Here is a 41599-nt window from a genome sequence, read left to right on the forward strand (position 1 = left end):
AAATAATATTTACAAAATTATAAAAAAGGCGCTTTTTAAGCGCCTTTTTAGTATTCGCTATACGCCAGCTAAAACTTAACGGGATAGTAACCTTGTGTGTCTTTCTTTCCAAAAAATTGAGCTGCTTGGTGCACTTCTGTTGGCAATGCCGGATCCGGTTTGAAGCGGCCATTAATACGAAATGCCAATGAACTGGGAATATGAGCTACAGCACTTAGACCGAAGCTATTAGGTTCATTAATAGTCATGACAATTTCTTCGTTGTCACACTTAAGGTCCGCTTCAAAGTTGCCCAACTCTATATCTTGCTGGGTACCCTGTACCTTAGCTTTAAGCCATAAGCCTTGCCCCGTTAATGCCTGACAATGCTCAGTGTAATCCAATTCTTGTAAAGCAATTTTGAATCGGCCACTGGCATTAACCGGAATGGGTAAAGGCAAGCTGCTGATCACCAGACTTGTGGGTAAAAATACTTGCACACCTTCACCTTGCAGACGACCGTTGGAAATCACGACATGACCGTCGATAGAAATATCTTCCATTTCGCGAATATTACCAGCGTTGACATCCAAACTCGCGCTGCCGGTGAGTAAAGGCCAAAAAGCCAGTTGCCAATTCACATCGTGAATGGGTAAGCCTTGTACCGTTACGATTGTCGCATGGCCATTCCAAATAGTGCCTGATACGCCATGAACAGTGATCTCATCAGGTAGCTGAACGCGAGAAATAACCTGCGCCGCAGGTAACTTTGCAATAAGAAAAGCGACATAAATGGTTAGGCAAACAACGCCCCATTTTAAAACTGACTTCATGATTTACCTAATTTCAAACGACGGATTTTGATCTGCCCTGGGGCATCGGCTTCAGCGATATCTAAATCTAAAATACTGATCCCCATCTCTTCGAGTGATTTAAGCCAATCTAATACATCGTTGAACGATGCTTGATCAACCCAAACTTGCAACTCATCTGCTTGTGGCTGCATACGAGCTATGGCGATATTATTGTTTGCAGCGGTTTGGTTTGCCGCTTGGGCAAGGGATCCATTAAAACCAGCACTTACACCTTGAGCGGCTCTGAGTTGAATGGCCCGATTAGCGTTTTTATGTACCCAGCTTAATAAAGATTGTTGCCCAGTCACCGCTTTTTGGTCTCGCTCAATAGCCTGATTAAGTGGCGACCACACTAACCAATAAAACATGCCTACTATCACCACAACCGCTGAAATAAGGACTAAGCGTTGTTCACGTTCGGTTAGTTGACTAAATTTTTGTTTAATATTATTCATGTTAACTCCTCACAACCAAAGAACCGTACACTAAGTCATTACGGTTATTGATGGCTCCCTGCTCCACTTCAAAACCTTGCGCTTCAGCTAAACGTTTAAATTGTTCAAGGGATTCAAAGTTCGCTGCCATCGCTTGCATACGCAATTCTCTTCGTGCGGAGTCGAATTTAACACTGGCCGGTTTTACTTGGCTTTTGGCGAAAGCTTCGCTCAATTGATTCATCATAACCAACATGGATGAACTGCCAGCTCCCTGCTCAAGGGCTGCCATTTTACTACGCATAGTTGCGCGTACATCCCGATATGCCCCCGCACTGGGAAAGGCGCGTTGAAACTCTTCTTTTATTTGCTGAGACAAGGCAGCCTTTTCCCCGCTAAGCTGCTGTTGCAAGGCAACTTTATCAATCAAGGTGGTACATAATGCAATGCCCGCTAAAACAGCCGCAAGCCGCCACTTTCTGAAATTACCTCCTTGCTTCTTACGTGATTTAAACTCCCCTTGCAGCAAATTGAACTGCGTACTCTGTAGACCGTCCGCGAGGATTTTCATTGGCATATCGACACGCTGTTGTTGCACGGTGACATTGTTCAGATCTTGGGCGGTTAAACTACTGTAGTTATCCAAAATTAAAGGGGTGATTAACGGCTTAGCATGATGGTTTATCGCTTGTATCAACCAGTTTTTTTCACCTTGGATACCCGCCCACTGGTCTTGGCGGATCAATAACTGCTCACCAAGCTCAAGAGCTGCCCAGCCTTCGACTGGCTCTGGCACCGCTAAAATATCCGGTAAAATGCGTTCACAATGCAACCCCGCATCAGCCAGTTGTGACTGCCACGCTCGCAGACGTAGCTTACTGACCACAGCAACCGCTTGTTGATTGTTTTTTCGCCCACCTAGGGCAAAAAACTGAGTAGCGATATCGCCGCTAATTTCGTCTTCAAGCATGAAAGGAATGGCACTCAGCGCTTTACGTCCACCTTTCGCTGGCAAGGTAACCCACTTAAGTAATACGTCGCTGGTGGGAACAAGCGCTATAATAAGTCGCTGACCTGCGCGATCGACTAACGATGACAGATGACCCGCATCGGGGAGCTCGCCACTGGCGATAACATCGTCGTCTTGAGGGGAGCAGACTATCCAATGGATCACATCATCTTCATTCGAACCCAGTCTAACTATTAATTGTTCCATTATGTTGGCCTACTCTGGTCATTCCACATGTGCTTTATGCCACTCATACCCATGTGTGGGTTAGGTTTTTTATCATTATTCATAATGTGCCAAATTCTCTGCGCAATATACTCACATTTTGACTATCGTCCACAGCGAAAACAGTGGCCATAGAAAACGTGGCATTATTGTACGTGGTCTTAACCTGTAAAATGAAGTGTGAGGTGGTCACATCAAACCAATCTTCCCGCTCGCTTGGCATATTCAGTGCTGTAATGGCATTATCGGCCAAAAAATCGGCTTTGGTTTTAAAGCCCTCTTTAGGACGGTTGGCGATGACATCTTGCGCGTCAGACAAGGCTAAGCCTGTCAAAGCCGCTAATACTGGAGCGCTTTTTTCATCTACGGTATTGACGTTTATTTTTAACTGATCATTACCTGGAATGACACAGACCTGCTTTAGCAATAAGTCTAACCACTCAATACTCACCCCATTGACCAAACGTAGCTCGGATTTATGGGCCATTAGATTATTAGCAGCAAGATACGGAAACTGACGCGATTCATACTCGCTGTCCTCAGCACCTTGTTGCAACATATTACTATCCGCGTCTAACCAATCCACTAAAGAGTCGCTAAAGGTGTCAATATCGTAAGTACTAATATCACCGTTAATATTTTCCATCAGCCGCTTAAATGCCATTTGACGCTCACTGGACCCAGAACTTGTGTCTTCGGTATTGCTACCTTGCTCGCCTGAACGCAAACTGTTCACATTGAAACAGCTTTGCATGTCAGACAATTGCGCTTCAATCCCCCCGCCATCTAGAGGATACACAAAAGGTTCAGACCATTGCTGATCCAAATGAATGACACCATCACTGTTATCTAATAGGTACTTAATTGATTTCTGGGCATATTGCTCAGCGCCCATGGCATACCAGTAGGCCTGATTATTATCTTTAATATTCGACGCCCGTTTTACTTGTAGCTGTAAACGGGAGCCCATTTCCGTTGCCAAGACACTGACCAATGCCACTATCAGCAGCACAATGATTAAGGCCACGCCTTTTTGCTGTCTTATAACCTGCCCTATGCCGCTCATGAACTGCTACCTGACAGTAAAAACTCCCGGCGGATCACACCGAAATCTTGGCTGGTAAATTCTATCGCCACTGCTTTGGGTAATACTGCAGCACTGTAATCGTCCTGCCATGCAGAATCGCCTTCTTCTTCCTCATCCGCAGGAATAAAATACACTTTGAAGTCATCGATGTTTTCCAACAGTATTTTAACCTTGGGCTCATATCCAATCACGTTGTCTACGTAGTTGCCGTAAAGACGTTGCAATTGACGCTCTTGCACACGATAACCAACGCCTTGCAAGGTACTGCGTGGTAGGCGCAGCTGAGGGTTATGCCAACCCCCATGCACAAATGCGAGCCCATCGTGGTTGCTATCGAGCACCCCATCGCCACCTAGCATCACTCGCTCACTCACTTCACCTTCCACTCGCACAGGCCTTGCGACAGCTTGTAATACATCTCGCTCGATGGTTAACATGGCTCGCTGTAACGTTTGCAGCTTGTCGAACCGCTCATTAGATAGCTCATCACTATCGATGACGCTGGTAAGCACGCCCGTACTGGCAATACCAATAAGGGTAAATATCGCCATCGCAATCAAAATTTCCAGCAGAGTAAAACCAGCGACAGCCTTTGAAACAGTGGGGAATTGGGTAGCGTTTTTTCGCGTGCAGTGGCTATACATCGCTATCTCGCTTAGCCACAAAAGTTGATACAGACGTGATGGGCGCAGAAAACTTTTCATCTAAAGCGACGCTGACTTCTACTGACAATAACTCTTTGTCATTGGTTTTTGTCACTTTCTGCTGCCAATACCAGGTACGGTCGGACATTTCTTGCTCACCTTTGGCATTGTTCTTGGGCGGCCATTTACTAGATAACTGTAATTCCGTTAGACGATTGTTCGCCACCCATGTCGCATAGGTAATTTCTTCTATCTGGCCGATACTGCCAAGATGATCACTGGCGGCTTTCATGATGGCGGTAGCGGTCATAGCAAAGATAACCAACGCAACCATCACCTCGAGTAAAGTCATGCCTTGGTGCTGCCTAGCATGTCGACTCATAAACGATCCAGCGGCCCATCGACCGTTACCGGTAATGAATCTTGCACATTCAATCGAAAATAACTGGGAGATTCGGATGAAAATCCAGGCTCAAATGCAAACGCCAAAGAGAAAGGAGTGATATCGCCGCTAGACAATAAAAACACTTGGGGCGGGGGCAATTTCTTGTCATCGTCGTCGCCTATGCTGACGCTCTCGTCACTGATCGAGAGCTCGGCATCAATAGATGACTCGTTGAACAAACTATCATCTGTGTCCCAAGGTAAATCATTTAGCTCTAACTCAAAGGTAAACTCTTCGGGCAAGGTGTAGGCTTCAAACGTTTTGTCACCAGAGATGAGTTGCCAATTTTGTTCTTCATCGAGGCGCATAAAGCTGTATTGATTTTTATCACTGTCTATGCGCAATCCTAACTGCTGCTGGTTCAAGACCGCATAATCAGATGCCATACTAAACACCACTTGAAAACGCTGCACTTGCTTTTTAAGTCTGTCTTGGCCACTTTGCCCACTAATGTTGAACACCACAGTGCCTGCGAGCAGCCCCATGATAACCAGCACCAACATCACTTCGAGTAATGTGAAACCTCGCGATTTTTTGAACATAGCGCCAAACTGGCTAAAACAGGCAGACTGCGGCACTGGCCGACTAACCTAAGTAGTCGTTAAGATTCCAATTACCAATATCGTCATCTGTGCCCGCTTCGCCGTCAGGGCCGTTAGAAAATATATCAATGACTCCCACTTCACCTGGACTCAACAACTGATAAGAATTCCCCCAAGGATCGTCAGGTAAACGTTTTATAAAGCCGCCTTCCTGATAATTACGCGGGATAGGGTCGATCGTCGGGATTGTCACCAAGGCATCTAACCCTTGTTCACTGGTAGGGAATACATTATTCCGCAGCTTGTACATTTCAAGCGCGCTTTCGAGCTGTTGAATATCCACGGCGGCCTTTTTCAATTGCGCCTGTTCCTGATTGCCTAGTATAGATGGGGCAATCATCGAGGCCATAATGCCAATGATCAGTAATACCACCATGACTTCAATTAAGCTAAAGCCGCGCTGTGTGCGTTGTAACGTTTTCATTAAAGATTCACCATATTGTTTAAAGCTAAAATAGGTTGCAGGATCGCCATTACGATAAACAGCACAATCCCTGCCATAGAGACAATCAAAAGTGGCTCAAACACTTTGAGTGACACACCAACCAAAGACTCAAATTCTCTGTCTTGGTTATCCGCTGCGCGCCCCAACATTTGCGTTAACTCACCACTGCGCTCACCGGAAGCAATCATATGCATCATCATAGGCGGGAACATCTTGGTGCGTTCAAGAGCTGCGCGCAGACTCGAGCCTTCTTTCACGTTAACCGATGCCCCTTTGACCTCATCACGAATGTACAAGTTCGCCAGCACATCACTAGAAATTTTCATGCTCTCAAGCAAAGGCACCGAACTGGAGGTTAAAATACTTAACGTGCGGGCAAAACGTGCGGTATTAAGGCCTTTCGAAACCTTGCCCAGCAGGGGTAAACCAAGAATAAAATGGTGATAGCGTTTTTTCATCACGGGTTGCTGCAATACCCGACTGACAATCACTGCCACAATGGCCAGAAAAACAATGAGTAGCAAACCATAGTTTTGCATCCACTCACTGACACTGATCAGCACTTTGGTGATAGTCGGTAGGTCCTGACCCATATGATCAAACTGACCGACAATTTTTGGTACCACCACAGTGAGCAATAAAATAACGATGCCCATAGCAAAGAACATCATCAGCATGGGGTACACCATAGCTTGCGTGATCTGACTGCGGGTTTGCTGGCGCTTTTCGGTGTAATCAGCCAAGCGATTGAGCACAGTATCCAAGTGTCCCGACTTTTCACCTGCGGCCACCATAGCGCGGAAGAGCTCATCAAATACATGGGGGAATTCAGCCATAGCGTCTGCTAAATTGTAACCTTCGACGACTTTGCTGCGCACCGCCATCATCATATTTTTTTGCCGTGGCTTTTCAGACTGTTGCGCCACGGCCATCAAGGCTTCTTCAATCGGCAGGGATGACTCAACTAAGGTAGCTAATTGCCGAGTAAGCAGTGCCAGATCCGATGCGGAAATTTTCGCCTTAAACAACGAAAATTGATTCGCCGACTTGCGCTCTTTTTCAGCGACTTGTTCGACTTCCAGTGGAATAAGTTGCTGTTCACGCAATTGCTGGCGTATCTGGCGAGCATTATCGCCCTCCAATACGCCGCTCTTATTTTTACCGTTTTTATCAATCGCTTTAAATGCAAAGGCTGCCATTCTAGTCTTCTCGCGTCACGCGCAGTACTTCTTCTAAGGAAGTGATCCCCCTGAGCACCCGGCGACAACCATCGTCACGAATACTTGGCGTATTCTGACGTATATATTTTTCAATGGCTTGCTCGCCATGACCATTGTGGATCAGCTCACGAATGCCTTCATCGACAATCAGTAGCTCATGTATTCCCGTTCGACCGCGATATCCAGTGTGATTACAAGCCGCACAGCCTTTAGGACGACACACTTGATGCTCTGATTCACTACCAATGGCGATCCCAAGGATCGTGCATTCTTGCGCACTAGGCTGGTAGCTGATTTTACATTCAGGGCACAAGGTACGCACCAAACGCTGTGATAATACAGCTAACAAGCTTGACGACAATAAGAAGGGCTCAATACCCATGTCTTCTAAGCGGGTAATCGCACCAGCTGCCGTGTTAGTGTGCAGAGTCGACATAACCAAGTGACCGGTTAAACTGGCCTGAACACCAATTTGCGCCGTTTCTAAATCGCGAATTTCTCCTACCATCACCACATCGGGATCTTGACGCAGTATGGCACGCAGTCCCCTAGCAAAGGTCATATCCACCTTTGGGTTGACTTGCGTTTGACCAATACCCTGCAAGTCAAATTCGATTGGGTCTTCGACGGTCAGAATATTACGATCTTTGGAGTTAATTTCACTCAAGCCCGCATATAGCGTGGTTGATTTACCAGAGCCTGTGGGGCCTGTTACTAAAATAATGCCGTGGGGTTTACGAATAAGTTCAGAAAAGTGCCCGCGATTAGCCTTGGTCATGCCTAAATCTTGCAGATTCAAGCGAACATTATTTTTATCTAGCAGTCGCAATACCACTCGTTCGCCATGACTCGATGGCATAGTCGATACACGCACATCGACCGCTCGCCCGGCAATACGCAAAGTAATACGGCCATCCTGTGGAACACGCTTCTCAGCAATGTCCATTTTCGACATAACTTTTATCCGCGACACCAACATAGAGGCCATCTTACGATTAGGACGCAAGATTTCCCGCAACACGCCATCAACCCTGAAACGTACCAATAATTGGGTTTCAAAGGTTTCAATATGAATATCTGATGCACCTTCTTTGATCGCTTCACCTAACATGGCATTGATCAATTTAATAATGGGCGCATCATCTTCGCTCTCAAGCAGATCCTCAGTATCCGGCAGCTCTTCAGCTAGGGCGAATAAATCACTCTCGTTACCGATATCTTCCATTAACTGTTTTGCCGCTGACGAGTCCCGTTGGAACGCACTGGTCAGTAATTTCTCGAACTGACCGCCTTCTATTTCGCGTAATTGAAAAGGCTGGCCTAAAAAGCGTCGTACTTCAGCAAAAATCGCAAAGTCAGTTTCATCGGTGTGATAAAGCAAAGCTGGGCTTTCTGCTGTTTCTAGCAAAACCTTATGGCGCTTAGCAAAGCTAAATGCTAATTGCTTGTGCTCGGCCTCATCGATAGGCGCATCAACATCAGTTCCTGCAGCGACTAATGCCTGCTCTTCAGCGTCCACACTGCTAATTGATTCTGAACTCATTACTCCTGTTCACCCTTTTTCTCCATGGCTTTTTCAGCGTCGGCTTTTTTCTGCAAGTATTCACTGTAAGAAGGAGGCAAGGCCAAGCCTTCATTCCATTCGGGTAAAGCAGGATTTTCAGAAAACGGCATTAACGGAATGCCTTCTGATTGACGTTTAAGCTGTTCAGCACGGATGTAATTGTATTTTTTGCGACTAATATCATTCATGGTGATCCCATCACGAATGATGGTAGGACGAATAAAGACCATCAAATTACGTTTCGACTTACTGGTAGTCGTTGATTTGAATAAGTTACCAATATAAGGGATATCCCCTAAAATCGGTACTTTAGAGACACTTTCTTGCACATCGTCATCAATCAAACCACCGAGCACGATCGTACCACCATCATCGACTATGACCGTCGTTTTAATCTCACGCTTATTGATCAAAATATCCACTGATGTGGCACCACTAATACTCGATACTTCTTGTTCGATAAGCAATTGCACCGCATTCCCTTCGTTAATCTGGGGGGTAACTTTAAGCTTAATACCTATTTCTTGACGTTCAACAGACTGAAACGGATTTGAATTGGTAGACCCTGTGGTTGAACCGGTAATTATTGGCACCTCTTGACCAACAATAAAGTACGCTTCTTCGTTATCTAGCGTGGTCAAATGCGGCGTCGAAAGCACATTAGAGTTGGTATCAGTGCTGACCGCCTGTAATACGGCTCCCCAGCCATCTTTCACTGCACCAACCAAGAAGCCATTTACGCCCCCAAGCAAAGATGCCAGAGAGGAGTAATCCCCTTCAGTTGTTTCATCAAACGAATAAGGGTCGCCGTTATCATCAAAACCTACCGTAGTTGTGGTGGTGTCTTCTGCTTCTGCGGCTGCCACTGCTAGTGAGCCGATACCCACAACGTTGCCATTACTAAATTGCTGGGCACCGTATTTCTCGCTGGCCCACTGTACACCGACGGTTGTGCCGTCGCCTTCAAATACTTCCACAATAATCGCTTCTACTTGCACCTGAGCGCGGCGAATATCAAGTTGACGAATAACATCTTCTAAGGAACGCATCATATCCGGCTGAGCGGTAATAACCAGAGCATTAGAATCTCCATGTGCTTCTATGCTGATCCCTCGATTCGTCTTGGTGGTTGTTTTCCCTCCACCTTGCTCTTCGGCTTGAATACTCGCGCTGACACCTTGTAGCACTTTAACCAGCTCTTCGGCTTTTGAATACTTTAAGAAAATAACCCGGGTATTCCCATTACTCTCTAACTCTTGATCCATCCGCTCTATCAAGTTAATGATGCGCTTACGCGCCTTGATATCACCACTGACCATCACACTGTTGGTTCGATCATCGGCCACGACTCGAGGGGCATCTTTGCCTCCGGCACTGGTTTTACCCGATGTTTTGTTAATGCTGTCAATGATACGCACCATTTCAGTGGCGGATGCGTACTTGAGTTTGATGATTTCAACTTCTTCATCGCCAGCTTTATCCACTCGTTCAATAATTTCTACTAAACGATTCACCACGGCTGCACGTCCGGTTAGCATCATCACATTGGATGCGTCATGGCTGACCACATTACCGCCACCAGCTTGATCGTTTAGCTGACGCAGAATAGGCGCAAGTTCCCGTACAGGTACGTTATAAACGGGCATCACTCGGGTGATCATCTCATCGCCGTCAAAAGGCGTGCCTTCCACTACAGGTAAATTCGACGTTTTCGCATCTTTGGAACGCACCACTTTGACAATACCGCTGGGCATTTCAACCACCGCATAGCCGTATACTTGCAGCACGTTTAAGAAGAACTGATAGTACTGGGCTTCATCTAATAAATCGTAACTACGAACAGATATTTTACCTCGTACATTAGGGTCGACTATGATGGTTTTTTTAAGGTTCTTACCCACTATGTTAATAAATTCACCGATATCGGTATTTTTAAAGTTGGGTGAATACTCGTTCGCCGCCACATAGGTTGACGCAGTAAAAAATGCGGTCCCAATAACAAAGCACAAGCTAGGTAAGATATTACGGCTTGTTCGCTGGATAAAATTCATTCTCGTTATTCCTGTTCCACATCGGGTAAATCTAAAAATAAGGTCAGCAATTCATTATCACGGCTGACGGTAATTTGTAGTGACTGTGCTTGGCGCAATTCGCCCATGGCTTCAACTGCCTGCTGTGGATCGGTTAAATTCAAACCGTTTATATCGGTGATCACGTCACCGCTTTGCAGGCCTGCTGCTTTAAATAACTCAGGCTTTTTGCCTGGGCTCACCTGGTAGCCCTGCAACTCGCCGTTTGAGCTGTGGGGCGCCACAGAAATGAAGTCCGTAAAATTCGCCGGTTGCTGCTGAAGCATGCGCGTGGCGTCCATTACATCATCCGATAAAGTGACAACATTCTGCTCTTTTGGTGAAGGCGATAACGTTGGGGTGGCTCGCCTAGGTTTGTTGCTGCGTTTATTGTTCGCTTCGTCGTAGTCAATACCATCCAGCATAAGGGTTTCATTTGCTACTCCGTTGCGAATAATCACTCGGTCTCTAAACACTTCCCGCAAGGTCGCGTTGGTACCTATAATCTTATCTCCCAAACCATACGTATCCTGACTGCCTTTGTTTTCAATAATCGCGGCGCCTTGCTCCGGTACCGAGCTAGTTACCACGCCAGTTAAGGTCAGGTTCAATTTGGTTTCCGGCGCATCCGTCACAGTTTGCTCTACGGTAGGGGAGGCCTGAAAATCGCCAAATAAATTTAGCCGTTTTAGGACATTCAAATCGAGTGCGTTCTGAGATCCGCTGGCTAAGGGGACAACCCGTGTATTCGGTGTTTCATTGCTCGTTAACGCATTTTGAGGCCATAGACGCCAAGTGAGTTCAGCTACATAAGCCAACAGAAAAATCACCAATAGTGCCACAACAACACGGTTAATCTGTTGTTGATACTTAAGCAAAACTAGCCAGAAGTGGTCGAAATTATAATGTGTGATAGTTAAGGTCTCATGGTTGCGTCAAGCCATTTAAAGGCCAGGTGTTGTTTATGCGCATGTTATTTTTATCATTTACCAAGGAATTTGCGATCCAGATTCATCTATAAATTTACCGCTATCGGCTTTGGTCAACCCCTTGATTACGCTAATCAGTTGTATTACCGCTTGCTCTACCGTACTCGTGGCTTCTTGACCGCCCATGTCGGTTTGTACCCAACCAGGGCTGATAGCACACACTATTTTGCCGTTTTCTTTATTTTGCCATGCAAAACGCTGGGTAAACATATTCAGCGCCGCTTTACTCATGGCATAAGCATCAAGTGGCGCGTCGGCAAATTGCTTACTGTGGGTAATTGACGCCACACCAGAAGACATTTGAATGACTTTCGCCTCAGATGTTAATGCCCCCAACAGCGCTTGGCAAACTAAGCTAGGCGCAATGCTATTTATCATGAAATTATCAACAAACGCTGATTGCGTCCATTGTCCAAATGTCTCATTAGCACTAACACCTGCGTTATTAATCAATATGTCGAGCTTAAAATTGCCCTGCACAGCATTAGCTAATTGATTAATCGAATTCTCAGAGTGAAGATCAGCATGCAGTATATGCATTCTATTTCCACTTATGGTTTTTAACGCCAATAAATCTTGTTGTGACGAACCTTCACGGCACACACCAATCACAACATCACCTTGGGAGATATACTGCTGACAGAGCCCTAACCCGATGCCACGGTTAGCTCCTGTGACAAGCACTGTTTTCATGGGTTAAGTTTTCCTTTTAGGACCTGTGGGCGTAACATGAGCCAAGTCATTTTTATTATTATTTTTTATCTTAACGTTTGCCAATGATAACGAGTAGGCACTGGGGTCACAACTCTATTAAGCAATCGTTATGAAAATATTACATATTGGTCACTCATATGCAAAACAGCAAAAAATCTCTTACAGAACAAAGTCTTCGCTTGGACAAGTGGCTTTGGGCTGCGCGCTTTTTCAAAACACGCTCCTTAGCCAGAGATGCCGTGATGTCGGGCAAGGTCAGTTACAATGGTCAAAGGTGCAAGCCAAGCAAGGTGGTAGAGCTCGGTGCCGAGATAAAAGTTCCCCAAGGGTTCGATGTGAAAGAGATCATCGTGGTAGAATTAGCCCAGCATAGGCGTTCTGCTCCGTTGGCGCAGCTAATGTTCGAAGAAAAGCCAGAGAGCATCGCCCAGCGTGAAAAAAATGCTGAGATGCGCAAGTTAAGTGCTTTTCATAGCCCAAAGCCCGATCAGCGTCCCGACAAAAAACAACGTCGACAAATTATTCAATTAAAACACCAGTAACCAGCGTACGCGCTGAATCATCGAGAAATTACTATGTCATTTGATCAACTGCACCGTTATCTTTTTAATCAAGCTCATGTACGCGGCGAGCTTGTTCGATTAGAAAGCAGCTACCAATCTATTTTAGACTCCTATGCTTACCCCCCTGTTATTCAGCAATTGCTGGGTGAATTAATGGCAGCAACCTCAATGCTCACAGCCACCTTGAAATTCGAAGGGGATATTGCCCTGCAATTGCAAAGTGACGGCCCAGTTAATTACGCCGTGGTAAACGGAACACATCATCAGCAATTACGAGGGGTTGCTCGTTGGGATGAGTCCCTAGCAGAGCTGCCCAGTGATTTCAGCCAGCTGTTTCAAAAAGGGGTATTAGTCATCACTATTACGCCAACAGACGGAGAGCGTTACCAAGGCATGGTGGCTTTAGACAAACCAACGTTGGCCGAATGTATTGAAAGCTACTTTCAACAGTCTGAACAGTTAGCGACCAAGGTTATTCTGCGCACACAACAAACAGCAAATAACGCGAAGGCGTGCGGCATGTTTTTACAAATACTCCCTACTAGTAGTCAGGCCACAGATACTGCAGATACTGGATTTGAGCACTTGGCAAGCCTGACTGATACCATTAAAGATGAAGAGCTATTTAACTTGCCTGCAGAAGATATTTTGTATCGCCTTTATCATCAGGAAGAGATTGAAGTGTATGCGCCAGCGGATGTTATTTTTAAATGCACTTGCAGCCGTGAACGCAGCGCTAATGCCCTAGCGGCAGTAGAAAAAAGCGAGCTACTTGATATTGTTGCCACTGAAGGCGCGATAAAAATGAACTGCCAGTATTGCCATACCGAATACCGCTTTGATGAAATTGATGTACACAGCATACATGCAGGTACATTTGCTATGGACACCAGCCAAAATCAGTAAGCTCAATTGAGCGAATACGGCCCCTAATCGATATTAATCGACGTCATTCTAAGCAATACGTATTAGGGGCATGTATGAGGAATATACACACTGGCCACCAAACCACCTTCAGGGTGGTTTTTTAATGTCACTTCGCCGCTATGCATATCAACAATTCGCTTGATAATGGCCAACCCTAAGCCAGAGCCCAAGCTGCCACGGGCTTTATCACCCTGAGTGAAAGGCTTAAACAAGCCTTCCATTTGGGCATCGGGGATCCCTGAGCCAAAATCACGAATAGAGAAATAGAGTAAGTTTCGCGCTTTATCAAAACCCGAGCGGATCTCAATATCTTCGCTGCCGTAGCGAAAGGCGTTTTCAATCAAGTTATCTAATACCCGTTTCAGTGCCACTCGGCGCATACACGCAGTGGGAATGGGTTTCAAATGTAAATGTATATTGTGGTGCTCTTCAATATTACGCACCTGAACTGCATCGCGAATCAATTCATTTACGTCTACGCTGACCATGCTTTCTTGCTGGTCTTGACGTACGTAATTAATAAACTGATCTATGATGTCATTCATATCTTCAATATCGTTGACTATGCCCTCTTTCAGCCAATCTTGCGCTTCTGGGAGCATTTCAGTGGCCAAACGAATGCGCGTTAAGGGCGTACGTAAATCATGAGATATGCCTGCCGTCAACAATGCTCTATCATCTTCGAGTTGCTTAATCCCCTTAGCCATTTGATTAAACGCTTGGGTAACGGCCATCAATTCAGTAGAGCCTTGGGCATCAAGTGGTGGAGGAATGTTACCCCGTCCAACTTCGATCGCTGCATGTTGCAGGGCCTGTAGAGGTTTGTTGAGTCTGCGTACAAAAATCCAGCCTCCGGCCACACTCAAAATGCCAATTACCAGTAGATAAATAGTCAATGGCGAAATATCGGATTCCCCATGACTTAACATGGGGATTGTCACCCACACACTAGGATCTTGCGGTGGTTTAACCCACACTAAGTAAGGATTACCCTGCGTGATCCGCACTTCTGCCTCACCGCCCAGTTTTAAGCTCATTTGGCGTGACAGATAGGGGTAATAAATGGCTTGTTCGACTCCCTCAGCGAGGGCTTTTTCATCACTTAGCAAACGCATTCCCGTGGCCGCAAAAAAACGCTTGTGCAGCTCAGGATCTTTGTGATCAATCTCTTCGATGAACACCAAATTAATTTGCGTGGCCAGCAGGTTATTTATCTGCTGATAACTAGGTCGAATAAAATAATAAGTGACTGATAGGTACGATACCACTTGATTGATCAGTAACAACATACCAATCAGCAGTACCGTTTGCCCAAATGCACTTTTAGGTAGGAATCTCAATTGCATTAGCTACGTTTGGGGGTCAACTATGCACCGCCGCCATCAGGCACAAATACATAACCCAAGCCCCAAACGGTTTGAATATACCTAGGGTTAGCAGGATCTTCTTCTAACATGCGGCGCAGGCGCGATACCTGTACATCGATACTACGTTCAAGCGCACTGTAATCACGCCCCCGAGCCAAATTCATCAGTTTATCTCGCGACAAAGGTTCACGCGGATGGGTTACTAACGATTTTAATACCGCAAATTCTCCACTGGTCAGCGTCATCGGCGCACCATCGCTAGCCATCTCCCGTGTGCCCAAATTCAATCTGAATTTACCAAATTCAATAATTTGCTCAGCTTGGGAAGGTGCACCAGGGGCTTCAACCACTTTACGACGCAATACCGCCTTGATCCGCGCCAACAACTCCCGTGGGTTAAATGGCTTAGGCAGATAATCGTCGGCCCCCATTTCAAGACCGATAATACGATCAACTTCGTCGCCCTTGGCGGTCAACATCACGATGGGAATTTCATTTTCTTTTTGACGCAGGCGACGGCAAATGGATAAACCATCTTCTCCGGGTAACATTAAATCAAGCACCATTAAATGGAAATTCTCACGTTCTAACATACGATCCATTTGCTCGGCGTTTGCTGCTGCACGCACCTGATAACCTTGCTCAACCAAATAACGCTCAAGCAGGCTGCGTAAACGCATATCATCGTCTACGACTAAAATTTTTGTGGTTTCTTGTCCCATTATCGGATCCCTTTATCACAGTAGCCTCACTATAAGGTAAAGCGCTGAAATACCAAAGCATCCTATGTATTCCTTAGCCTTTGGTTTGTTACAAAGTTTGTCCCTAGTCAGGCAGTTATCGCGGCGCAATCTCCATGCGGACAAGCGATGGATCCTGTTAGTCTATTTTAATTACGACATCGAGCAAAATAGTCTTAATCACGTTTGTTAATCCAAGCAAGTCAGCAACCATCACGTCTGGACGTGCATTTCAGACTCTATATCCAGATGCGTGTGGCGCGGTTAAATACCACTAAAGGCGAATAGGCCTTGACCCAAACAAGCCGCTTGCTTATAAATGGTGGTCATTTTTTCCATCAAGAAACCGACATGTCTGTAAAACACCCCATTATTGCTATCACTGGTTCTTCCGGCGCCGGCACAACATCAACCACAAATGCGATCCGTCATATATTTCGCAACCTGTCGGTCAATGCAGCTGTGGTTGCTGGGGATAGTTTTCATCGTTTTACACGCCCGGAGATGGAAGTCGAGATCCGTAAAGCCCAAGAACAAGGGCGACACATTAGCTATTTTGGCCCCAAAGCCAATGACTTCGTCATGCTTGAAACCCTGTTTAGCGAATACGCCGAAACGGGGCGAGGAAAGCACCGTCACTACCTTCACTCATTTGATGAAGCCGTACCCTTTAATCAAATGCCGGGCACCTTTACCCCATGGCAAGACCTACCAAGCAACACGGACGTATTATTTTACGAGGGTCTGCATGGTGGTGTTGTTACAGAAGAAGCCGACGTAGCAACCCATGTCGACTTACTGGTAGGCATGGTGCCTATCGTAAATTTGGAATGGATCCAGAAAATCGTCCGCGATACCACAGAACGTGGTCATTCTCGTGAAGCGGTAATGAGCAGCATAGTGCGCAGTCTCGACGATTATTTTCAATATATCACCCCACAATTTTCCCGTACCCATGTGAATTTTCAACGTGTACCCACAGTTGATACGTCTAACCCGTTTAGCGCTCGAGAAATCCCTAGCCAAGATGAAAGTTTTGTTGTGGTCCGTTTTCGACGCGAAATGAAAACGGTCAATTACCCTTATTTACTGCAGATGATTGACGGTGCTTTTATGTCACGCATCAACACCCTTGTGGTACCGGGTGGCAAAATGGGCTTAGCCATGGAGCTTATCCTCACACCGCTATTAGAAGAAATCCTTGATAAAAAACGTCGGGCGGGATTTCAAATGGATTGGGTCTCGGATAAATAAAGCCAATCCAAATCAATCATGGTCATCGAGTATACTAGCGGTGCTGTTTGAGCACCGCATTGCGATGGAACAATTGAAGTAAACAAGCCGCAATTAACATGATATAACGCAACCTTGATCAGTTTTTTGCCTTGCAGGCAGAACATTATTAGGTTGTACGCTATGCCCCACTCCACTACGCAAGCTGGATTACCTCCGAGCTTTATCGAATTACTCAGCAGCCTTATGCGCAGCCCAAGTGTGGTTGGCGCCGAGCATTCATTCTTTCGTGTGTTGCAACGTGAGTTAGAAGAACGCGGTGCCAAGGTAACTTGGTATGAGGGCCTGCTTGTCGCCCAAGGTAGTGAGCCAGACAGCATGATGTTCTCAGCGCACATCGACCGTCATGGCCTAATTTGTACCGGCCCTAACGAATTTCAATATGCTGCGTTTGTTGCCGGGGCACGCTCGGATTTACTTGGTAATTCTGTCAGTGAAAGCCTGATGCAAAAAATTGTTGACCGCTTCGATGATGAATCTGTTTATGCCTATGAGCCTTGGTCTGGTGCTTATCGCGGGCGAGGTACCATAAAAGGTGCCTATATCTGCGAATACCGCAACAACTTGATCTTCGAAGTCGATGGTTTAGAGCATGTCGTCGCAGGCACACCTGTCGCATTCACCGACAAGTTAAGCATCACGGAGCAGGCCTTGGTTGGCCAACTCGACAACATATTGACCACAGCTGCCCTGGTGCACTTATTCGAACAAGGCTTTCAAGGCACGGCCTTTTTCACTGCTCAAGAGGAGGCGGGCAAGAGTTGGCGTTATTTATTGGAATGGTTCCGGCGTTTTGGCGGCTCGACCAATCAATTGATCGTGGTCGATACCAGTCCGTATCCTGATCTACCCACAGCTGCTCAGCAGAATCTTATTTTACGCCACAAAGATGCCAACGCTGTGTTTAATCCACGTTTAACTGAACGCTTAGTTAGCGAATGTCAGCGCCTAGGCTTGAGCTATCAATTTAAAGACACCTATGTTGAGGCGCAAAACGCCAGACTGATTGCCAACGGTGAAGCACCACATTCATTGGGTGCCACAGAATTAGGCCGTATCATCTCAGCATCAAATGGGCTGGTAGATGGTACGACCTTGCAAATTCCATCGTCGGGCTATCACACCATGCAGGAGTCTGCTCCTTTGTCCTCGGTAGCGGGATTTCTGCGCATGCTTGAGACATTAGCTAAAGGCTAACGACGTAAGGTAGACGAGATATGACAGGATAAAAATAAGACAGCCACGCTGTAAGCGTGGCTAAAGTGCTAAGCCAGATATTGGATTAGATTTTTTCGATAGCTTGGTAACCTTCACTTTTCAGCTCGTTGTTTACACATTCAAGCAAAAATACATTTAGGTTTTGTCCGCCTGTGCCATCTTCTTCTGCAATATCATTACAATATTGCGTTAACTCTGCAATTAGCGCTGCATCGGCAACTTCGCCTTCATCAGCAACTGCACCGAACATAGCCAGTGTTAAAACCAATCCCAGTAAAAATTTCATAAATTCCTCACCAAAATAAGGATGCCTTACGGCGATATTGAAGTATTTTCTTGCAGCGAAAAAAGCCTGCAATCGGCGGATTTTTACGCCCAATTACAAACCTCGTCAAGCAAAATTTAACCGCAATTTAAAAAATAATTCACACCTTGATTAACACACCCCCAAGACACAGTTTAAATCATTACTTTTCAAATACTTAACAACAAATTAAGAATGAAATATCGCGTGCCATTTAGTCGCCAATTAACGACATAATTTGACTCCTATGCAGCAAAACATGCCTGTTACCATCAAGTAACACTTTTTTGCTCTTAGGGTTGGAATATAAGCGCATTTTTTCGCTGTATATCGGTATACTTTATTTAACAGTTCATTTTTCTAACTTTCGATGCTGACAAAAAAATCTCTTACTTTTCTAGCACTGGCAACAGTAACGGTTTTCTTAGCCGTTCAGGGCTACCGCGTTTGGTTACTCAATAGCGTTAAATTCATTAGCTTCGATAGCCGTTTGAAAGAAATTTCAGGTATTGAATTTGATAAAAGACAGCGCTTATGGGCAATTAATGACGGCGGTGATGCACCGCGCTTATATCAACTTAACGACAAAGGCGACATTGTCCGTAGTATCGAGATCACCAACGCCAAAAATTCGGACTGGGAGGATATGACCCAAGATTATTTTGGCCATTTTTTTATTGGCGACTTTGGCAACAATGATAACGATCGCGAATGGTTAACCATATACAAAATAGAAAACCCCATTGATATCAAGGGCGATACCACCACTGCTGAAATTATCAAATTTACTTATCCTAAATTTAAAGCTGTCAATGGTGAAAAACCTCGCAAGAATGTGCATTACGATGTTGAGGCGTTTATTTATTACAAACGCAACCTATACCTATTTACTAAAAATCGTACCAGCCCTTTTGATGGTAAGACACGCCTGTATCGCATAGGAGACCATGCCGCTAACTTTAATGCCGAATACATAGATGAGTTCTTAACTTGCACCATTATTAAAGAATTATGTTGGGTTACCTCTGCAGCACTTAGCCCAGATCGTACCAAGCTTGTATTACTCGATTCAGAACGACTGTGGTTGTTTGAAAACTGGAAAGATGACGATTTTTTTTCAGGGGACGCCTATCAAATTGATTTAGGAATAGTAACGCAAAAGGAAGCAGTAACCTTCGCGGCTGATAACAACACCATTATTTTCACCGACGAAGTATTTAATGGCATCGGCGGCAATGGTTACAGCATACAGTTAGATAAGGCAGATAAAATTCCGATTAGAAAAAAATTCAAGAAACCCAGCAGAGCAAAGCCTTAATTTTACTCACATAAATCCCCGCTCAAAGACTGAATGATAACTGACACAAAACGTTTTTTATCCCTCATCCTAGGAGGACAGAATCGTTGATGTTTCGTGATACTTTCGGGACGTTTACCTCTCATAGTGTTGATGTATTAACAATAATCAATACTTAGAGGAACTAACATGAAACCCATTAACATTTTATCTGCCGCAGCTGTGCTGGCATTGACCAGTCAACAAAGTTTGGCAGCCGACATTACAGTTGAGGTTCAAAACTTAACCCACGGCTTATATTTCACGCCTATCGCAGCGGTTGTGCATGCTCCAGATGTGAGCTTATTTGAAGTAGGTGAAGCCGCGAGCACTGAACTGCAAATGATGGCCGAAGGTGGCAGTATAGATGGTATTACGACTGTGGCGAACGCGGCCAGTGCCGATATGATTTCAAACCCCGCAGGCGGATTGCTTGCTCCTACCATGAAAGCCTCAGGCGATTTAATGACGACTGATGGCAACCTTATGTTGTCAGTCGTAGCTATGGTTCTGCCGTCAAACGATGGTTTTATGGGTCTAGATAATTGGGAGCTCCCCACTGAAGCTGGCACCTATACGGTTTATTTAAATGCCTACGACGCCGGTACTGAAGCAAACGATGAACTGCGCGGTAGCGGTGCACCTGGTATGCCTGGTATGCCTGTTCCCCCTCCGCTTGATCCTTTGCTTGGCACAGGTGGTAGTGGTGTTGCAGGGGCTGATAGCAATGCAACGGTACATATTCACCGAGGTAACATAGGTGATGATTCGCTAACTGATGGCAAAAGTGACGTGAATAATACTGTACATCGCTGGTTGAACCCCGTAGCTAAAGTAACAGTGACCGTCAGATAAGGAGACTGTTATGCCTAGTATCAAAAATTACCAAAAAGCCTTACTAATAGCGCTTCCACTGGCATTAAGTGCCTGTGGTGATGATGACACCAGAGAAGTCATTGTTGAAGTCGAAGTGCCTGCTCCGGTGCCTACACCCGTGGATGTAAGCTATGAAGTCACAGTCACCAATCTGACCAATGGCCAACCCGTTTCACCACCGGCTATTGTGCTTCACACCGAGGGGACGCTTTGGGCATTGGGTGAAGTGCCATCCGTTGCATTAGAACGCATTGCTGAAGAAGGGACATCCGATGAGTTTTTAACCTTAGGGACTGTGAGTGCCGGTGGTGACGGCCCTATTACTCCGGGCAATAACCAAACCATTAGCGTCACGATACAAGACATCACCAATGCCAAGCTGACTATTGCTGCTATGTTAGGGAACACCAATGATACTTTCAGCGGTTTAAGTGCTTGGGATTTGTCACAACTGGAAGTGGGCGACAGCTGGACAACCAACAGCCCAGCCTATGACGCCGGCACTGAAAAAAATACCGAAAGTGCTGAAACCGTACCTGGCCCTGCTACTGGTGGCGAAGGCTTCAATCCAACACGGGATGACACAGGGTTTATTTCGATGCACCCAGGTGTCGTCAGTGCCGACGATGGCTTAAGCACTTCCGCACTGACCGTTGATCATAAGTTCGATAACCCAGTGATACGGATAAAAATTACGCGCACTGAATAATTAAAAAAACACATTGTTAATTCACACGTAAATAAAAAGCGCTGGTCTTGTGAAAGATTAGCGCTTTTTTATCGCTCTATATGTTTTTAAGTATTGGTGATCACATGACCGACAAAATCCTCATCGTGGAAGACGATTTCGACATAGCAAACCTGATGCGCGTAAATCTACTCGAGCTTGGTGTAGAAATTGATCACCAAGCAGACGGAAAAGTAGCCCTTGACCAAGCATTGCAGAATGAATACGCCATAATTATTTTGGATGTCATGTTACCCAGCATGAACGGATTGGATATCTGTCGCAAAATTCGTGACGAACGCCCCATGCAAATCATCATTATGTTGACCTCAAAGAACTCTGAGACCGACCGAGTGTTAGGTCTAGAATTAGGCGCTGACGACTACATGACCAAACCCTTCAGCGTCCGTGAATTACAAGCTAGAGTACGCTCCCAATTGCGTAAGGTTCATGTACTTCAACAAGCGCAAATTTCGTCACAGCCCGCTGACGCGGCATTAAACATCGGTATTTTAAACATAGATCAGAAGAACCATCAGGTCTTTTTGGCTGACCAAGAGCTGGTACTCACCGCCACTGAATTTGAGCTACTGCACCATTTAGCTAGCCACCCGAGTCAGGTATTTAGCCGTAGTCAGTTGTTGGAGTCGGTGTGGGGTTATCATCACAGTGGTTATGAACACACAGTTAACTCCCACATTAATCGCCTAAGAGCCAAAGTTGAAAAGGATGCCACGTCACCCAAAATTATTCAGACCGTTTGGGGCGTAGGTTATAAATTTAATCCCCAGGGGGTAGCAACCTAATGAGAATCTGCTTCTATCAACGCCTAGCAATCTCATTGGTTGCAGTGTTTATGCTGGTGATAATTGCTTGTTTTTATTCAACCAATGAACTGCAAAAACTCACTCAACAAGAAGCACAGCAAAAACTGCATCTGGGTTTAGCTGAGCATCTGGTTAGTGATAACCCCTTACTTAAAGAAGGCGTTTACGATTATGCAGCCCTAAGTAACCTCTTTCATACTTTGATGATTCTAGGCCCAAATTTCGAATTTTATTATTTAGATCCCCAAGGGAAAATTCTCACTTACTCAGCCACACCCGGCAAAGTGAAAGCCACATCAGTCAACGTAGGCCCCATCAAGCAACTAATTGGTGATAATCAAAGCTTTCCCGTTGAGGGAGACGACCCAAGGCAGTTAGGCAGACACAAAATATTTTCTGCTGCTCCCGTTTATAACAACGAGCAATTACAGGGATATTTGTACGTCATTATTGGCGGTGAGCGTTACGACTCGATACTGGCCAATCTGCAAAATAGTCAAAGCATGCGTGAAATCGCAATCTTTTTGGTAGTCGGTCTATTGCTGTTACTGATCGCGTTATTGGCCATGTTTAAATATTTCACTTCGCCGCTCAAGCGTTTAAGCGACGATATGGACAAGGTACGCGACGCAGATTTTCATCGTGATCAGCTACCTCGAGATCTCGCGCTGTGGAACAAAAACAGTTACAACGAAGTGGATCGTCTTGGCTGTGCGTTTACCGAAATGCTGGCTCACATCGACAGTCAATTTGACCAACTAAGTAAAATTGATACCCAGCGCCGGGTGTTGTTGGCGGATTTATCCCATGATTTGCGTACCCCACTGGCGAGCCTACAAGGCTATATAGAAACACTGGCAATAAATGCCGATACCTTATCCGTTGAGGATCGTAAGCACTTTGTCGACATCTCTCTAAAAAACGCCAAAAATCTCAAACATCTTATTGATCAGATTTTCGAACTCGCCTATTTAGAAGGTGGTCAGGTCACACTGCATCAGGAGCCATTCCCCCTAGGCGACTTACTGCATGATGTTGCAGCCAAGTTTGCCCTTGACGCACAAGAGAAAAATATCGAAATAAGGGTCAGCCCCAATCATTTTGAATATCATGTATTTGCCGATATTGGAAAGTTAGAACGCGTTTTAACCAATCTGATCGCCAACGCCATTCGTCACACCCCTGAGTTCGGCAAGATTGATTTGGTCGTGGCAACCCACAATGAAAAGCTGCGGGTAGACATTCGAGATACAGGAATAGGCATAAGCGATAAGGAAATCGCCTTTATTTTTGATGCACGTTACCAAGCCAACAATACTGAAAAAGATGCCTGTAGTCATGCTGGACTCGGCTTAGCCATATGCAGAAAGCTTATGGCGCTACTCAATTCAGACTTAAAAGTAGAAAGCCAATTAGGTAAAGGAACCTGCTTTAGCTTCGAGCTGACCCTAGTGAATAACAACCATTTGGCACATTAGGGCAAGGGAACGATTTGCTATATGATATGCAGCTTGTTTCGTTTTAGAGCGTTTTATGCTGCATACCCTGCTTATTGCCTGTGCATTAGTATTAATTATTGAAGGCATTGGCCCCATGTTATTTCCTAATAAATGGCGTTTATACCTGCAACAATTGGTAGAACAGCCTGTAAATCAATTACGTAGCGTCGGCGGTGTACTCGTGACTATAGGCTTAGTGAGCTTGTTTTTCTTACTGTAGAAATTAAGCGAATTTTTATATTCAGCTAGCGCAGGAAATTTGATAGGATCCCCGCCTAATTTTCTGACACTTCTCTAATCCATGGCTAAAAATGTAGTGGTACTCGGAACCCAATGGGGCGACGAGGGTAAAGGTAAGGTTGTAGATCTTTTAACTGATAAAGCAACTTATGTTGTACGTTATCAAGGTGGACACAACGCAGGACATACACTGGTCATTGACGGCGAAAAAACCGTTTTGCACCTCATTCCTTCTGGTATTTTACGTGAAAACGTAACCTGCGTTATCGGCAACGGCGTTGTCCTTAGCCCTGAAGCCTTGCTAAAAGAAACAGCAATGCTTGAAGAGCGCGGCGTACCGGTTAAAGAGCGCTTACGTATCAGTGAGGCTTGCCCACTTATTCTGCCATTTCACGTTGAATTAGACTTAGCCCGGGAAAAAGCCCGTGGCGACAAGCCAATCGGTACTACGGGTCGTGGTATTGGACCGGCATACGAGGACAAAGTCTCTCGTCGTGGTCTACGTGTAGGTGACTTATTCAACCCAACTGATTTCGCCGTAAAGCTTAAAGAAGTACTTGAATATCATAACTTTATGCTGACCAACTACTATAAAGTTGAGCCGGTAAGCTATGAGAAAACACTGGCCGATGCATTGGCTGTGGCAGATGTATTAAAAGCCATGGTGGTTGATGTAACAGACGTTCTAGACAGTGCCCGTAAACGCGGTGACGCGATCATGTTTGAAGGCGCCCAAGGCACCCTACTTGATATCGACCACGGTACTTACCCCTATGTTACCTCAAGCAACACCACTGTAGGTGGCGTAGCAACAGGTGCCGGATTTGGTCCATTACACTTAGATTACGTGCTAGGTATCGTTAAAGCGTACACCACCCGAGTTGGTTCAGGTCCGTTTCCTACCGAGCTAGGTTGTGATGTAGGTCAGCATCTAGGCATAAAAGGCCACGAATTCGGTGCAACCACAGGGCGCAAACGCCGTACGGGTTGGTTCGATGCCGTTGCCATGAAGCGTGCTGTGCAAATTAACTCCATCACGGGTTTCTGCTTAACCAAATTGGATGTGCTAGATGGTTTAGAAACCTTAAGCATTTGTATTGGTTACAAACATGCTGACGGCACCATTAAAGATGTTCCGCCTATGGCTGCAGACGATTATGATCTCATCACCCCGGTATACGAAGAAATGCCAGGCTGGAGTGAAAACTCATTTGGCGTGACTGATTATGCTGAGTTGCCGCAAGCAGCGAAGAACTACATCAAACGCTTAGAAGAATTAACCGGCGTGCCAATTGATATCATTTCTACCGGTCCTGATCGTAACGAAACCATAGTGTTACGTCACCCATTTGAGGTGTAATCACCAATTGTTGTATCCTGAAAGCCGCTTTTAAGCGGCTTTTTTAATGCCCAAAGGAGAATCACCATGTCCGTTATGCCTTTTCACTTAGCCATCCCAGTGACCAGCTTGGCGGCTAGTCGAGACTTTTACGCTGATCTACTCGGCTGCGAACAAGGCCGCTCATCTGAACACTGGATAGATTGGAATTTTTTCGGCCACCAATTAGTAACCCACTTAGTCGCGGCCATGCCCAATCAGCCAGCACCGAATAACGTCGATGATAAAGCAGTACCGGTGCCACATTTTGGTGTGGTGCTTAGCATGCAAGACTGGCAAGTATTAGCCCATCGATTACAAGCCGCAGAAATAGCATTTGTTATCGCGCCTTATGTGCGTTTCAAAGGCCAACCTGGCGAGCAAGCCACTATGTTCTTACTCGACCCTTGTGGTAACGCCCTTGAGTTCAAGGCGTTTAATGATATAGGTCAGCTTTTTGCCTGTTAGTCCGTGATTTTGACGTCCTGGGGGGATTCAGAGGTTAACTCAGCCATCGTTTGGGCATAGTTGCTGTGGTAACGACCAGGCTTATGATTCACAGCCAAAATAACATTGGTCGTCACCATACCCGCAAGTGAGATAGCCAACAGAATCGGGTTCATAAGAAATAACGCTCCGACGACAATCAGACTGTCCACCACCAGTTGAAACGTGCCAGCACGAATGCCGCGGCTACCCTGTAGATAAAAAGCCAGTATTCCCAGTCCGCCTAAACTCGACTTGTGTCTAAACAGTATCAACATACCCATACCAATCAGCATACCGCCCACAATGGCACCAAAGACAGGCTGAATGTCACTCAGGGAAATAAACAGATGCATGTTCTCCACCAGCAAAGACACCAATGTAATGGTCACAAAAGTATTAATGGTGAAGCGCCAACCCAGTTGTTTGACCGCGATATAGTAAAACGGTACGTTAACCAAAAAGAACAACAAACCAAATTTTAACGCTACAAACTGGCTCAGCAGCAGCGCAATTCCAGCCGTACCGCCGATAAGTAAACCCAAGGTTTTAAATATTGCTAGACCCAAACTAACAAAAACCGCACCGCTTAAAATCGCCAATACGTCTTCATAAAATCGATGAGTGGAGGAATGCATACCTTTTTTGCTCCTAAATTAGCTAAATAAAAGGTGATCGCTGACGAGCCTCATATTGCGCACTATTTAAACAGTGCGATGTTTTCGAGGGGCGGCATTGTACAGTAATAACACAGGCTTACCAGCCTTATAACATGACAAGTTAATCACATGTAAACAACTGATATTTAATGTAAAAACAGTCGAGTGACAGTAAATCGAATAATAGCTAGCTGAGCGAAATCGATTATAAATCCGCCCTTTAAATTCAGTCTCAGTGACTAAAAATAAGTAGCAGAATAAATATATTTGTTTCTATTTTGCACTATGCGCGAATGCTGCTTGGCGATATGCTAGTAACCCACTTTTAAAGCCGTCTAAAGACTCAGGAGACCCAGTGTCGATTTGTGTGCCACAAGGAATTATTTCGCTAGATAACATTTTACCCGATGAACCCTTATTGATGATGGGAGCAGGCCCGGTTCCGATCCCGGCCAAAGTGGCAGCGGCGAACGGCATAGTGATCAATCACTTAGGTGACACCATGGCGCAAATAATCGAGCAAGTGAAAATCATGTCTCGTTATGTTTTTCAAACTGAGAATGGCCTGATCCTAGGGGTTGCTGGCCCAGGCTCAGCCGCCATGGAAATGGCCGTGGCCAACTTAGTGCGCCCCGGCGACAAAGTACTCAGTATCTGTAATGGTTTCTTCAGTAGCCGTTTAGCCGAAATGGCCGGGCGTTTACAAGCCGATGTGAGCAAAGTGGTTATTGAAGAGCGTCAAGCCGCCAGCGCTGAACTGATCGAGCAACATATTATTCGTACCCAGCCTAATGTACTGACCATAGTGCAAGGCGAAACGTCCAACACAGTGCACAACGCCGAGTTGGCGCAAATTTGTAAAGTTGCCAAGAAGTATGACTGCATGGTCATTGTGGATGCCGTTTGTACACTGAGCACCATGGAACTCGCTATGGACGACTGGGGAATTGACGCCGTGATTACGGGCGGCCAAAAAGGTTTGTCGTGTATTCCTGGGGTATCTTTGGTGGGATTTTCTGAAAAGGCTTGGGCTTTTATTGAGTCTCGCACCGATCAACTACGCCATTGGTGCCTTGATGCCAAGCTGGCCCATCAATTTTGGTATAAAAAATCCTACCACTACACCGCGCCTGTGTCGGGCATATTAGCCATTCATGAAGCCTTACGCTTGGTATGTACCGAAACATTGCCACTGCGCTTCGCTCGTCACCAACGTTGTTCAAAGGCCTTGCAAGCCGCTGTCGAAGGCATGGGGTTAACCTTATATGTTGAGCCCAGCGCTCGCCTTAACTCAGTAGTAGGTATTCGTTTACCTGAAAGCATCATAGGCAAAGAATTGCTCAGCACTATGTCCAATCGCTACCGGGTGGAAATATCAGGCTCTTTTGGTCCCAATATTGTACGTATTGGCCAAATGGGCGAACAGTGCCGTACCCATAATTTATTTCGCACTATCCATGCTCTAGGATCCGCGTTTATCGACCTAGGCCACAAGTTAGATTTACCCTCTGGTATGGCCGCCTTAGAAAGCACCCTAGACGACCTGCGCTAGTTTCTCATCTAACGTACAGGGCGATACATTTTCGCTTTGTACGTACGCCGTACAATCTATGTTTCATTATTCATCTATGCTTATATTTATGTAGGGATAGTCATTAACTTGCTGTCACCGTGCTGTATTTCCCTTCTGCTACAAAGGACTCATCAGAAACTAACGGAGAAGAGCATGTCTAAACTCATACTTTCATTAGATGGTGGCGGTATTCGCGGCGCAGCGACCACTCAGTTTTTAACCCATGTCGAAAAAGCACTTCAATCAACCCATCAGAAATCATTACGGGATTGTGTCGATTTTTACGCTGGCACGAGCACGGGTAGCCTCATCGCATTAGCACTGGCCACAACGAACATGGATATGCAGGATATTAATAAGCTGTATAGCTACAGCAATGCCAAAAAAATCTTCGTTGAGAATCGCGGCTTGTTTGAACTCGACGGCCTTAACGCTCCGAAATATGAAGCCAAGGGTAAAACCGCAACCCTGAAGAAGTATTTAGGTGACGCCAGAATAAAAGATGTACCAGCGGGCAAACATGTATTGGCAATCACATATGGCATCGAAAATCGCCGTCCCTACGTGATTAAATCAACTGAGGGTATATTTCAAAACTTGCTCTCCTATCAAGTGGCAGATGCGTCAAGCGCCGCGCCAACCTATTTCCCTACCCGAGACATGCCCTTACTGCCAGGCAATGAGCAAGCTTGGTTAATTGATGGCGGTGTGATTGCTAACAACCCCACCATGTGTGCCATAGCGGAGGTTTGCCGACTGTGGCCTGACGACAAACGCCGGGTACTAACGGTAGGCACTGGCACGAGCACGCGCAAAATTAATGGACCAGATTCACGTAATTGGGGCGCGCTGCAATGGATGCTAAAAGGCTGTATTATCGATGTGCTGTCAGACGAAAAAGTCGTTGCCTATCAAGCCATCACCATATCCCCCCAAGGCAGCTATATTCGTGTCAACGCCGAAATGCGCTGCCAGCCAGGATTTGACCAAGCCCCAGATGATGCCATGGACGATATTAGCCAAACCAACATTAAGCGTCTCAAGGGGATGGGGGATTTTTGGTTTAGTCAGTACGGTGATGCTGTTGTTGCTTTATTAAATGACAGTTACGACGGCCCATCACTTGATAGAATCGACCCGCAAACCGGTCATCCACTGGTGTATCAAGCTGGGTAAATCCGTGCAGGTAGGCCTTGCTTAACCTGAAGAGTCCGCTAATTGCCTGCGCAAACACTGTAGTTCCTGTTTGCGCTCTTCATCTACTTCTGGATAGTGCATATCCAGTGATTGAAATGTTTTTACTATGGTTTTTGCGATAATCAAACGAGCATTACGTTTATCGTCCGCGGGAATTATGTACCAAGGTGCTTCGTTACTGGTGGTCGAGGCGATACAATCTTCATAGGCCTGCATATATTGCGGCCAAAATTCCCGCTCTCGTACATCCGCATCAGTGAATTTCCAATTTTTATCTGGGTTATCAATGCGGGCTAAAAAGCGTTTACCTTGCTCGTCTTTGGAGAGATGCAGGAAAAACTTAATGACCCTAGTGCCGTTTCGATTCAGGTGCTGCTCTAAATCGTTGATTGAACGAAATCGTTCTCGCCAGATATGCTGTAAATGCATATCCTCATCGGGTATGCGTTGGCTGGTCAAAATTTCCGGATGCACTCGGGCAATCAAGACTTCTTCATAATAAGAGCGGTTGAAAATACCGATACGCCCGCGTTCTGGCAACACTTGATTCGCTCGCCATAAAAAGTCGTGATCCAGCTCGCTTTCACTCGGGTGTTTAAAGCTGTGTACTTGGCAGCCTTGGGGGTTAACACCGGACATAACATGACGAATGGCGCTGTCTTTACCTGCAGCATCCATCGCTTGAAAGATGATCAGCACTGAATGCTCATTGGCAGCATAGAGCATGCGCTGTAAGTCGCTCATTTTATTAATTTGTTTTTTCAGTTTCTTTTTATAATGGGACTTTGAAGTGTACAGGGGTGCAATACCGGTAGGCCGTTGATGCAGCTCCCACGGTTCTCCCTGCCTCGCGATAAAATCTGACGGTGTAATTTTCATGTTTCCTCCGGCAATTAAAATCCTCAACATTGATTAAAGACTGTTCTGTTCTAGGTTGCCTGTCAACTGACTTGCTCACAAGGGGGTCAGTACAGTCGGTTTGGAAAAAGGGCTAAAGATAGTGCTCAGTAATGAACGCAATCAATTCATCTTCTTTGACTAAACTCAATCCTTTGTTTTGAAATTTTTGTAGGTCTTGCACATTTGGAAATGAAAAATACTGGCCGCCGCTTTGCTCTGTCGTCGATAGATTTTCACCTAACGCCAGCGTTGATATCGCTTCGATAAGCAAAGCCACGCCCTCAACATATAACTGCAAAACATGCCATAAATACGATTTATCCGCTTCAACGTCAACGTGTGATTGAGCGACAATACGTCCGGTATCGATGCCTGCGTCGACAATGTAATGCAAGCTTGTGCCTATCTTTTTCTCGTCGTTTAACATTGCCCAAAATGTGGCCATGACACCACGATAATCAGGCAACACACCCGAGTGTAAATTCAAGACACCAAGGCGCGGTAAACCCAACACATCTTGCTTTAAAATACTGCCATAACGAATCGACAGAACCAGATCTGGCTGTAAAGCGCTGATTTTTGCTAGTCCTTCGGGGCTGTTGATAGCGTTTAACGCTTCTACGGGGCTGACCAAAATACTGCTCATTTGTGCAAAGCTTTTATACCCTCGATGACTCGATAATTTTTCCAACAGCGGTGACAACAATTGGTTTAATAGCTTCTGCTCAAAGAAACTCAGGGTAACGAGTTCAGCGGGTTTACGGCCATTACCTCCCACTTTGGCAGATAAAAACACACTGACATTATGTTGTGATAACTGCGGTAGTAATAAATTTAACGCGTAGTTACTGGCTAAATCTCTGTTGGCTAATATGACAATATTCATTCACAACACTTCTTTAATGACGTTAATCACTACAAGTAGAGCATTAATTGCCCAGAAACAAAATCTGCTTAAACCCAAGCAAATTAACCTTAATGGCAAATAGAAAATGAAGAGAAACGAAGGAGGGGCATTATTTAATGCCTAAGTAAAAAAACAGAGCTGGGCGTGATACCCAGCTCCCGATGTATAAATAGGTGAGCTAACTCACATAAAATACCTTATAGCGATAAGTCACTCGTGATGATCGCATCTGAGTAGCTTTGATAAGCCGCTTCTAGCTGCTTCGCTACCGGATCAGGGAACGAGTGGAAGTCACCATTATTTAACGCTGTAATAATGGCTTCTGATACCACGGTTGCATCCGGTGCACCTTCAAAACCAGCAGAGTCACCCATTTCTGTGCCAATCGGCCCAGGATGCACGCTCAATACACGGATCCCTTTGTCAGCCCATTTGTCTTTCAAGCCTTGGGTAATCGAATACGCCGCTGCTTTTGATGCGCAGTAAGTAGCAATATCGCCGAAGGCTTTAATCGATGCGATAGAGTTCAACTGCACTAATACGCCTTTGTTACGCTCTAACGTTTCAGCAAAAGCATTGGCTACGCGCATCAAACCAAACACGTTAATATTGATTTGTTCCATCAAGGATTCTTCTGCGTTTTCACCCAAAGGTGAAGTCACATGCATAATACCGGCGTTGTTGACTAAAATATCCACGTCGCTAGCTTGGGTAGCTAAACGTTGAATAGATGCTGTATCTGCAACATCAGCAGCTAACGTAACCACTTTGTCACCGTATTGCGCTTCGATTTCTTTGGTTGACTCAGGGTTGCGTACCGCTAGATAAACCTTAGTCGCGCCATTTTCAATTAGTGAATTTACGATTGCTTTACCAATACCTCGATTGGCGCCTGTCACTAATGCTACTTTGCCTTGAATTGAATCAGTCATTATCTTACTCCTGTTAATGGTTTAAGTATTTTAAGTTGTACCGATCGGTAACGTTGATTAATCTTATACCGATCGGTAACATACGTCAAATACATTTCTAAATAGATTTTTATGAGGTTCATAGCGATGAGCGGAAAACGTACTTTTGATGATGAAAAGGCTCTTGAGTCGGCTATGGGCGTGTTCTGGAAAAAAGGCTACGCGGGCGCGTCTCTAGCAGAGTTGACTCAAAGCATGGGGATCAACAAACCCAGCATGTACCGCACGTTTGGCAACAAAGAAGCTTTATTTATTAAGGCGACCCAAAGGTACATCGAGAAAAATGCCCAACCACATTTCGTGCATTTACATCAAGAAGGTACTTCGTTAGCACAGCGCATTAAGAATTACATGACATCAGTGGTCAGCGAGCAGTGCACCGCTGAAGACCCTAAAGGGTGTTATATATTTTTATGCCAAGGGGAGATTGCCAGTGGCGATATGCCTGAGTTGCCGAGCAACTTATTGAATCAAGCCAGTAAAAAAATTCAAGACGCCCTAGTCGAGATTTTCACCCATGACCCAGAAGCCATTGCACTAGGGTTAGAAACCCACGCAACTAGCATTGCATTATGTATTGCTACCACCCTCAGAGGAACTGCCTCTATGGCGCGTGCAGGTATACCATTAAGTGAATTAGAAACCGTTATTGAACACAGTCTCCGTGGTATAGGCTTGCCGTCCTAACTGGCAAAATTGCTGTCATTTTGGCTTAATGGGCACGCTGCCCTGCATTTTTGTTATAAAGGTATCCTTGGTATTTTTGCAGCAGCCCATCAGGTATCGAGTGAATAAAGTCTGTGCTTTTGCCAGAGAAGACAGACCACCCTTTTATTTTCCTCCCTTCGCGTTCCTACCCGTTACATTTCAAAACAGTTATCCCAGCATTGCCTTTGTGTGGCTATTGAATTTTTATGCGTATCAGCAGATAGTCAATCGATTCAATATTAATCAATATGGTTAGAGTTTAATCTTGCTACTTTAAAATCAGCGCGCATTATCAACTACTAGGAGAAACCCCATGACACATATCGATCCCAAACATATCCCCCAGCAAGCTTTTGATTGGTATGACGAGTACGCCCACGGAGATATGGACAGGCGTACCTTTATGTCACGTTTAGCCTCTTTGTCAGTGGCAGGATTAAGTATTGGAACCCTCAGCGGCGCGCTTACCCCCAATTATGCGTTGGCAGAGCAAGTGTCCTTTAATGATGAAGACATTACCGCTAGCTACCAAAAGTTCGCGTCCCCTGATGGTTACTCCGAAGGCCAAGGCTACTTAGTCTTGCCTAGCAAAATGTCAAAATCCGCCCCTGGGGTGTTGGTAGTTCACGAAAACCGCGGCTTGAATCCTTATATAAAAGATGTGGCGCGCAGGTTAGCCAAAGAAGGGTTTATCGCCTTTGCCCCCGACGCGTTATTTCCCCTTGGTGGTTACCCGGGGAATGATGATAAAGGCAAAGAAATGCAGCGTAGTATGGAGCGTCCAAAGATAGAAAATGACTTTATCGCAGCGGCCAATTTTATTAAGCAACATGAAAAAACCACAGATAAATTAGGTGTGGTCGGTTTTTGCTTTGGCGGTTACATTAGTAATTTTTTAGCGGCTAAAATACCCGATGTAATTAATGCAGCGGTGCCGTTTTATGGCACCCCCGCCGCCGAAAACTTAGTTGGTCAGGTAAAAGGGCCATTGCTACTCAACTTTGCTGAAAACGATAGTCGTGTAAACGCCAGCTGGCCTGATTATGAAGCTGCACTTAAAGCCAATAACGTCACCTATAACGCCCATATTTATCCAAACACCCAACATGGTTTTCATAATGACTCCACCAGCCGTTACGAGCCTGAGGCGGCGGAGCTTGCTTGGTCTCGCACAGTGGATTTCTTTAAGACTCATTTAACTTAGACAGTAAAATTCATAGTATATGACAAGACAGTGCACCATGGAGTGCACATTGTTTCTCAGTCGTCTGCGGTTCACTTTTTGTAATGTAATTTTTACTTGCCACCAAGAACAAACGAGAGAAATTTCAACAGGTTAGTTTTCAATACTACTGACACACCTTACAAAATCGAGTTATAACACCTTGTTTCCATTGGGCATTATTTTCACCGGTTGAGAAATACGACTAGGCACAGCCCATGCTTTAGCGATGAAACGAAACGCGTTTAGTTGTTAATTGCAAAGGTGTGCACATGAATAAAATTCGAATAGCGTTGATAGGCGGAGGCCCTAGTGCTCTGTCTATTATTAAGAAATTACTTTTCAGCGAACTACGCCAAGAACAAAGTCGAGAGCCAAGCGGATTTAGTATTGATATTTTTGAGCGTAATTCTTCCTTAGGTAAAGGAATGCCATACAGCGCAGAAGGCGCATCAGCTGAGCACATCACTAATATATCCTCAGACGAGTTAGCCCCATTTAATGAGACATTAGCCCAGTGGTTAGGTAAGCAAAGTCACGCTTACCTCGCAAGCCATGGCATCGATAAAACCAATTTGCACGTCAAGCATGTTATCCCGAGGCTTCTCTTTGGTGACTATTTAAACGCCCAATTTGAAGCGCTTATGCACAAAGCTGCGAGCCATGGCCTGAATATTAATGCGCATGTAAACAGTGAAGTTTTAGATATCAAACCCAACACTAACAACCAAACCAGCGATGTACGTACCGCGTCTGGTTGGATAAAAGGATTCGATAAAGTCATTATATGTACTGGTCATGCATGGCCGCGCAGGAACGAAGGAAACGTCGCTGGCTATTATGACTCGCCTTATCCGCCCATTAAGTTGCAACATAAATACAACCATCCAGTGGCCCTTAAAGGCTGTTCGCTGACTGCAATTGATGCAGTTCGTACCTTAAGCAAGGCAAATGGGCGCTTTTATCACGAACAAGAGAAGCTAAAATACAAACGAGCACAAGATGTGCCTGATTTTAAAATAGTGATGCACTCATTGGATGGTCTTCTACCTAACATACGTTTTCATTTAGACGATCCATTAGTGTCTGACGAAGGTATGCTAACCGAGCAACAAATTGCGGAATATAGGGCCAATAACGACGGATTTTTAAGCCTAGATTTCATTTTCGAGCATAATTTCAAGAAGGTGCTTGAAAAGCGTGACGACACTTTTTATCAGAAAATAGCTCATAAGAACCTAGAGCAATTCACCGACTGGATGCTTGAATCGAGAAAGGCCTTCGACCCTTTTACCTTATTTAAAATTGAATGTATTCAGGCTGCGCAATCCATCAAAAATGAACAAACCCTGCAATGGAAAGAAGTTCTTGCCTTGCTCAGTTTCACCATAAACCATCCAGCCAAATACCTCTCTGGCGAAGATACACTTCGCTTACAGCAGAAATTACTGCCTTTGATTGGCTTAATGATAGCCAATATCCCCCAACCCTCTGCAGAGCAGCTATTGGCTCTATATGAAAGTGATGTACTTGAGGTTATCTCTGTTGATACTAACAGCAACGTGCAAATAGAAGGCGATCATTGTTTTATGTATCACTATGAAAATAGTGCGAAGCAATCAATCGCGACACCATATCGGACCTTTGTTGATTGCACCGGGCAGAAGCATTTACCCATGGCTGACTTCCCCTTTACCTCAATGTTTGAGGCAGAAACAGTACTGCCCGCTTGCGTGCGCTTCAAAGATAAAGCGCAAGGGCAAAAACAGCAGCTTGTTGATCGCGAAAGTGTCAGCATAGGTGCAGACGCAGAGTACTACTTGACACTAAAAGGCTTTGCAATAAACGATGATTACCAGCCCATTTTAGCCACTGGCAAACCGAGCGAACGCTATTTTATGATGGCGGTGCCATTTATCAGTGGTTTCAATCCAGACTATTCGGGCTTCGATTTTTGCGAACAGGTATCCACTATCATAGTGGAAAAACTCTGCGCTGAACTGCCTCTACGCTATGCTAGTTAACTGTATAATCCACCGAATTTAGGCAATGGAATAACAGAGGAGAAAAGTACCACGGGCTAGGAAAGTACTAACCAACATTCGCTGCCGTGGTACCTACAAGGTTTATGTCGTCCATTGAAGCGACGCGCATGTGGGTCTGATAATAATATTTATTACTGCGCTTACCATTTGAACTAAACCAAATCTTCACTTGAACGAGTTGCCCTTTTACCAGGACGCGCTTTTTCAAGAAGTAAGCTTCAGGCGACATTTCATGCTTTTTCTCAAACTCGGTAGCGATTTCAGGTGAGAGCACAATCGTGATATTTCTTGGGTCGCGGTAATCGTATTCGGTATTTAAAAACACCCGCCCCTCAAGACTGCCTGTTGCTTTCACTCTGAAAACACCACCTGTCTCAAAAGATTTTGGGTAAATAACAGCGGCTAAGTTGCGATACGCCATGGTATCTGTGGTTGCGCTTTTGTCGTCAATTTTCGCAGTTTGGGGCAGTGAATTACCGCCGTTTTGAGAAGTGCTGCTGCAACCGGCCACAAAAAGTACTAACAACGCTATCCATAATCTCATATTTATATCCCTAAAGCGCTAACACAAAGAGTAAAAAGATACTCATCCATCTTTAGCCTAGCGCGAAAAGCACATCCACTACAACTGCTGCTTGTTCGCTGCTTCGTCATTTAAGCTATCTTCTGGTGAATCTTCTGACTCTTCATTCTCCAAGCCCATCTCGACAACTTCTTGCGTGGTGTTTCGCATGTTCACGAAAGGCTCATAATGCTCCCTAGCCACATCATGGAAACTAATGCGGTACAAGGTCCAGCAGGCTAATATCGACAACGCCACGCCTGATACAATAAACAAGGCCATGTGGGTATAACCCAACAAGAATGAAACGATAAGCGGCCCAAGAATACTGCCTACGCTATTCATCATTAACACACCACTACCAACCTCCATAATAGACAGATCCGTGTTGTCATTTGCATGGGCTAGACATAAGGAATAAAGTGGAAAGCTCAAGCCACCTAACAAAAACATGGTCACGTAAATAACTTGAGGGTTGCGGCTATCAAGCACAATAGCTGTGATACTGGTTAATACCGCAATAACGGCCAAACCGGTTATCACGTAACGCCTGTCTATGCGATCAGATAAACGTCCAACGGGTAGTTGCAATGCCGTGCCGCCTAATATGGTCACAGCCATAAACACACCTACTTGCCCAGCACTCAACTGATTGGCATCGGCTATCACCGGCCCTAACGCCCAAAAGCCACCGGTCACTAGCCCACCAAAAAACGCTCCCACCATGGCCACCTGGGACACAGCAAATAAACGCCTAAAGCTGAAGCTGACTGCAGGTATGGGATGCGGAGCAGCGCGCCTAGTGAGACCAACAGGTACAATACCCAATACCAACAAAGCAGCCGCGAGCATAAATAAACCTGCGTAACCAAGATCAAAGCCAACCAATAACTGCCCCACGCAGATGGCTGAAAGCGAGATCACGGTATACACAGAGAGCACGCTACCTCGGTGCTCGATACTCGTCTTATCATTAAGCCAGCTCTCAATGACCATATAAATACCCGCAATACCCCAGCCAATTAGGCAGCGGGCTATCAGCCAAAGCATGAAATTATCCACCAAGCCAATAAATAACAGTGAAGACGTGAATAGTGCAACCAGCACGGTAAAGACTCTAATGTGACCAACCCGTGCCACAAGGCGCGGAACCGTCAAGCAACCCAAAACAAAGCCGAGGAAATAGCTTGAGCCAATATAACCTATTAGATCGGCCTCCCACCCTAAGCTAATAGCGTAAAGAGGCACCAGAGTCAGTTGTAAACCGTGACCCACCAGCAATATGGCTGCAGAAAACAACAAGGAAAACATGGAATGTAACAAGGTCGGCATCGCGCGATCCAATTCGAAAATTTATCTTAAGCCACCGACAGTGACAGGTACAAACACTGACTCAAACCAAGAAATACAAAGTTGAGAGTGATGAAATGTTGAAGATCCACATAGTGGTTGTTTCGGCATATGAAGTCCAGAATGAATTTGAACTTAATGCAATAACAATCACTTAGCGCATTGATTAATGCACAACAAGGCCGAGGATAAACTGGATGGAACGTGACGTGGTGGGCCCGGCGATTAAGTTGTTTTTCAGGCTAACGCAGAAATGGAGAGAGACGGCTAAACGGTTTACGTTAAGAACTCAGCCTCACATGATGGGCGTCTTTGGGTGAACAGCGGTCGTTGGAGTTATGTATTTTAACGCTTTGAATATTGGGGAAATTGTGAGTGTTTTGGCACAAAGTGCCAGCGAGAAATTGTCCCAAGCCAGCTTGTTGGCTGAACAACATTGGCTTGTTATAAAGCTTTTGCATAAATATTAGGGGCATAAACCTCCATGAAAGTATCTGGCTTTTGTAATGGTGTAAATCCATACTTTTGGTAAAGTCCATGTGCATTTGAAGTCGCAAGCGTAAATCGCCGAACCCCTTTAATACTTGAGTGAGCCATTACTGCTTCCATTAACTTACGGGATATTCCCTGCCCACGATATTCGGGCCAAACAATGACATCGACAAGATTTGCAAATGTTGCCTGATCGGTAATGACTCGACTGAACCCAACTTGCTCCTTGCCTATATAAGCCCCGATACAAATCGAGTTTTCAATACCAACATTTACAGTTTCGTAGTTAATTCCTTGCGCCCAAGTGCTTTCCGTCGTCAAAAAATAATGAATTTTTACAATATCAAGTAGTGATTTGTCATCGCTAACTGTTACAGCTGACACGGAACCTCCTTGCTTTATAACGCTTTAAACAGCGGAAAACTTGAACGTTTTGGCGCAGCCAGTGAGTGGTTTTCCGATGGTTTAACTTGTTAAGCAAACACTTATGCATGATGTCTACGGAAATGTTTGATAAGACCGTTATCACCAAATTCTAAAGATATTATATTAGTGCTTGTATACTCAATGACCTTATCTATATGGCTAGGTTTGACTTTTGCGTGCTCAGTATATTTAACAAATACCACATTGCGTCCAATCATCACCTGGTCAATTTTAATTTCACTGAAGATTAATTCGTCGTTCATCTCCGCAATCATTCCCTGTCGAAGTTATTCCTTACTTGTCGTAGTGACATTAAATTTCAGATGCTCATCAATGAAATCATCAGCTAAAAGTGAAATAAAATATTCTATGTCTTCGACGGTGGTGTTTGGTTGTTGCCTTGCATTTTTCGCATGTATGAATGCCTTAGCCTTTTGTTTTAGCTCTCTTTCAGACAGTGTCTCATCAGCAAAAGCTGATAGTGAGAAAAGAACTAAGGTGACTAACGAGATGATAAATTTCATTGGACTATCCTTGTTTGCTTAACAGCCAGCTCAACTGCGTAGCAAACTGGCTTTTTTTGTGCTGTTTTTGTACAAAAAGAGACAGATTGCGGAGCCAGATTACAGCTGCTTGTTATAAATACTACCCTCGTAACTGCGATGTTATAGAATCTTTAATTGATTGCTCATAATCGCCAACTAAATCAAGGCAAGCTTCTTTTGTACAATATGAAATAGACTGCCTTTGTTTACCATTATCTGGGTCTTTGTCAGTAACTTCATAGATAGTATATGACTTAAACTTACTTTCTTTAATTTCAACAATGATTGGATTTGCAGCTATATCAATATTATTTGGGCGAAAATTAAAGAAGTAATTTTGATTAGTTGAATTTTGACAAATATATAAGATCGAAAGCTCTTTTGCTTGAAAGTCTGCACGAGTTTCGCAATCAATTGGGAACGTTAATTTGTCAGGAAATATTTTAACGACAAAGCCTTTTTCAGCCATTGCATATGAATGAAAAGAAAGAAGTAATAATGTTATAATAAGAGTTTTCATAGAACCATCCTTTGTTTTTATTAGTTATTTTTATACGCTATATAATTTCTCATGACGAAACCCAGATATCAACGAGAAAATTCGTAGACTTTTTATCAGCAGAGTTCTGAATTAGACCGAGTATTTATAACGCTTAATATAACTGGAAAATACGGAGCGACAGCGAGTAATTTTCCAGTTGATGTTTTTGTTATACGAAAAGTCTAGACAATGCAGCATTTGCTGTTGAACGTCCGTACTGAATTAAACATAGCGGCCCAGAGTAATCTACATTGCAGGGTAATAGTTGTCGCATATATTTATGTGTAAATGCGGAAGATAACTCTGCTATATCAAACAATGGAGTACTACCAGCACTGAAATGTTCTGCATTAAAATGAGCCACTACATTATCTCGGAAAGTTTTCATTTCTTTCCAATACTGAGTAAAATGTTCTCGTTCTATATTTAAGTTATCCAATAAACAATCTCTAAACTCATCATGTTCTGGAATAATTGTTTTCCAATGAGTTTCCTCTGCATTACTTCCAAAGACTTTACACCAGCTAACAGCAGAATCAGATAATAAAGCGTTACAAATAGTCTTGAACGGAAACAGGTTACCTGTTCCATAATCTAGTTCATCAAGTTTGCCGTAAATAGCATTAAAAAGAGAATAAGACCTAGAGAATGAGGCCAAATACATCATGCTATGTTCAATTTTTTGAATTTGCTCGGTATTCATATTTCCGTATAACGCCTTTAGCAAGTGCGCGCTTTTCAGCGTCGCTTGCCTAAACTTGTTGTGCGATAACATAAACTACAAAGTACATTGTCACCGCAGTTAATTAAGATAACGATTTTGAGTGGATATGCAGACTAGATGGTTACTGCGACCAAAAGAACTAACAAACTGACTTTGGCTTCCTGCTCAATTTTTTATTAATGGTGCCACGTTTTTACAGAGCTGACTATTGCACAAAAGTACTATTTACGTTGAACCAGCTAATGTCACTTTAAGCGCACAACGCCCAAATAATGGGCTAAAAATAGTGGGCTAAAATGGAGCGAAGCGAACAGCCCGCTGTTTTTAGTCCTTTTGATTTTCTTGTATGGATAATAACTCGTGTAAATCATCCTGATTTTAATCGGGGTGAGGTAAAGTGAGACCCAAGCTTTAGCAGCAACTAAAGCCTTCTTTTGTGGTAGTTCGATTGATTGATGGCTCCTCAGTTGAGAGACCGATAACAAGAAAGAACGCCACAAAGGACTCCAAGCAAAATACTCGAATAGTCTACTGGGTCTCAACCCGCATTATGCAAGCAAGAGTTAGCTTATTATGAATACAAAAACAAATCAAAGCGTTAACGTCGGCGCGAATTCAACTCCGAAGTGCACCACTCGCTAAATTAAGCTGCGCTGCGTAGTTCATTAAAAACAACTAAGGGTTGTCTATACCCGAGGCATTTTCTTGGCCTCAGG

General features: G+C 44.7%; 43 protein-coding genes. 17 read left to right on the top strand and 26 right to left on the bottom strand.

Annotated elements, in window-relative coordinates; translation table 11 throughout:
• Positions 1–68: 68 nt before the first annotated feature.
• The 13 genes from GPLA_RS21115 to GPLA_RS21175 form a co-directional block, all read right to left on the bottom strand.
• Positions 69–812: a type II secretion system protein N gene (locus tag GPLA_RS21115; RefSeq protein WP_007107063.1), complete on the bottom strand. Its 744-nt coding sequence runs from the start codon at positions 810–812 to the stop codon at positions 69–71.
• Complete coding sequence (gene gspM / locus GPLA_RS21120; RefSeq protein ID WP_007107064.1) at positions 809–1288, bottom strand: type II secretion system protein GspM; 480 nt, start codon at positions 1286–1288, stop codon at positions 809–811. Before gspM ends, GPLA_RS21115 begins: the two co-directional genes overlap by 4 nt.
• Before the next feature lies 1 nt (position 1289).
• Positions 1290–2483: a type II secretion system protein GspL gene (gene gspL / locus GPLA_RS21125; RefSeq protein WP_007107065.1), complete on the bottom strand. Its 1194-nt coding sequence runs from the start codon at positions 2481–2483 to the stop codon at positions 1290–1292.
• 79 nt (positions 2484–2562) lie between these two features.
• The gene (gene gspK, locus GPLA_RS21130; protein WP_007107066.1) at positions 2563–3567 is read right to left on the bottom strand and encodes a type II secretion system minor pseudopilin GspK; all 1005 of its coding nucleotides are present in this window, start codon (positions 3565–3567) and stop codon (positions 2563–2565) included.
• Positions 3564–4232: a type II secretion system minor pseudopilin GspJ gene (gene gspJ, locus GPLA_RS21135; RefSeq protein ID WP_007107067.1), complete on the bottom strand. Its 669-nt coding sequence runs from the start codon at positions 4230–4232 to the stop codon at positions 3564–3566. Before gspJ ends, gspK begins: the two co-directional genes overlap by 4 nt.
• Complete coding sequence (gene gspI, locus GPLA_RS21140) at positions 4225–4614, bottom strand: type II secretion system minor pseudopilin GspI (RefSeq protein WP_040515618.1); 390 nt, start codon at positions 4612–4614, stop codon at positions 4225–4227. The genes gspJ and gspI overlap by 8 nt, the downstream gene beginning before the upstream one ends.
• Positions 4611–5219 (bottom strand): type II secretion system minor pseudopilin GspH, encoded by a 609-nt coding sequence (gene gspH / locus GPLA_RS21145; RefSeq protein ID WP_040515630.1) that lies wholly within the window; start codon positions 5217–5219, stop codon positions 4611–4613. Before gspH ends, gspI begins: the two co-directional genes overlap by 4 nt.
• A 43-nt stretch (positions 5220–5262) precedes the next feature.
• Positions 5263–5703: a type II secretion system major pseudopilin GspG gene (gene gspG / locus GPLA_RS21150; RefSeq protein ID WP_007107070.1), complete on the bottom strand. Its 441-nt coding sequence runs from the start codon at positions 5701–5703 to the stop codon at positions 5263–5265.
• Entirely contained in the window at positions 5703–6923 is a 1221-nt protein-coding gene (gene gspF / locus GPLA_RS21155) for a type II secretion system inner membrane protein GspF (protein ID WP_007107071.1), read from the bottom strand. Before gspF ends, gspG begins: the two co-directional genes overlap by 1 nt.
• 1 nt (position 6924) lies before the next feature.
• Positions 6925–8487: a type II secretion system ATPase GspE gene (gene gspE / locus GPLA_RS21160; protein ID WP_007107072.1), complete on the bottom strand. Its 1563-nt coding sequence runs from the start codon at positions 8485–8487 to the stop codon at positions 6925–6927.
• Positions 8487–10559, bottom strand: a complete 2073-nt coding sequence (gene gspD / locus GPLA_RS21165) for a type II secretion system secretin GspD (protein ID WP_007107073.1) — start codon at positions 10557–10559, stop codon at positions 8487–8489. Before gspD ends, gspE begins: the two co-directional genes overlap by 1 nt.
• A gap of 5 nt (positions 10560–10564) precedes the next feature.
• Positions 10565–11455, bottom strand: a complete 891-nt coding sequence (gene gspC, locus GPLA_RS21170) for a type II secretion system protein GspC (protein ID WP_007107074.1) — start codon at positions 11453–11455, stop codon at positions 10565–10567.
• Between the two features lie 108 nt (positions 11456–11563).
• Positions 11564–12259 (bottom strand): SDR family oxidoreductase, encoded by a 696-nt coding sequence (locus GPLA_RS21175; protein WP_007107075.1) that lies wholly within the window; start codon positions 12257–12259, stop codon positions 11564–11566.
• Positions 12260–12417: 158 nt separating this feature from the next.
• Between GPLA_RS21175 and hslR the strand changes: the two genes are divergently transcribed.
• Both hslR and hslO read left to right on the top strand, forming a co-directional pair.
• Positions 12418–12822 carry a ribosome-associated heat shock protein Hsp15 gene (hslR, locus tag GPLA_RS21180; protein ID WP_007107076.1) on the top strand — a complete coding sequence of 135 codons (405 nt, stop codon included), beginning with the start codon at positions 12418–12420 and terminating at the stop codon, positions 12820–12822.
• A 33-nt stretch (positions 12823–12855) separates the two neighbouring features.
• On the top strand, positions 12856–13749 hold the full coding sequence (gene hslO, locus GPLA_RS21185; RefSeq protein ID WP_007107077.1) for an Hsp33 family molecular chaperone HslO: 894 nt from the start codon (positions 12856–12858) through the stop codon (positions 13747–13749).
• Between the two features lie 62 nt (positions 13750–13811).
• Here the strand turns inward: hslO and envZ are convergent, their stop codons facing one another.
• Both envZ and ompR read right to left on the bottom strand, forming a co-directional pair.
• Positions 13812–15110: a two-component system sensor histidine kinase EnvZ gene (gene envZ / locus GPLA_RS21190; protein WP_040515631.1), complete on the bottom strand. Its 1299-nt coding sequence runs from the start codon at positions 15108–15110 to the stop codon at positions 13812–13814.
• 26 nt (positions 15111–15136) lie between these two features.
• On the bottom strand, positions 15137–15859 hold the full coding sequence (gene ompR / locus GPLA_RS21195) for an osmolarity response regulator transcription factor OmpR (RefSeq protein WP_007107079.1): 723 nt from the start codon (positions 15857–15859) through the stop codon (positions 15137–15139).
• Between the two features lie 369 nt (positions 15860–16228).
• Here ompR and GPLA_RS21200 point away from each other — a divergent pair, with 369 nt between their 5' ends.
• Both GPLA_RS21200 and GPLA_RS21205 read left to right on the top strand, forming a co-directional pair.
• A complete protein-coding gene (locus GPLA_RS21200; RefSeq protein WP_051997709.1) occupies positions 16229–17131 on the top strand; it encodes a phosphoribulokinase in 903 nt (300 codons plus the stop codon).
• Between the two features lie 162 nt (positions 17132–17293).
• Positions 17294–18367: a hypothetical protein gene (locus tag GPLA_RS21205; protein ID WP_007107081.1), complete on the top strand. Its 1074-nt coding sequence runs from the start codon at positions 17294–17296 to the stop codon at positions 18365–18367.
• Positions 18368–18452: 85 nt separating this feature from the next.
• On the opposite strand, the gene GPLA_RS21210 is transcribed toward GPLA_RS21205, so the two are convergent.
• Complete coding sequence (locus GPLA_RS21210; RefSeq protein WP_007107082.1) at positions 18453–18674, bottom strand: hypothetical protein; 222 nt, start codon at positions 18672–18674, stop codon at positions 18453–18455.
• Positions 18675–19062: 388 nt separating this feature from the next.
• Here GPLA_RS21210 and GPLA_RS21215 point away from each other — a divergent pair, with 388 nt between their 5' ends.
• The 8 genes from GPLA_RS21215 to GPLA_RS21250 all read left to right on the top strand — a co-directional run bounded on the left by GPLA_RS21215 (position 19063) and on the right by GPLA_RS21250 (position 26043).
• Positions 19063–20010, top strand: a complete 948-nt coding sequence (locus GPLA_RS21215) for a hypothetical protein (RefSeq protein WP_007107084.1) — start codon at positions 19063–19065, stop codon at positions 20008–20010.
• 168 nt (positions 20011–20178) lie between these two features.
• Positions 20179–20883, top strand: a complete 705-nt coding sequence (locus GPLA_RS21220) for a spondin domain-containing protein (protein ID WP_007107085.1) — start codon at positions 20179–20181, stop codon at positions 20881–20883.
• Positions 20884–20893: 10 nt separating this feature from the next.
• Complete coding sequence (locus GPLA_RS21225; RefSeq protein ID WP_007107086.1) at positions 20894–21613, top strand: spondin domain-containing protein; 720 nt, start codon at positions 20894–20896, stop codon at positions 21611–21613.
• Positions 21614–21717: 104 nt separating this feature from the next.
• Entirely contained in the window at positions 21718–22437 is a 720-nt protein-coding gene (locus GPLA_RS21230) for a response regulator transcription factor (protein WP_040515632.1), read from the top strand.
• Positions 22437–23936 (top strand): sensor histidine kinase, encoded by a 1500-nt coding sequence (locus GPLA_RS21235; RefSeq protein ID WP_040515622.1) that lies wholly within the window; start codon positions 22437–22439, stop codon positions 23934–23936. The genes GPLA_RS21230 and GPLA_RS21235 overlap by 1 nt, the downstream gene beginning before the upstream one ends.
• Before the next feature lie 55 nt (positions 23937–23991).
• Positions 23992–24177 carry a DUF2065 domain-containing protein gene (locus tag GPLA_RS21240; RefSeq protein ID WP_007107089.1) on the top strand — a complete coding sequence of 62 codons (186 nt, stop codon included), beginning with the start codon at positions 23992–23994 and terminating at the stop codon, positions 24175–24177.
• A gap of 81 nt (positions 24178–24258) precedes the next feature.
• On the top strand, positions 24259–25557 hold the full coding sequence (locus tag GPLA_RS21245) for an adenylosuccinate synthase (protein WP_007107090.1): 1299 nt from the start codon (positions 24259–24261) through the stop codon (positions 25555–25557).
• A gap of 66 nt (positions 25558–25623) precedes the next feature.
• A complete protein-coding gene (locus tag GPLA_RS21250; RefSeq protein ID WP_007107091.1) occupies positions 25624–26043 on the top strand; it encodes a VOC family protein in 420 nt (139 codons plus the stop codon).
• Here the strand turns inward: GPLA_RS21250 and GPLA_RS21255 are convergent.
• Entirely contained in the window at positions 26040–26699 is a 660-nt protein-coding gene (locus GPLA_RS21255) for a YitT family protein (RefSeq protein WP_007107092.1), read from the bottom strand. The two genes, GPLA_RS21250 and GPLA_RS21255, sit on opposite strands and share 4 nt — an antisense overlap.
• A 376-nt stretch (positions 26700–27075) precedes the next feature.
• On the opposite strand from GPLA_RS21255, the gene GPLA_RS21260 reads away from it, so the two are divergent.
• Together GPLA_RS21260 and GPLA_RS21265 are read left to right on the top strand one after the other, a co-directional pair.
• Positions 27076–28272, top strand: coding sequence for a pyridoxal-phosphate-dependent aminotransferase family protein (locus GPLA_RS21260; RefSeq protein WP_007107093.1), 1197 nt, complete (start codon positions 27076–27078; stop codon positions 28270–28272).
• A gap of 174 nt (positions 28273–28446) precedes the next feature.
• On the top strand, positions 28447–29469 hold the full coding sequence (locus tag GPLA_RS21265; protein ID WP_007107094.1) for a patatin-like phospholipase family protein: 1023 nt from the start codon (positions 28447–28449) through the stop codon (positions 29467–29469).
• A gap of 21 nt (positions 29470–29490) precedes the next feature.
• Here the strand turns inward: GPLA_RS21265 and GPLA_RS21270 are convergent, their stop codons facing one another.
• The 3 genes from GPLA_RS21270 to GPLA_RS21280 form a co-directional block, all read right to left on the bottom strand.
• Complete coding sequence (locus GPLA_RS21270; protein WP_007107095.1) at positions 29491–30369, bottom strand: ADP-polyphosphate phosphotransferase; 879 nt, start codon at positions 30367–30369, stop codon at positions 29491–29493.
• 112 nt (positions 30370–30481) lie between these two features.
• Complete coding sequence (locus tag GPLA_RS21275; protein ID WP_007107096.1) at positions 30482–31276, bottom strand: formyl transferase; 795 nt, start codon at positions 31274–31276, stop codon at positions 30482–30484.
• A gap of 218 nt (positions 31277–31494) precedes the next feature.
• Positions 31495–32229, bottom strand: a complete 735-nt coding sequence (locus tag GPLA_RS21280) for an SDR family oxidoreductase (RefSeq protein WP_007107098.1) — start codon at positions 32227–32229, stop codon at positions 31495–31497.
• 126 nt (positions 32230–32355) lie between these two features.
• Between GPLA_RS21280 and GPLA_RS21285 the strand changes: the two genes are divergently transcribed.
• From GPLA_RS21285 to GPLA_RS21295, 3 genes are all read left to right on the top strand, one after another.
• Complete coding sequence (locus GPLA_RS21285; protein WP_007107099.1) at positions 32356–32955, top strand: TetR/AcrR family transcriptional regulator; 600 nt, start codon at positions 32356–32358, stop codon at positions 32953–32955.
• Between the two features lie 334 nt (positions 32956–33289).
• Entirely contained in the window at positions 33290–34180 is an 891-nt protein-coding gene (locus GPLA_RS21290) for a dienelactone hydrolase family protein (protein ID WP_007107101.1), read from the top strand.
• Between the two features lie 290 nt (positions 34181–34470).
• Entirely contained in the window at positions 34471–36222 is a 1752-nt protein-coding gene (locus tag GPLA_RS21295) for an FAD/NAD(P)-binding protein (RefSeq protein WP_007107102.1), read from the top strand.
• A 67-nt stretch (positions 36223–36289) separates the two neighbouring features.
• On the opposite strand, the gene GPLA_RS21300 is transcribed toward GPLA_RS21295, so the two are convergent.
• From GPLA_RS21300 to GPLA_RS21325, 6 genes are all read right to left on the bottom strand, one after another.
• Positions 36290–36787: a hypothetical protein gene (locus GPLA_RS21300; RefSeq protein ID WP_007107103.1), complete on the bottom strand. Its 498-nt coding sequence runs from the start codon at positions 36785–36787 to the stop codon at positions 36290–36292.
• Positions 36788–36865: 78 nt separating this feature from the next.
• Positions 36866–38137, bottom strand: coding sequence for an MFS transporter (locus tag GPLA_RS21305; protein ID WP_007107104.1), 1272 nt, complete (start codon positions 38135–38137; stop codon positions 36866–36868).
• Positions 38138–38599: 462 nt separating this feature from the next.
• The gene (locus GPLA_RS21310) at positions 38600–39031 is read right to left on the bottom strand and encodes a GNAT family N-acetyltransferase (RefSeq protein WP_007107106.1); all 432 of its coding nucleotides are present in this window, start codon (positions 39029–39031) and stop codon (positions 38600–38602) included.
• A gap of 329 nt (positions 39032–39360) precedes the next feature.
• Positions 39361–39597 carry a hypothetical protein gene (locus GPLA_RS24145; RefSeq protein ID WP_007107108.1) on the bottom strand — a complete coding sequence of 79 codons (237 nt, stop codon included), beginning with the start codon at positions 39595–39597 and terminating at the stop codon, positions 39361–39363.
• 121 nt (positions 39598–39718) lie between these two features.
• Positions 39719–40138, bottom strand: a complete 420-nt coding sequence (locus GPLA_RS21320) for a hypothetical protein (RefSeq protein WP_040515627.1) — start codon at positions 40136–40138, stop codon at positions 39719–39721.
• Between the two features lie 190 nt (positions 40139–40328).
• Positions 40329–40862, bottom strand: a complete 534-nt coding sequence (locus tag GPLA_RS21325; protein WP_040515628.1) for a hypothetical protein — start codon at positions 40860–40862, stop codon at positions 40329–40331.
• Positions 40863–41599 lie beyond the last annotated feature (737 nt).

This window comes from Paraglaciecola polaris LMG 21857 (genome assembly GCF_000315055.1).
In the GTDB taxonomy this organism is placed as follows: Bacteria; Pseudomonadota; Gammaproteobacteria; order Enterobacterales; family Alteromonadaceae; genus Paraglaciecola; species Paraglaciecola polaris.

Excerpts from the sequence above, each read along its gene's own strand:
- GPLA_RS21305 (WP_007107104.1), bottom strand. The coding sequence starts at position 38,137 with ATGCCGACCTTGTTACATTCCATGTTTTCCTTGTTGTTTTCTGCAGCC.
- GPLA_RS21175 (WP_007107075.1), bottom strand. The coding sequence starts at position 12,259 with ATGAAAACAGTGCTTGTCACAGGAGCTAACCGTGGCATCGGGTTAGGG.
- gspE (WP_007107072.1), bottom strand. The coding sequence starts at position 8,487 with ATGAGTTCAGAATCAATTAGCAGTGTGGACGCTGAAGAGCAGGCATTA.
- GPLA_RS21235 (WP_040515622.1), top strand. The coding sequence starts at position 22,437 with ATGAGAATCTGCTTCTATCAACGCCTAGCAATCTCATTGGTTGCAGTG.
- gspI (WP_040515618.1), bottom strand. The coding sequence starts at position 4,614 with ATGAGTCGACATGCTAGGCAGCACCAAGGCATGACTTTACTCGAGGTG.
- GPLA_RS21200 (WP_051997709.1), top strand. The coding sequence starts at position 16,229 with ATGTCTGTAAAACACCCCATTATTGCTATCACTGGTTCTTCCGGCGCC.
- GPLA_RS21240 (WP_007107089.1), top strand. The coding sequence starts at position 23,992 with ATGCTGCATACCCTGCTTATTGCCTGTGCATTAGTATTAATTATTGAA.
- ompR (WP_007107079.1), bottom strand. The coding sequence starts at position 15,859 with ATGGGACAAGAAACCACAAAAATTTTAGTCGTAGACGATGATATGCGT.
- gspG (WP_007107070.1), bottom strand. The coding sequence starts at position 5,703 with ATGAAAACGTTACAACGCACACAGCGCGGCTTTAGCTTAATTGAAGTC.
- hslR (WP_007107076.1), top strand. The coding sequence starts at position 12,418 with ATGCAAAACAGCAAAAAATCTCTTACAGAACAAAGTCTTCGCTTGGAC.
- GPLA_RS21255 (WP_007107092.1), bottom strand. The coding sequence starts at position 26,699 with ATGCATTCCTCCACTCATCGATTTTATGAAGACGTATTGGCGATTTTA.
- GPLA_RS21210 (WP_007107082.1), bottom strand. The coding sequence starts at position 18,674 with ATGAAATTTTTACTGGGATTGGTTTTAACACTGGCTATGTTCGGTGCA.
- GPLA_RS21300 (WP_007107103.1), bottom strand. The coding sequence starts at position 36,787 with ATGAGATTATGGATAGCGTTGTTAGTACTTTTTGTGGCCGGTTGCAGC.
- GPLA_RS21225 (WP_007107086.1), top strand. The coding sequence starts at position 20,894 with ATGCCTAGTATCAAAAATTACCAAAAAGCCTTACTAATAGCGCTTCCA.
- GPLA_RS21230 (WP_040515632.1), top strand. The coding sequence starts at position 21,718 with ATGACCGACAAAATCCTCATCGTGGAAGACGATTTCGACATAGCAAAC.
- gspJ (WP_007107067.1), bottom strand. The coding sequence starts at position 4,232 with ATGTATAGCCACTGCACGCGAAAAAACGCTACCCAATTCCCCACTGTT.
- GPLA_RS21290 (WP_007107101.1), top strand. The coding sequence starts at position 33,290 with ATGACACATATCGATCCCAAACATATCCCCCAGCAAGCTTTTGATTGG.
- GPLA_RS21205 (WP_007107081.1), top strand. The coding sequence starts at position 17,294 with ATGCCCCACTCCACTACGCAAGCTGGATTACCTCCGAGCTTTATCGAA.
- GPLA_RS21250 (WP_007107091.1), top strand. The coding sequence starts at position 25,624 with ATGTCCGTTATGCCTTTTCACTTAGCCATCCCAGTGACCAGCTTGGCG.
- gspM (WP_007107064.1), bottom strand. The coding sequence starts at position 1,288 with ATGAATAATATTAAACAAAAATTTAGTCAACTAACCGAACGTGAACAA.
- gspK (WP_007107066.1), bottom strand. The coding sequence starts at position 3,567 with ATGAGCGGCATAGGGCAGGTTATAAGACAGCAAAAAGGCGTGGCCTTA.
- GPLA_RS21320 (WP_040515627.1), bottom strand. The coding sequence starts at position 40,138 with ATGAAAACTCTTATTATAACATTATTACTTCTTTCTTTTCATTCATAT.
- GPLA_RS21285 (WP_007107099.1), top strand. The coding sequence starts at position 32,356 with ATGAGCGGAAAACGTACTTTTGATGATGAAAAGGCTCTTGAGTCGGCT.
- gspL (WP_007107065.1), bottom strand. The coding sequence starts at position 2,483 with ATGGAACAATTAATAGTTAGACTGGGTTCGAATGAAGATGATGTGATC.
- GPLA_RS21280 (WP_007107098.1), bottom strand. The coding sequence starts at position 32,229 with ATGACTGATTCAATTCAAGGCAAAGTAGCATTAGTGACAGGCGCCAAT.
- GPLA_RS24145 (WP_007107108.1), bottom strand. The coding sequence starts at position 39,597 with ATGAAATTTATCATCTCGTTAGTCACCTTAGTTCTTTTCTCACTATCA.
- gspD (WP_007107073.1), bottom strand. The coding sequence starts at position 10,559 with ATGAATTTTATCCAGCGAACAAGCCGTAATATCTTACCTAGCTTGTGC.
- GPLA_RS21325 (WP_040515628.1), bottom strand. The coding sequence starts at position 40,862 with ATGAATACCGAGCAAATTCAAAAAATTGAACATAGCATGATGTATTTG.
- GPLA_RS21265 (WP_007107094.1), top strand. The coding sequence starts at position 28,447 with ATGTCTAAACTCATACTTTCATTAGATGGTGGCGGTATTCGCGGCGCA.
- GPLA_RS21295 (WP_007107102.1), top strand. The coding sequence starts at position 34,471 with ATGAATAAAATTCGAATAGCGTTGATAGGCGGAGGCCCTAGTGCTCTG.
- GPLA_RS21220 (WP_007107085.1), top strand. The coding sequence starts at position 20,179 with ATGAAACCCATTAACATTTTATCTGCCGCAGCTGTGCTGGCATTGACC.
- gspH (WP_040515630.1), bottom strand. The coding sequence starts at position 5,219 with ATGTTCAAAAAATCGCGAGGTTTCACATTACTCGAAGTGATGTTGGTG.
- GPLA_RS21215 (WP_007107084.1), top strand. The coding sequence starts at position 19,063 with ATGCTGACAAAAAAATCTCTTACTTTTCTAGCACTGGCAACAGTAACG.
- GPLA_RS21270 (WP_007107095.1), bottom strand. The coding sequence starts at position 30,369 with ATGAAAATTACACCGTCAGATTTTATCGCGAGGCAGGGAGAACCGTGG.
- GPLA_RS21115 (WP_007107063.1), bottom strand. The coding sequence starts at position 812 with ATGAAGTCAGTTTTAAAATGGGGCGTTGTTTGCCTAACCATTTATGTC.
- hslO (WP_007107077.1), top strand. The coding sequence starts at position 12,856 with ATGTCATTTGATCAACTGCACCGTTATCTTTTTAATCAAGCTCATGTA.
- GPLA_RS21245 (WP_007107090.1), top strand. The coding sequence starts at position 24,259 with ATGGCTAAAAATGTAGTGGTACTCGGAACCCAATGGGGCGACGAGGGT.
- GPLA_RS21275 (WP_007107096.1), bottom strand. The coding sequence starts at position 31,276 with ATGAATATTGTCATATTAGCCAACAGAGATTTAGCCAGTAACTACGCG.
- gspF (WP_007107071.1), bottom strand. The coding sequence starts at position 6,923 with ATGGCAGCCTTTGCATTTAAAGCGATTGATAAAAACGGTAAAAATAAG.